This window comes from Mycolicibacter heraklionensis (genome assembly GCF_001021505.1).
In the GTDB taxonomy this organism is placed as follows: Bacteria; Actinomycetota; Actinomycetes; order Mycobacteriales; family Mycobacteriaceae; genus Mycobacterium; species Mycobacterium heraklionense.
Window position 1 is genome coordinate 1 of the sequence record NZ_LDPO01000010.1, and the last position, 56,855, is coordinate 56,855.

Annotated in this window: 55 protein-coding genes (1 of these 55 running past the window's edge); 32 read left to right on the top strand and 23 right to left on the bottom strand. The window is 68.0% G+C overall.

Annotated elements, in window-relative coordinates:
* Positions 1-1,575: PGRS repeat-containing protein (locus ABW16_RS26400; RefSeq protein ID WP_047319716.1), on the bottom strand; the 1,575-nt coding region annotated here is incomplete at its 3' end.
* Between the two features lie 265 nt (positions 1,576-1,840).
* Between ABW16_RS26400 and ABW16_RS12970 the strand changes: the two genes are divergently transcribed.
* Positions 1,841-2,059, top strand: coding sequence for a hypothetical protein (locus tag ABW16_RS12970; RefSeq protein ID WP_233424765.1), 219 nt, complete (start codon positions 1,841-1,843; stop codon positions 2,057-2,059).
* Between the two features lie 36 nt (positions 2,060-2,095).
* Complete coding sequence (locus ABW16_RS27995) at positions 2,096-4,714, top strand: LuxR C-terminal-related transcriptional regulator (RefSeq protein WP_047319600.1); 2,619 nt, start codon at positions 2,096-2,098, stop codon at positions 4,712-4,714.
* 43 nt (positions 4,715-4,757) lie between these two features.
* On the opposite strand, the gene ABW16_RS12980 is transcribed toward ABW16_RS27995, so the two are convergent.
* Together ABW16_RS12980 and ABW16_RS12985 are read right to left on the bottom strand one after the other, a co-directional pair.
* Positions 4,758-5,216, bottom strand: a complete 459-nt coding sequence (locus ABW16_RS12980) for a type II toxin-antitoxin system VapC family toxin (RefSeq protein WP_047319601.1) — start codon at positions 5,214-5,216, stop codon at positions 4,758-4,760.
* Positions 5,206-5,475 (bottom strand): type II toxin-antitoxin system Phd/YefM family antitoxin, encoded by a 270-nt coding sequence (locus ABW16_RS12985; RefSeq protein ID WP_047319602.1) that lies wholly within the window; start codon positions 5,473-5,475, stop codon positions 5,206-5,208. Before ABW16_RS12985 ends, ABW16_RS12980 begins: the two co-directional genes overlap by 11 nt.
* Positions 5,476-5,618: 143 nt before the next feature.
* Here ABW16_RS12985 and ABW16_RS12990 point away from each other — a divergent pair, with 143 nt between their 5' ends.
* Positions 5,619-6,635 carry an aldo/keto reductase family protein gene (locus ABW16_RS12990; RefSeq protein ID WP_047319603.1) on the top strand — a complete coding sequence of 339 codons (1,017 nt, stop codon included), beginning with the start codon at positions 5,619-5,621 and terminating at the stop codon, positions 6,633-6,635.
* A 4-nt stretch (positions 6,636-6,639) separates the two neighbouring features.
* On the opposite strand, the gene ABW16_RS12995 is transcribed toward ABW16_RS12990, so the two are convergent.
* A complete protein-coding gene (locus ABW16_RS12995; RefSeq protein WP_047319604.1) occupies positions 6,640-7,452 on the bottom strand; it encodes a class I SAM-dependent methyltransferase in 813 nt (270 codons plus the stop codon).
* Positions 7,453-7,488: 36 nt separating this feature from the next.
* Positions 7,489-9,213: an N-acyl-D-amino-acid deacylase family protein gene (locus tag ABW16_RS13000; protein WP_047319605.1), complete on the bottom strand. Its 1,725-nt coding sequence runs from the start codon at positions 9,211-9,213 to the stop codon at positions 7,489-7,491.
* 46 nt (positions 9,214-9,259) lie between these two features.
* Between ABW16_RS13000 and ABW16_RS13005 the strand changes: the two genes are divergently transcribed.
* From ABW16_RS13005 to ABW16_RS13020, 4 genes are all read left to right on the top strand, one after another.
* Positions 9,260-9,637 (top strand): VOC family protein, encoded by a 378-nt coding sequence (locus tag ABW16_RS13005; protein ID WP_047319718.1) that lies wholly within the window; start codon positions 9,260-9,262, stop codon positions 9,635-9,637.
* Between the two features lie 11 nt (positions 9,638-9,648).
* The gene (locus ABW16_RS13010; RefSeq protein WP_047319606.1) at positions 9,649-10,170 is read left to right on the top strand and encodes a mycothiol transferase; all 522 of its coding nucleotides are present in this window, start codon (positions 9,649-9,651) and stop codon (positions 10,168-10,170) included.
* Between the two features lie 68 nt (positions 10,171-10,238).
* The gene (locus tag ABW16_RS13015) at positions 10,239-11,759 is read left to right on the top strand and encodes an aldehyde dehydrogenase family protein (RefSeq protein WP_047319607.1); all 1,521 of its coding nucleotides are present in this window, start codon (positions 10,239-10,241) and stop codon (positions 11,757-11,759) included.
* Positions 11,759-12,589 (top strand): hypothetical protein, encoded by an 831-nt coding sequence (locus ABW16_RS13020; RefSeq protein ID WP_047319608.1) that lies wholly within the window; start codon positions 11,759-11,761, stop codon positions 12,587-12,589. Before ABW16_RS13015 ends, ABW16_RS13020 begins: the two co-directional genes overlap by 1 nt.
* Positions 12,590-12,661: 72 nt before the next feature.
* Here ABW16_RS13020 and ABW16_RS13025 read toward each other — a convergent pair whose 3' ends face one another.
* Positions 12,662-14,698, bottom strand: coding sequence for a prolyl oligopeptidase family serine peptidase (locus ABW16_RS13025; protein WP_047319609.1), 2,037 nt, complete (start codon positions 14,696-14,698; stop codon positions 12,662-12,664).
* Between the two features lie 56 nt (positions 14,699-14,754).
* On the opposite strand from ABW16_RS13025, the gene adh reads away from it, so the two are divergent.
* The 4 genes from adh to ABW16_RS13045 are packed head-to-tail and all read left to right on the top strand — an operon-like array spanning position 14,755 to position 17,552.
* On the top strand, positions 14,755-16,278 hold the full coding sequence (adh, locus tag ABW16_RS13030) for an aldehyde dehydrogenase (RefSeq protein WP_047319610.1): 1,524 nt from the start codon (positions 14,755-14,757) through the stop codon (positions 16,276-16,278).
* Entirely contained in the window at positions 16,278-16,694 is a 417-nt protein-coding gene (locus ABW16_RS13035) for a DUF779 domain-containing protein (RefSeq protein WP_047319611.1), read from the top strand. Before adh ends, ABW16_RS13035 begins: the two co-directional genes overlap by 1 nt.
* 29 nt (positions 16,695-16,723) lie before the next feature.
* Positions 16,724-17,002 carry a putative holin gene (locus ABW16_RS13040; RefSeq protein WP_082134098.1) on the top strand — a complete coding sequence of 93 codons (279 nt, stop codon included), beginning with the start codon at positions 16,724-16,726 and terminating at the stop codon, positions 17,000-17,002.
* Entirely contained in the window at positions 16,995-17,552 is a 558-nt protein-coding gene (locus ABW16_RS13045) for a hypothetical protein (RefSeq protein WP_052956894.1), read from the top strand. The genes ABW16_RS13040 and ABW16_RS13045 overlap by 8 nt, the downstream gene beginning before the upstream one ends.
* A 38-nt stretch (positions 17,553-17,590) precedes the next feature.
* Here ABW16_RS13045 and ABW16_RS13050 read toward each other — a convergent pair whose 3' ends face one another.
* From ABW16_RS13050 to ABW16_RS13060, 3 genes are all read right to left on the bottom strand, one after another.
* Positions 17,591-18,454, bottom strand: a complete 864-nt coding sequence (locus ABW16_RS13050) for a cyclopropane mycolic acid synthase family methyltransferase (RefSeq protein ID WP_047319613.1) — start codon at positions 18,452-18,454, stop codon at positions 17,591-17,593.
* 91 nt (positions 18,455-18,545) lie between these two features.
* A complete protein-coding gene (locus tag ABW16_RS13055) occupies positions 18,546-19,436 on the bottom strand; it encodes a cyclopropane mycolic acid synthase family methyltransferase (protein WP_047319614.1) in 891 nt (296 codons plus the stop codon).
* 41 nt (positions 19,437-19,477) lie between these two features.
* Entirely contained in the window at positions 19,478-20,341 is an 864-nt protein-coding gene (locus tag ABW16_RS13060; protein WP_047319615.1) for a cyclopropane mycolic acid synthase family methyltransferase, read from the bottom strand.
* Positions 20,342-20,679: 338 nt separating this feature from the next.
* Here ABW16_RS13060 and lpdA point away from each other — a divergent pair, with 338 nt between their 5' ends.
* A complete protein-coding gene (gene lpdA / locus ABW16_RS13065; RefSeq protein ID WP_047319616.1) occupies positions 20,680-22,074 on the top strand; it encodes a dihydrolipoyl dehydrogenase in 1,395 nt (464 codons plus the stop codon).
* Positions 22,075-22,105: 31 nt separating this feature from the next.
* Here lpdA and ABW16_RS13070 read toward each other — a convergent pair whose 3' ends face one another.
* The 5 genes from ABW16_RS13070 to ramB form a co-directional block, all read right to left on the bottom strand.
* A complete protein-coding gene (locus ABW16_RS13070; protein WP_047319617.1) occupies positions 22,106-22,990 on the bottom strand; it encodes a cyclopropane mycolic acid synthase family methyltransferase in 885 nt (294 codons plus the stop codon).
* Positions 22,991-23,046: 56 nt separating this feature from the next.
* Complete coding sequence (locus ABW16_RS13075; protein WP_047319618.1) at positions 23,047-23,979, bottom strand: cyclopropane mycolic acid synthase family methyltransferase; 933 nt, start codon at positions 23,977-23,979, stop codon at positions 23,047-23,049.
* Between the two features lie 143 nt (positions 23,980-24,122).
* Positions 24,123-25,580: a DUF92 domain-containing protein gene (locus ABW16_RS13080; RefSeq protein WP_047319619.1), complete on the bottom strand. Its 1,458-nt coding sequence runs from the start codon at positions 25,578-25,580 to the stop codon at positions 24,123-24,125.
* 6 nt (positions 25,581-25,586) lie between these two features.
* Positions 25,587-26,126, bottom strand: a complete 540-nt coding sequence (locus tag ABW16_RS13085; protein WP_047319620.1) for a carboxymuconolactone decarboxylase family protein — start codon at positions 26,124-26,126, stop codon at positions 25,587-25,589.
* On the bottom strand, positions 26,123-27,550 hold the full coding sequence (gene ramB / locus ABW16_RS13090; RefSeq protein ID WP_047319621.1) for an acetate metabolism transcriptional regulator RamB: 1,428 nt from the start codon (positions 27,548-27,550) through the stop codon (positions 26,123-26,125). Before ramB ends, ABW16_RS13085 begins: the two co-directional genes overlap by 4 nt.
* Positions 27,551-27,635: 85 nt before the next feature.
* Here ramB and ABW16_RS13095 point away from each other — a divergent pair, with 85 nt between their 5' ends.
* The 3 genes from ABW16_RS13095 to ABW16_RS13105 all read left to right on the top strand — a co-directional run bounded on the left by ABW16_RS13095 (position 27,636) and on the right by ABW16_RS13105 (position 31,115).
* A complete protein-coding gene (locus ABW16_RS13095) occupies positions 27,636-28,451 on the top strand; it encodes an acyl-[acyl-carrier-protein] thioesterase (protein ID WP_047319622.1) in 816 nt (271 codons plus the stop codon).
* Positions 28,452-28,750: 299 nt separating this feature from the next.
* Positions 28,751-30,037 carry an isocitrate lyase gene (gene aceA / locus ABW16_RS13100; RefSeq protein WP_047319623.1) on the top strand — a complete coding sequence of 429 codons (1,287 nt, stop codon included), beginning with the start codon at positions 28,751-28,753 and terminating at the stop codon, positions 30,035-30,037.
* Between the two features lie 223 nt (positions 30,038-30,260).
* Positions 30,261-31,115: a 3-hydroxybutyryl-CoA dehydrogenase gene (locus tag ABW16_RS13105; protein WP_200900658.1), complete on the top strand. Its 855-nt coding sequence runs from the start codon at positions 30,261-30,263 to the stop codon at positions 31,113-31,115.
* On the opposite strand, the gene ABW16_RS13110 is transcribed toward ABW16_RS13105, so the two are convergent.
* The gene (locus ABW16_RS13110) at positions 31,112-31,555 is read right to left on the bottom strand and encodes a hypothetical protein (RefSeq protein ID WP_047319625.1); all 444 of its coding nucleotides are present in this window, start codon (positions 31,553-31,555) and stop codon (positions 31,112-31,114) included. The genes ABW16_RS13105 and ABW16_RS13110 overlap by 4 nt on opposite strands.
* A gap of 145 nt (positions 31,556-31,700) precedes the next feature.
* Complete coding sequence (locus tag ABW16_RS13115) at positions 31,701-32,423, bottom strand: TetR/AcrR family transcriptional regulator (RefSeq protein ID WP_047319626.1); 723 nt, start codon at positions 32,421-32,423, stop codon at positions 31,701-31,703.
* Between the two features lie 203 nt (positions 32,424-32,626).
* Between ABW16_RS13115 and ABW16_RS13120 the strand changes: the two genes are divergently transcribed.
* The 8 genes from ABW16_RS13120 to ABW16_RS13155 all read left to right on the top strand — a co-directional run bounded on the left by ABW16_RS13120 (position 32,627) and on the right by ABW16_RS13155 (position 38,285).
* Complete coding sequence (locus ABW16_RS13120; protein ID WP_233424766.1) at positions 32,627-33,979, top strand: DUF445 domain-containing protein; 1,353 nt, start codon at positions 32,627-32,629, stop codon at positions 33,977-33,979.
* Between the two features lie 87 nt (positions 33,980-34,066).
* Positions 34,067-34,459 carry a helix-turn-helix domain-containing protein gene (locus ABW16_RS13125; protein ID WP_047319627.1) on the top strand — a complete coding sequence of 131 codons (393 nt, stop codon included), beginning with the start codon at positions 34,067-34,069 and terminating at the stop codon, positions 34,457-34,459.
* Between the two features lie 61 nt (positions 34,460-34,520).
* Complete coding sequence (locus tag ABW16_RS13130) at positions 34,521-35,135, top strand: hypothetical protein (RefSeq protein WP_047319628.1); 615 nt, start codon at positions 34,521-34,523, stop codon at positions 35,133-35,135.
* A 61-nt stretch (positions 35,136-35,196) separates the two neighbouring features.
* Positions 35,197-35,460: a DUF2516 family protein gene (locus ABW16_RS13135; RefSeq protein ID WP_200900660.1), complete on the top strand. Its 264-nt coding sequence runs from the start codon at positions 35,197-35,199 to the stop codon at positions 35,458-35,460.
* Between the two features lie 4 nt (positions 35,461-35,464).
* Positions 35,465-35,872, top strand: coding sequence for a DUF2599 domain-containing protein (locus ABW16_RS13140; RefSeq protein WP_052956895.1), 408 nt, complete (start codon positions 35,465-35,467; stop codon positions 35,870-35,872).
* Positions 35,872-36,564: a deoxyribose-phosphate aldolase gene (gene deoC, locus ABW16_RS13145; RefSeq protein WP_047319630.1), complete on the top strand. Its 693-nt coding sequence runs from the start codon at positions 35,872-35,874 to the stop codon at positions 36,562-36,564. The genes ABW16_RS13140 and deoC overlap by 1 nt, the downstream gene beginning before the upstream one ends.
* A gap of 51 nt (positions 36,565-36,615) precedes the next feature.
* Complete coding sequence (locus ABW16_RS23895; RefSeq protein ID WP_052956896.1) at positions 36,616-37,779, top strand: DUF4226 domain-containing protein; 1,164 nt, start codon at positions 36,616-36,618, stop codon at positions 37,777-37,779.
* Entirely contained in the window at positions 37,776-38,285 is a 510-nt protein-coding gene (locus ABW16_RS13155) for a hypothetical protein (RefSeq protein ID WP_047319631.1), read from the top strand. The genes ABW16_RS23895 and ABW16_RS13155 overlap by 4 nt, the downstream gene beginning before the upstream one ends.
* Positions 38,286-38,289: 4 nt before the next feature.
* Here the strand turns inward: ABW16_RS13155 and ABW16_RS13160 are convergent, their stop codons facing one another.
* From ABW16_RS13160 to ABW16_RS13175, 4 genes are all read right to left on the bottom strand, one after another.
* Complete coding sequence (locus tag ABW16_RS13160; RefSeq protein ID WP_052956897.1) at positions 38,290-39,054, bottom strand: LmeA family phospholipid-binding protein; 765 nt, start codon at positions 39,052-39,054, stop codon at positions 38,290-38,292.
* 9 nt (positions 39,055-39,063) lie between these two features.
* Positions 39,064-39,972 carry an LmeA family phospholipid-binding protein gene (locus ABW16_RS13165; RefSeq protein WP_047319632.1) on the bottom strand — a complete coding sequence of 303 codons (909 nt, stop codon included), beginning with the start codon at positions 39,970-39,972 and terminating at the stop codon, positions 39,064-39,066.
* A 122-nt stretch (positions 39,973-40,094) separates the two neighbouring features.
* On the bottom strand, positions 40,095-40,913 hold the full coding sequence (locus ABW16_RS13170) for a carbon-nitrogen hydrolase family protein (RefSeq protein ID WP_047319633.1): 819 nt from the start codon (positions 40,911-40,913) through the stop codon (positions 40,095-40,097).
* A gap of 9 nt (positions 40,914-40,922) precedes the next feature.
* A complete protein-coding gene (locus ABW16_RS13175; protein WP_047319634.1) occupies positions 40,923-41,444 on the bottom strand; it encodes a DUF2505 domain-containing protein in 522 nt (173 codons plus the stop codon).
* Here ABW16_RS13175 and ABW16_RS13180 point away from each other — a divergent pair.
* Together ABW16_RS13180 and ABW16_RS13185 are read left to right on the top strand one after the other, a co-directional pair.
* Entirely contained in the window at positions 41,432-42,538 is a 1,107-nt protein-coding gene (locus tag ABW16_RS13180; RefSeq protein WP_047319635.1) for a UDP-N-acetylmuramate dehydrogenase, read from the top strand. The genes ABW16_RS13175 and ABW16_RS13180 overlap by 13 nt on opposite strands.
* 10 nt (positions 42,539-42,548) lie before the next feature.
* Positions 42,549-43,904: a L,D-transpeptidase gene (locus ABW16_RS13185; protein ID WP_047319636.1), complete on the top strand. Its 1,356-nt coding sequence runs from the start codon at positions 42,549-42,551 to the stop codon at positions 43,902-43,904.
* Here ABW16_RS13185 and ABW16_RS13190 read toward each other — a convergent pair.
* Positions 43,882-44,661: an SDR family oxidoreductase gene (locus ABW16_RS13190; protein ID WP_047319637.1), complete on the bottom strand. Its 780-nt coding sequence runs from the start codon at positions 44,659-44,661 to the stop codon at positions 43,882-43,884. The two genes, ABW16_RS13185 and ABW16_RS13190, sit on opposite strands and share 23 nt — an antisense overlap.
* Before the next feature lie 206 nt (positions 44,662-44,867).
* On the opposite strand from ABW16_RS13190, the gene ABW16_RS13195 reads away from it, so the two are divergent.
* From ABW16_RS13195 to ABW16_RS13205, 3 genes are all read left to right on the top strand, one after another.
* The gene (locus ABW16_RS13195) at positions 44,868-46,151 is read left to right on the top strand and encodes an ROK family protein (protein ID WP_047319638.1); all 1,284 of its coding nucleotides are present in this window, start codon (positions 44,868-44,870) and stop codon (positions 46,149-46,151) included.
* A gap of 22 nt (positions 46,152-46,173) precedes the next feature.
* Positions 46,174-47,520, top strand: coding sequence for a D-inositol-3-phosphate glycosyltransferase (gene mshA, locus ABW16_RS13200; protein WP_200900659.1), 1,347 nt, complete (start codon positions 46,174-46,176; stop codon positions 47,518-47,520).
* A gap of 130 nt (positions 47,521-47,650) precedes the next feature.
* Complete coding sequence (locus tag ABW16_RS13205) at positions 47,651-48,160, top strand: type III secretion system chaperone family protein (RefSeq protein ID WP_047319639.1); 510 nt, start codon at positions 47,651-47,653, stop codon at positions 48,158-48,160.
* 3 nt (positions 48,161-48,163) lie between these two features.
* On the opposite strand, the gene ABW16_RS13210 is transcribed toward ABW16_RS13205, so the two are convergent.
* Together ABW16_RS13210 and ABW16_RS13215 are read right to left on the bottom strand one after the other, a co-directional pair.
* Positions 48,164-49,564 carry a wax ester/triacylglycerol synthase family O-acyltransferase gene (locus tag ABW16_RS13210; RefSeq protein WP_047319640.1) on the bottom strand — a complete coding sequence of 467 codons (1,401 nt, stop codon included), beginning with the start codon at positions 49,562-49,564 and terminating at the stop codon, positions 48,164-48,166.
* A 26-nt stretch (positions 49,565-49,590) separates the two neighbouring features.
* Complete coding sequence (locus tag ABW16_RS13215; RefSeq protein WP_047319641.1) at positions 49,591-50,814, bottom strand: alpha/beta hydrolase family protein; 1,224 nt, start codon at positions 50,812-50,814, stop codon at positions 49,591-49,593.
* Between the two features lie 99 nt (positions 50,815-50,913).
* Here ABW16_RS13215 and ABW16_RS13220 point away from each other — a divergent pair, with 99 nt between their 5' ends.
* From ABW16_RS13220 to ABW16_RS13235, 4 genes are all read left to right on the top strand, one after another.
* Positions 50,914-51,663: a phosphoglyceromutase gene (locus ABW16_RS13220; protein ID WP_047319642.1), complete on the top strand. Its 750-nt coding sequence runs from the start codon at positions 50,914-50,916 to the stop codon at positions 51,661-51,663.
* Between the two features lie 130 nt (positions 51,664-51,793).
* Positions 51,794-52,975, top strand: coding sequence for a sensor histidine kinase (locus ABW16_RS13225; protein ID WP_047319643.1), 1,182 nt, complete (start codon positions 51,794-51,796; stop codon positions 52,973-52,975).
* A gap of 52 nt (positions 52,976-53,027) precedes the next feature.
* Complete coding sequence (gene regX, locus ABW16_RS13230; RefSeq protein WP_024443448.1) at positions 53,028-53,711, top strand: two-component sensory transduction protein RegX; 684 nt, start codon at positions 53,028-53,030, stop codon at positions 53,709-53,711.
* Between the two features lie 183 nt (positions 53,712-53,894).
* A protein-coding gene (locus ABW16_RS13235) for a type I polyketide synthase (protein WP_047319644.1) crosses the window boundary here: on the top strand, positions 53,895-56,855 show its beginning. 4,164 nt of this gene lie beyond the right edge of the window; the window shows 2,961 of its 7,125 coding nt (coding positions 1-2,961); it begins with the start codon at positions 53,895-53,897; the stop codon falls past the right edge of the window.

Below are 56,855 nucleotides of genomic sequence, written 5' to 3' on the forward strand. Positions count from 1 at the left end.
ACCGTCGCCACCGGCGCCGCCGTTGCCGCCGGGCAGGCCATCGCCGGTGTAGTTGAAGAAGGGGGTCGTCGTAGTGCCGGCGCCGCCGCTCCCGCCGTTGCCGCCGGTCCCGCCGACACCGCCGGCGCCTCCGGTGCCGCCGTCACCGGAGATGGAACCGCCCAAACCGCCATTGCCGCCGACACCGCCGGTCCCTCCCGTGCCCCCGGCGGTGCCGTCACCGCCGGCGCCGTACTGCGGACTGGCGCCGTCGCCGCCGACCGCGCCGGTGCCGCCCCGCCCACCGGCCCCGCCGTCACCGCCGTCGCCGTGATCACCGCCGTTGCCGCCGGCCCCGCCGTTGCCGCCGGTTCCGCCCACCGTGGTCGCATCCCAGCCGGCGCCGCCGGTGCCGCCATTCCCGACGTTGACCGGTGTGACCCCGGCCAGACCGTCGGCGCCTGTCGTGGCGCCGTCACCGCCCATGCCACCGGCACCGCCGGCACCGGCGTCGCCACCGTTGCCTCCTGCGCCGCCGTCGGGAGTCGCGGCATTCCCGGCCCCGCCGGTACCGCCGTCGCCCGGTGTGCCGCCGTGGCCGCCGGTCCCGCCTGCGCCGCCGGTGCCCTGGGAGCCGGAGGCACCGAATACTCCGTTCGTCCCGCCTGCGCCGCCATTACCGCCGTGGCCGCCGGTCCCGCCTGCTCCGCCGCTACCGCCATTGCCGCCGGTACCGGCGGCGAAGGTCGCCGCCGCGCCGCTGATGCCACCGCCGCCCGCCCCGCCGGTCCCGCCGGTCCCGCCTGTCCCGCCGGACCCGCCGGACCCGATCAGCCGGGCGGCGTTGCCGCCGGCCCCACCGACACCGCCGATGCCACCGGTAAGGCCGGCCATGCCGCTGCCGCCCGGGCCGACACCGTCGACACCGGCCGCGCCGACCGACCCGGTCCCGCCAAGTCCCCCGGTCCCGCCGTTGCCGAACAGCCAGCCGGTCGCGTCGCCGCCGGCCCCGCCGTTGCCTCCGGTGCCGCCGGTCCCGCCGTCGCCGGCGATGCCGAACGCGGTGTCCCCGCCGGCCCCGCCGTCGGCCCCGGAGCCGCCCAGGCCGCCGTCGCCGCCGTCGCCGAAGAAGGCCGCGCCGCCGTTGCCACCGGCCTCACCGGCCACCGTGCTGTCCCAGCCGGCGCCGCCGTCACCGAACCACAGTCCGCCCGCGCCGCCGTTGGGATCGGTCTGGGTTCCGGCCAGACCGTTCCCGATCAGCAGATCGGTGCCGAACAGCGGCCCCAGGTACTGGTTGATGGCCGCGTCCACCTGGGCACCGAACGTACTGGCGATCCAGTCCTGCCCGACGTCGTGGATCGGCTGGTAGATCCACTGGTCGAACAGTGCCGCCCAGTCGGTGGGATCGCCGGTGGCCGGTGCGGCACCCACCGCCAGGGCCTGCCACGCCGACGGGTCGAACAGGTCGTCGATCCAGGCGAACTCATCGGCCCGGGCGGTCGGCGCGGACGCCAACGGAGCCACCCCAAACGCCAGGAACGCGCCGACGACAGTGCCGGCGCCGATCACCCGACCGCGACGATGACCAGACATGAGGACCTCCCGGGACCGAACCGACACCAGCACCCCTTAGCGTCGGCTCAGGAACTCGCATCCGGCTCCGTAGCGCACTACCTGTCCTTGGGCCCGCTACAGTGCCGACTACTCACATCGGCGGCTGTGTAGTCAGCACCGGATTGCGGGTAGTCGCAGACCCCACGACGCCGGGAATCGGGTAGTCGTCCACGGATACCGCGTGCCGCCGGCGCGGACAGAGTGGGGATCGACCGAATCGGGGATCACCGAATCGAGGGCAGACGTGACCGCTTTCCATGGCATCGGGGACACCGCGGACCGCTACGAGACGGCGCTGCGGAGACTTCCCGATGCGCATTCCCTGGCGTTGCGACTGCGCGACGCCGGTGTCGCCGACGAGGTGATCTGCCAGTACCTGCAGATCGAACTAGAAGGGCTGGACAGCGTCATCAGGCTGGCGAACCAGAAGCTGGACGCTGAACTACACAAGATTCCTGAGTAGTAACCGTCGGTGTCCCAAGGTGTTTACGATCGACGAATGAGTGACCGCTGGCCTTTGACGGGCCGGAGGGAAGAACTCCAGCTGGTGGCAGACGCGCTCGCCGACACCGAGCGGCGGGGTGTTCTGATCGCCGGTCGAGCCGGTGTGGGAAAAACCAGGCTGGCCCGCGAGGCCGCCGAAGCGATGGCCGCCGCCGGCTGGGCGGTCAGTCGGCTGGCCGGCACGGCGACCGGGCGCTCAGTACCGCTGGGCGCGTTCGCCCAATGGGTCGACGACTTCGACGCCAATCCGATGGCGATGGCGCGCCAGGTCATCACCGAGCTGAGGGCCGGTGCCGGAGATGCGCCGCTGCTGGTGGTCGTCGACGACGCGCACCTGCTGGACGATCTGTCGGCACTGGCCGTGCATCAACTGGTGGCGCACGGCGCGGCTGCGCCCATTCAGGTGATCGCCACCGTCCGCAACGGCGAACCCGCCCCCGATGCGGTGTCCACGCTGTGGAAGGACGGTGTGCTGCGGCGGCTCGAACTGCAACCGCTGTCACGTCCGGAAGCCGAGGAGTTGCTGGCCTCCGTGTTGGGGGCGGTGAACCCGGACTGCCTGGTGCGGATGTGGAAGCTGACTCGCGGAAACGTGTTGTACCTGCGCCATCTCGTCGAGCAGGAACGCGCGGCCGGCCGGCTGGTGTGCGAGGCCGGGCAATGGTGCTGGACGGCCGGATTGTCGGTGTCGCCGACGTTGGTCGAGCTGGTCGAAACCCAGATCGGCGCGGTGCCCGACGACGTGCGCGAGGTGGTCGACCTGGTGGCGGTCGCCGAACCCATCGACCGGTCCTGCCTGATGACACTGGCCAGCCCGCACGCCGTCGAGGTGGCCGAGGAGCGCGGACTGATCCGGGTGCCGCCGAGCGCCGACGCGGTCTACGTGGGCCACCCGCTCTACGGGGAGATCCGGCTGCAGCAATGCGGCCCGCTGCGGTTGCGCCGCTTGCGGGGCGACGTGGCGACCGCCATGGCGCGCGAGCCCGCCCGGGTGGATCCGATTCGGCTGGGGCTGTTGTGGCTGGAATCGGATCTGCCGCCCGACGCCGCGGTGCTGTCGCGGGCCGCCAACATCGCGCGTTCGCGACTCGACCTCGCGTTGGCCGAGCGGTTCGCGCGTGCCGCCGTCGACGCCAGCGACAGCCCGGCGGCCAAACTGCTGCTCGCCTACGTGTTGTTCATGCGCGAGCAGGGTTCGGAAACCGAGGAGATACTCAGCACCGTCGACGCATCTGCGCTGCCCGCGACCGGATTCGTCACCCCGGTGATCCTGCGCTCCGCGAACCTGCTGTGGGTGCTGCAACGTCCCGAGCAGGCCTGGGAGGTGACCGAACAGGCGTTGCGCGGCAACGATGATGCGGCGCTGCGGACGTTCCGTGCCGTCCAGCTGGTGTTGGCCGGCAGGCCGGCCGAAACCGTCGACGCGCTGGCCGGGGTCGACCTCGGCCGGCTCGACTCGTTCGGCCAGACCTTGGGCCGGTGCGCCGACGTCATCGCGCTGGGCGATCTGGGACGGACGAGTCAGGCCGTCGAGCAAGCCGAGGCCGGGTACGCGGTGATCGCCGAATCGCCCCAGGACAGTTTCCAGGGCAGCGGGCTGGCCGAATTCCACGCCTACGCGCTGCTGGCCGCCGGCCGCATCGAGGACGCGACGGTGGTCGCGCAGGCCCGCCATAGGCTGTGCGCGGAACTGCCCGGGATGGTGAGCGCGATGGCGACCGCGGTGCTGGGCATGACCGCACTCGGCCGTGGCGATCTGCCCACCGCGCTGCGTTGCCTCGGCGCGGCCGGCGCCGGGATCGGCAGCTACGGCGAGATCAGCGGCATCTTCTACCGGTTCAGGATCCCGCACACCGAGGCGCTGGCTCGTAGCGGGCAGGTCGACGCCGCCGTGACGTCGTTGCAGGCCACCCGCGAGAGCCGGCATCCGGCCTACTGCTACGTCGAGTCCGGCTACCTGCTGGCGGCCGCATGGGTGGCGGCGGTGCGCGGAAGGGCCGGCGAGGCACGCCAGAGTGCTTCTGAGGCAGCAACATTCGCCCGCGACCACGGTCAGTTCGCTCGCGAAGTGATGTGCCTGCAGACCGCCGCGCAGCTGGGTGACGCAGCGGTCGCCGACCGGCTGGGCGAGCTGGCGGGCATCGTCGAAGGTCCCCGGGCGCCGGTCGCGGCCCGGTATGCGCGCGCGTTGGCCGACAGCGACAATGCCGGCTTGGACGCAGCGTCGCATGAGTTCGAAACCATGGGCGATGTGCTGGCCGCAGCTGACGCCGCAGCGCAGGCCGCGGCGAGTTATCGGCAGGCCGGTCTGCGCGGCAGCGCACTGTCGGCCGGCGCGCGCGCCCGCCAACTCGCCGAGCAGTGCGGCGGGGCCGTCAGCCCGGCGCTGGCCGCGGCCAAGGTGACCCTCCCGCTGACCGGGCGCGAGCGTGAGATCGCCCTGCTGGTGGCCCAGGGCCTGTCCAACCGCGACATCGCCGAGGCGATGTCGTTGTCGGTGCGCACCGTGGAAGGCCACGTCTACCGGGCGACGGTCAAGGCCGGTGTCGCCACCAGAGCCGAATTGTCCTCGATGGTCCAGCAATTCGATCACACGTCGGCGGCATCGGGCTGATTGACCACAGTCCGTCCGACACGGAATAAACGCGATGCTCCTGTTATGTGGACCGCGGTGCGTCGAGTCGCGGCACCGCAACGACGGTCAACAGTTCGTCCAACCCGTGGAAGTCTTGCGGGTTCGTGGTGAACAGTGGCAGGTCTTCGGCGATCGCCACGGCGGCGATCATCAGATCGGCGACTCGGCGGCGGGGTTTGCGGCCGGTGCTGATGACCGCGGCGCACACCCGGCCGTAGATCCGCGCGGCTTCGGCGGCGAAGGGGATCGGGTCGAACTCGTTTTCGGCGCGTTGGAGCACATCCAGGCGGCGGGCGCGTTCGACATGCTCGTCGTAGTCGTCTTGTTCGTCGTTTCGGCGCACCTCGTGCGGTCCGGCCGACAGTTCCGCCAGAGTTATCGCGCTGATCGCCATCGCCTTCGGCAGCAGCTGCGGATCGATCCACCGACGCAGAATCATGATGTTGGTGTCGAGCAGGCCCTGCTGATGATCAGCGGGCATAGGGGCCGTCCGCATCGTGATCGGCGGTGGCGTCCTGGTCGGCTCGGAAAGCGTCAATCGAAATGTCGGGTGCGCCGCGCGACATCGCCGCGAACTCGGCACGGGGCACGAATCGCCTGCGCTGGCGCAGCGGAATCAGTTCACCGATCTGATGCCCGTCCCGGGTGACGATGAAAGCCTGCCCGTGCTGGACGGCATCCATGATCTCCTTCGATCGATTCCGTAGGTCGCGCTGGGTGATCTCGGGCTGTGCCGGCATAGGATCGAAGATACAGGATTGTGCTACCTGGTGCTACATAATGGCACCTGCGCATCAGGAGATGAAGACGAAGGCGTCACGCTGGCGCTGTCCGCCGTCGAATTATCAGTGACAGCAATGTGATTCGACTAGTCTGTGATGCTATGGAATTTCGCTACCTGGGCAACTCCGGCCTGCAGATCTCCGAGATCACCTACGGCAACTGGCTCACCCACGGATCGCAGGTCGAGAACGACGTCGCCACCGCGTGCGTGCATGCCGCGCTCGATGCCGGTATCACCACGTTCGACACCGCCGACGTGTACGCCAACGGTGCCGCCGAGGAGGTGCTCGGGGCGGCACTGAAAGGACGGCGCCGCGGATCGGTGGAGATCTTCACCAAGGTCTACTGGCCGATCGGCTCGGCCCCCTTGGGCAAGAACGACACCGGCCTGTCCCGCAAGCACATAATGGAGGCCATCGACGGGTCGCTGCGCCGGCTGGGCACCGACTACGTCGACCTCTACCAAGCGCACCGCTATGACCCCTTCACCCCGTTGGAAGAGACCATGCAGGCCTTCGCCGACATCGTCCGGGCGGGCAAGGCGCTCTACATCGGGGTCAGCGAGTGGACGCCCGAGCAGATCCGCAACGCGCACGGGTTGGCTCGCCAACTCGGCGTATCGCTGATCTCCAGCCAACCGCAGTACTCCATGCTGTGGCGAATCATCGAACCCGAGGTGGTCCCGACCTGCCGGGAACTGGGCCTGAGCCAGATCGTCTGGTCACCGATGGCCCAAGGGGTGCTGTCCGGCAAATACCTGCCGGGTCAACCACCGCCGGCCGGGTCACGTGCCACCGACGAGAAGGGCGGGGCGAACTTCATCAAACGGTTCATGACCGACGACGTGCTGACCCGCGTCCAGCAGCTGGCGCCGATCGCCGCCGAGCTGGGGCTGACGACGGCGCAGCTGGCGATCGCCTGGGTGCTGCAGAACGACAACGTGGCCGCCGCTCTGGTCGGGGCGTCGCGCCCGGAGCAGGTCACCGAGAACGTCAAAGCCGCCGGCGTGCGGATCCCCGACGAGCTGCTGGCACGCATCGACCAGGTGCTGGGCGACGTGGTGACCAGCGACGCCGAACTGGTCGCCCGCTCCACCCCGCAACAGCGGTTGCTCTGAGTCGTCATACCCGGCACAGGATCTGGCTGTGCAGGATCGCCAGCCAGCCGTCCGGGTGATCGGCCCAGTCCCGCCACGCCTGCGAAATCGCCTGCAGCTTCCCCTGATCGGCGGCACCACTGTCGAGCAGCTGTTCGGCGATGGCCGACTGCAGAATCCGGTCGGCCCACATGCCGCCCCAGTGCTCCCGGTCGGCGGGAGTGGCGAAACACGACGCGCTCGTCGTCGGGGTGACGTCGGTGAACCCGGCCGCGTGCGCCCAGGCCAGCAGATGCCGGCCCGCATCGGGCTCGCCGCCGTTGGCGCGCGCGGCGTCACGGTAGAGCCGCAGCCAGTCGTCCAACTCCGCCGACGCCGGGTACCAGGTGAACGCTTCGTAGTCGCTGTCCCGCGCCGCCACCACGCCGCCCGGCTTGCACACCCGGTGCATTTCGGCCAGCGCGGCCACCGGGTCGGCGACGTGCTGCAGCACCTGGTGGGCATGCACCACGTCAAAGCTGTTGTCGGGGAACTGCAATGCGTGTACATCGGCGACCACGAAGTCGATGTTGCGCTGCCCGCGCTCACGTGCGCAGGCGCGGGCCAGCTCCAGGGCTTCGGGTACCGGCTCGATGGCGGTCACCCGGCCCGGCGCGACGAGGGCGGCCAGATCCGCGGTGATGGTTCCCGGCCCGCAGCCGACATCCAGCAACTGCAAGCCCGGCGCCAGCGACTCCAACAGGTAGGCCGCGGAGTTCTGCGCCGTGCGGGCACGGTGGGCGCGCAGCACCGATTCGTGATGGCCGTGGGTGTATTTGGGCTCTGGGGGCTCAGTCACATCGGACAACGGTACGCCGGTGAACCCGGCTGAGGCTCAGGCCGGCGCGGGCTGACGGCCGCGCACCAGCCTGCCGGGCCGGGCCGCGGTGGGCTTGCCGTTCTCGGCGATGATCTCGCCGGAGACGATCGTTGCGACGTAGCCGTCGGCGGTCTGATCCAACCGGCGTCCACCGGCCGGCAGGTCATAGGTGACCACCGGCTTGTGCAGCCGCAGGTTCCGGTGGTCGATGACGTTGAGGTCGGCCTTGTAGCCGACCGCGATGCGCCCCCGGTCCTCGAGTCCGGCAATCCGGGCCGGTGTGGACGTCAGTTCGCGGATCGCTTCCTCGACACTGAGCCGGCCGGCCGCGCGGTCGCGGGCCCAATGCGTCAGCACATAGGTGGGAAAGCTTGAGTCGCAGATCATCCCGTAGTGGGCGCCGCCGTCGCCCAGCCCCAGCACCACGTCGCCGCGGCGCATCAGAGTCCCGACGGTGTCCAGCGAGTTGTTCTCGAAATTGGCCAGTGCGTTGAGCAGGATCTCGTGCCCGTCGTCGTCGAGCAGCCGGTCATATGCCTCCTCCTCCGGGGAGACGCCGCGTGCCCTGGCCCGCGCCGCAATGCTCTTCGACCGATCCGGCTCGTAATCGGGGTCGTCGCCGAGCGGAAATGTCCAGTCCCAGGACTGGGAAAGGTAGGCGATCGGGTTGGTCGGGACGATGCTGGGTCGGTCGGCCAGAATCCGCTGCCGCACTTCTGGTTTGCGCATTTGGGCCACTCGCTCCGCCAGTGGCAGGCCGGCGATCTCCTGGTAGCTCGGGTACAGCACGAACGGGTGGATGCTCAGGTCCAGCCCGGACATGAGTCCGATCGGTCGCGGGAAGACCTGCGCGGTGATCTCGGCGCCGGAGCTGTTGGCCTTCTCCAGCATGGCCATCGCGTCCGGCCAGATCGACTCACCGGCGTTGCCGATCAGCAGGCTGAACGTGACGGCCACACCTGCTTCGGTCGCCGCGTCGAAAACCTGCTGCAGCACTGGCTGATATGCACCGTTCGGAAGATCCGGGACGAACTGGATCAACCCGCCCCCGCCGTCGGCCAGGCCGCGGCTGATGGCGAGGATCTCGGCGTAGGAGGCGTCATAGCTGGGGATCTGGGTACCGGTCTTGGTGCGGTGGGTCATCAGCCGCGACGACGAGAACCCCAGTGCCCCAGCCTCGGCGGCCTCCTGGGCCAGCCGGCGCATCTGCTCCAGGTCGTCGGGCGTAGCCGGCTCACGGTCGATACCGCGCTGTCCCATCACGTAGACGCGCAGCGGTGAATGCGGCAGGAACGCCGCCACGTCGATATCCCGCTGCCGCTTATCAACGGCATCCATGAACTGTGGGAACGTCTCCCAGGTCCACGGCAGCCCGTCCGTCATCACCACACCGGGAATGTCCTCGACGCCGGCCATCAGATCCACCAGCACGTCGTGGTCCTCGATCCGGCACGGCGCGAAACCCACCCCGCAGTTGCCCATCAGTGCGGTCGTCACGCCATGCGCCGAGGAAGGATTGAGCCGATCCGACCAGATGGACTGCCCGTCGTAGTGCGTGTGCAGGTCGACGAAACCCGGTGTGACCAGCAGTCCGGTCGCGTCGATGACATGCTGGGCGTCTCCGGTGACCCTGCCGACCTCAACGATCACGCCATCGCGGATCCCGACGTCGCCGACACAGGCCTGGCCACCCAGTCCATCGACAATCGTGCCGTTGCGGACCACGACGTCGAGGCTCATCTAGTTAATCTACGACCCTGCGGTTCCTCATGCCAGGATGTATTCCGTGATCGACCACGTGGGCATCAACTGCAGTGACTATGCGAAATCGCAGAAGTTTTACGACGCGGTGCTCGACGTGCTGGGCTACACGCGGCAGATGGATGTCGGTGTGGCCGTCGGCTACGGACGAGACGGCAAGCCGACGTTCTGGATCGCCGACGCCGGCGCGGGTGACGCCTCGGGCCCTAACCGCGAGGTCCATGTCGCGTTCAGCGCCGCTGACCCGCAGCAGGTGCAGGCGTTCTACGACACCGCGGTAGGGCAGGGTGCGGAGTCCCTGCACGCGCCGCGGCTGTGGCCCGAGTACCACCCCGGCTACTTCGGCGCCTTCGTCCGCGATCCGGACGGCAACAACGTCGAGGCGGTCTGCCACCAGGCGTAGCGTCGGGCGGTATGACGGAGAATGACGCAACCGCCGCTCTGCGGGCCCTGCTCCGCGACGCGTTCACTCGGTTGATCGAGCACGCCGACGAACTCACCGACGGGCTCACCGACGAGGTGGCCGACTATCGGCCGACGGCGCAGGCCAACAGCATCGCGTGGCTGCTGTGGCACAGCGCCCGCGTGCAGGACATTCAGATCGCGCAGGTCGCCGGTGTCGAGCAGGTGTGGACCCGTGACGGGTGGGTGGATCGGTTCGGCCTGGACCTGCCGCGTGATGACAGTGGGTACGGCCATAGCCCGGCCGATGTCGCCAAGGTCCGCGCCCCGGCCCAGCTGCTGGCGGGCTACTACCACGGCGTGCACCAGTTGGCCCTGGGCTACCTCGACGGCGTCACCGCCGATGAACTGGCTCGGGTTGTCGATACCCACTGGGATCCGCCGGTGACGGCGGGGGTGCGGCTGGTCAGCATCATCGATGACTGTGCCCAGCATTTGGGGCAGGCCGCCTACCTGCGGGGCTTAAAAACGTAGGCTCGCCGGACTTGACACCTGTCGAGGCCCGGTGCGATCCGGATCACAGCCCGGACTAGCATGGCGCCATGACCGCCACCAATTCAGTCGCCACCTTCACCGGCACCGGAACCGTGTTCAGCCCCGCCACCGGCGAGAGGGCCGGCGAGGTGCGGTGGACCGACCCCGCTGACGTCGAAAAAATCGCGGCCGGGCTGCGCACCGCCCAGCGGGAATGGGAGCACCGCGGCGCCAAGGGCCGGGCCAAGGCCCTGGCCCGTTTCGCCTTGTGGCTCGGCGAGCACCGCGACGAGATCGAGAAGCTGCTGATCGCCGAGACCGGCAAGTCCAGCACCGACGCCGCGCAAGAGGTGCCGCTGCTGATCATGATCCTGTCGTACGTGATCAAGGTGATGGACAAGGCGGTCGCCCCGGAGACCCGGCCGGCATCGCTGCCCCTGATGCGAATCAAGAAGATCGCCATCCACTACCGTCCCCGGCCGGTGGTCGGCGTGATCGCGCCGTGGAACTACCCGGTGGCCAACGCGCTGATGGATGCCATCGGAGCTTTGGCGGCCGGCTGCGCGGTGCTGCTCAAGCCGTCCGAGCAGACCCCGCTCACCGCGGAGCTCCTTCGCCAGGGCTGGCTGGCCTCCGGCGCCCCGGACGTGTTCGCGGTGGTGCAGGGTGCGCGCGAGGTGGCCGAAGCGGTGATCGACAACTCCGACTACGTGCAGTTCACCGGCTCCACCGCCACCGGGCGCAAGGTCGCCGAACGGGCCGCAAGCCGGCTGGTGCCGGTCAGCCTCGAACTCGGGGGCAAAGACCCGATGATCGTGTGCGAGGACGCCGACATCGACCTGGCCGCGCACGCCGCGGTATGGGGCGCGATGTTCAACGCCGGGCAGACCTGCGTGTCGGTCGAGCGGGTGTACGTGCTGGAACCCGTCTACGACAAGTTCGTCGCCGCGGTCGTCCGCGATGTCGAGGCGCTGCAGATGGGCACCGGCGAGGGCAAGCACTTCGGAGCTCTGATCAGCGACCAGCAACTCGCCATCACCGAGCGGCACGTGAAGGAAGCCTTGGCCGCCGGAGCGCGCGCACTGACCGGCGGTGAGCGCGCAGGCGGCCCGGGCAGCTTCTACCCGCCCACCGTGCTGGTCGACGTCGACCACTCGATGGCCTGCATGACCGAGGAGACCTTCGGCCCGACCCTGCCGATCATGAAGGTCGCCAGCGTCGACGAGGCGATCCGACTCGCCAACGACAGCGCCTACGGGTTGAGCGCCTCGGTGTTCTCCCGCGACGTCGCGCGAGCCAAAGACATTGCGCTGCAGCTGGACTGCGGGGCCGTGAACGTCAACGACGTGATCTCCAACCTGATGTGCACGACGGCGCCGATGGGTGGCTGGAAGACCTCGGGCATCGGGGCGCGCTTCGGCGGTGTGGACGGTATCCGCAAGTTCTGTCGGCAGGAGACTGTCGTCGCGCCGCGCACCAACGTCGGCGCGGGCGGGAACTTCTACCACAATTCGCTCAAGACGCTGGCCCGAAGCAACCGGCTCATCACCAAGCTGGCGCTGGCGCGGCCGCGCCGCACCGCGAAATAGTGCGCGTCTTCACCGCGACACTGTTCTGGTTGCTGGCCACCGCGAGCCTTGCGGTGGCGCTGCCGACGGCGTGGGCGCAGTACAACCTCATCGATGCCGACGGTTACGCGCGGCTGGCTGCCCGTGCCGCGGCCCAACCGGCCCTGCAGGACGCGGTCGCGGCCGAGCTCAGTGCTCAGACCGTGCAGCTGATCCGGGGGAGCGGCTTCGGCATCGACCCCTCGGAGGTACGGCAGGCCGCCCGCGAATACACCGCCGGACCGTCGTTTCCGGCGCAGTTCGTTCGCGTCAACCGGGACGGCCACGCGTGGCTCCTCAACGTCGGCGATCCCGGTCCCTGGGAGATCGACGTGATACCGATGCTGCGGGACGACTCGTTTGCGCAACTGCTGGCCGACTACCCCATAACGCTGCCCGCGTCGCTGACCATACCGCTGACGTCGACGTCCACCGAGGTGATGCGGCCCGGTGGGCTACACCGGCTCTCGGTGTGGGGACCGTTGCTCACTGTCGTCCTGGGCGCGATGGCCGGGTTGTGCGCGATCCTGACGCTGGTCGCGGCACGGCGCCGGGGCAGGGCCCTGGCGAGCCTGGGTGTGTCGGCGCTGCTGGTGGGCGCGATCGGCTGGTCGGGCGTCGAAGTGGCGCGGCGCCTCCTCAACCAGGTGCTCAGCCAGGCCACCGGCGACATTCGCCGGATCACCGATGCCCTCGCCGATGTGGCCGAAGCAAGCCTGCACCTGTGGCTCAATCTGACCCTGGCGGCCGGGGCGGTGTTGGTGCTGGTCGGGGTGGGAATCGCGCTGGTGGGCGGTTTGCGCAAGTCCTGAGGGGGCGACGCTTTAGAACACTTCCACGAGTGCATGGTGGCCGCCGGCACGGGCCAGTCGGCGATCACAGTGTCAGGCCCGCCCCAGCATCCGCCACAGGAACGAAAAGCTCAGCGCGGACTTGAACGCCGCCTGCGCGTTGTCGGCCGCACCGCCGTGGCCGCCCTCGATGTTCTCGTAGTACCAGACCCGGTGCCCGGCGTCCTGAAGCGCCGCGGTCATCTTGCGGGCATGCCCCGGATGCACCCGGTCGTCGCGGGTGGACGTGGTGATCAGCACCGGCGGGTAGGCGGCATCGGCGGAAATGTTCTGGTACGGCGAGTATTTGCTGATGAACTCCCACTCCTCGGGGTCATCCGGGTCACCGTACTCGGCCACCCAGGAAGCACCGGCGAGCAGCAGGTGGTAGCGGCGCATGTCCAGCAACGGCACCTGGCACACCAGTGCGCCGAACAACTGTGGGTACGCGGTGAGCATGATGCCCATCAGCAGCCCACCATTGCTGCCGCCCACCGCGCCGAGCTGCTCGACTCTGGCGATACCGCGCTCCACCAGATCGGTTGCCACCGCGGCGAAATCCTCGGCCACCAGATGACGGCCGGCACGCATCGCCTGGGTGTGCCAGCCGGGCCCGTACTCGCCGCCGCCACGGATGTTGGCCAGCACGTAGGTCCCCCCGCGCTCGAGCCACAGCCGGCCCAGCACGCCGTCGTAACCCGGGGTGCGTGCCACCTCGAATCCGCCGTAGCCGCCCAGCAGTGTCGCGCCGGTGGCGCCCGCTGGGCGCACGACGAAGTAGGGGATCGCGGTGCCGTCTTTCGAGGTGGCGAAGTACTGGCTGACATCGAGTCCGTCGGCGTCGAAAAACGCTGGAGCCGATTTGATCTCGGTCAGCGGCCCGTCCACGGGACCGTGCAGGAGTCGTGATGGCCGGTCGAATCCGCTTGAGTCCAGGAAGATCTCGTCGCCGGTGTCGTCGGCGGCCGCGATCACGGTGTTGGTGTTGTCCGGTACCTCGGCGACGGGCCGGCGCTGCCAGGTTCCGGGCGTGACCACCTCTACCCGGCTGGCCACGTCGTGCAGGGTGACCAGGATCAGTCGATCACGGGTCCACGCGTAGTGATGCAGCGCGGTGTGAGCGTCCGGTTCGAAGACGACGCTGCACTGCGCTGTGCCGGACAGGAACTCGTCGTAGTCAGCGGCCAACAGGGAGCCGGCCCGATACGACGCGGTGCCGGTGTCCCAGTCGGTGCGCAGATCGATCAGGATCCATTGCCGGTGTACCGACACCGAGGCGTCGGTGGGCGCGTCGATGCGGATCAGCTCGCCCTCGCGCAATTCGTAGACTTCGTCGTTGAAGAAGTCGATCGCACGCGACACCAGGGTTCGTTCGAATCCCGGCGTGCGGTCTCGGCCCGCCGCCACAACCACATCAGTGGCCGACCCGCTGAACACCGTCTCCGCCTGTGCCAGATCCTGACCGCGGCGCCATCGCTTCACTATTCGGGGGTATCCGGACTCGGTCAGCGAACCGGCGCCGAAGTCGGTGCCCACCAGGACGGTGTCGTCGTCCTCCCAGCCGATCCGCGTCTTGGCCTCGGGAAGCTCGAAGCCCTGTCCGTCCGAACCCACGAATTCCCTGGCCACCAAGTCGAATTCACGCACAACGACGGCGTCAGACCCGCCGCGGGACAGCGATATCAGGGCCCGGGTGTGGTGGGGTTCGATCACGTTGGCCCCGCCCCAGACCCAGTTCTCGTCATCGGCGCGCGCCAGCTCGTCGAGGTCGATCACCACATCCCAGTCGGGGCTGTCGGTGCGATAGCTGTCCACGGTGGTGCGCCGCCACAGCCCGCGCGGGTTGGCGGCGTCACGCCAGAAGTTGTAGAGGTACTCGCCGCGGCGCCGGACGTAGGGGATGCGGGCGTCGGTGTCGAGCACCTCCAGGGCGGCGGTGCGCATCGCTTCGAAGTCGTCGCCGGCGAACTCGTCGACGGTCGGGGTGTTGTGGGCGCGCACCCAGTCCAGTGACCGCTCGCCGGTCACGTCCTCCAGCCACAGGTACGGGTCTTCAAAGTCGCGGGCACGATGCGCAGGCATGGAAGTCATTGTGACCGCGGCGGTACTGTGAGTTGAGTAACACCCACGGCTAAGGAGCAGCATCGATGACCGTTTTCGCACGTCCGGGTTCTGCAGGCGCGCTGATGAGCTACGAGTCCCGCTACGGGAACTTCATCGGCGGGCAGTGGGTGGCTCCGGTCGGCGGTGAGTACTTCGAGAACACCACCCCGGTCACCGGTCAGCCGTTCTGCGAGATCCCCCGCTCCACGGCGGCCGACATCGACCTGGCGCTCGACGCCGCGCACGCCGCCGCCCCGGCGTGGGGCAAGACCTCCCCGGCCGAGCGGGCGGCGATTCTGACCAAGATCGCCGACCGGATCGACCAACATCGCGAGGAACTGGCCGTCGCCGAGGTGTGGGACAACGGCAAGCCGGTCCGGGAGACCCTGGCCGCCGACATCCCGCTGGCCGCCGATCACTTCCGCTACTTCGCCGCGGCGATCCGCACCCAGGAGGGTGCGCTGAGCCAACTCGACGACGACACCGTCGCCTACCACTTCCACGAGCCGCTGGGCGTGGTCGGCCAGATCATCCCGTGGAACTTCCCGCTGCTGATGGCGGCTTGGAAGCTGGCGCCCGCCCTGGCCGCCGGTAACGCGGTGGTGCTCAAGCCGGCCGAGCAGACTCCGGCGTCCATCCTGTTCCTGATGAGCCTGATCGGCGACCTGCTGCCGCCGGGTGTCGTCAACGTGGTCAACGGATTCGGCGTCGAGGCCGGCAAGCCGCTGGCGTCGAGCAACCGGATCGCCAAGATCGGCTTCACCGGGGAGACCACCACCGGGCGGCTGATCATGCAGTACGCCAGCCAGAACATCATCCCGGTCACCCTGGAACTGGGCGGCAAGAGCCCGAACATCTTCTTCTCCGACGTGCTGGCGGCGAACGACGACTTCCAGGACAAGGCTTTAGAGGGGTTTGCCGGATTCGCTTTGAACCAGGGCGAGGTGTGCACCTGCCCGTCGCGGTCGCTGGTTCAGGCCCCCATCTACGACGAGTTCCTGGAGCTGGCCGCGATCCGCACCAAAGCGATCCGCCAGGGCGACCCGCTCGACATCACCACGATGATCGGCGCGCAGGCCTCCAACGACCAGCTGGAGAAGATCCTGTCCTACATCGAGATCGGTAAGGGGGAGGGCGCGAAGGTCATCACCGGCGGGGAACGCGCCGAACTCGGCGGCGAGCTCTCCGGTGGCTTCTACGTGCAGCCGACGATCTTCGCCGGCCACAACAAGATGCGGATCTTCCAGGAGGAGATTTTCGGCCCGGTGGTGTCGGTGACCTCGTTCACCGACTACGACGACGCGATCGCCATCGCCAACGACACCCTCTACGGGCTGGCCGCCGGGGTGTGGAGCCGCGACGGCAACACCGCCTACCGGGCCGGCCGCGACATCCAGGCCGGCCGGGTGTGGGTCAACTGCTACCACGCCTATCCCGCGCACGCGGCGTTCGGCGGCTACAAGCAGTCCGGCATCGGCCGGGAGAACCACAAGATGGTGCTCGACCACTACCAGCAGACCAAGAACCTGCTGGTGTCCTACTCCCAGTCGGCGAACGGTTTGTTCTGATGGACGCGCCGGACCGGGTGCTGATCACCGACGCGGCCGCCGACCTGGTGGCGCGTCTGGTGGCTCGCCACGGTCCGGTGATGTTCCACCAGTCCGGCGGCTGCTGCGACGGGTCGGCGCCGATGTGCTACCCCGACGGTGACTTCATCATCGGCGACCACGACGTGCTGCTCGGCGTCCTGGACCTGGAAAACGGGGGAGCCGGCATCGAAGTGCCGGTCTGGATCTCCGGTCCGCAGTTCGCCGCGTGGAAGCACACCCAGCTGATCATCGACGTGGTGCCGGGCCGCGGCGCCGGGTTCAGCCTGGAGGCGCCCGAAGGCATGCGGTTCCTGACTCGCGGCCGGGCCTTCACCGACGTTGAGAACACGCTGCTGGAAACAGTCCCGGTGATCACCGGGTCGTTACCGCGCTGAACGGTGCGGTCGCCGTAAAATCTGGTGGTGTGATTCCGCTGCCACGCCCTTGGTTGTTGAGCAGCGCCATGCTGGTCGGGGCGGCGGTCGGCATCTTGGCCGGGATCGGCTTGAGCCTGGTCATCACCGCTCCGCTGCGCCCGGACGTCGCGATCACGCTGGTGCTCGGAGCGCCCAGCATCGCGGGGCTGGTGCTGGTGTTCGTCTCCTCGCGTCGGTGGGTAACCGCCCTGGGTGCGTTTCTGCTCGCGCTGGCGGTCGGGTGGTTCGGCGCACTGGCCGCGATTCAGGTGGTGTCGGGTGTCTGAGACCACCGACACCGGGTCACTGCCCATGACCGAGCCGCACATGGCGCCGATCTTCGACACCGGGCCGCACCCGGTACCGCTGCCCGGGCCGACGGAGGCGCTGGACGAGCCGATCACCGGTGCCGAGCCGATTGCGTGGCCTGAACCGGAAAGCTACGCGGCGGCGCCTGCATCGTCGCCGGCCAAACCGGCCAAACCAACCAAACCGGTGGTCCTCACCGGCCAATACCAATTCCTGAAGTGGTGGCAGCTGGCCCTGGTGCTGTTGGCGGTGTGGGTTCCGGCAGCCGGGATCGGCCTGGGGCTGTTCTCCTGGTGGTACGCCCTGGCCGACAAGACACCGGCCGTCTTCGTGGTGCTGGTCTATGCCGTGGTGTGTATGGTCGCCGGGCTGATCGTGGCGATGGTGGGGGAGAAGCCGCTGGTGTCGGCGGTGGCAATCGCGCTGATGTCGGCGGTGTTCGCGTCCGCGGTTGCCGCGGCGCCGCTGTACGGGCACTACTACTGCCAGCATGTGAGCCGCTGCGTCGCCGGAGTTCTTCCGTACTGAGCTGACGGCTCGCATGCTCGGGCTCTCGCCCGGAATACCTACTTCACCAAGGTGAATTGGTTGACATCGACTTGACGTTGCCGGAACATCTTCGCGCAGCCGGTCAAGTACTTCATGTACCGGTCGTAGACCTCCTGTGACTGGATCGCAATGGCCTGCTCGCGATGCGATTCCAGCGCTGCCGCCCAGCAGTCCAAGGTCCTGGCGTAGTGCGGCTGCAACGACTGCACCCGGGTGACGGTAAAGGCGGCCTCGGTAGCGCGCTCCTCGACCATCGAGACCGACGGCAGCCTGCCGCCGGGGAAGATCTCGGTCATGATGAATTTGATGAAGCGGGCCAACTCAAATGTCAGTGGAATGCCCAGTTCTTTGGCGTACTTCGGGTTCAGGCCGCAGATGGTGTGCAGCAGCATCACTCCGTCGGGGGGAAGCGCGTCGTAGGCCATCGAGAAGAACGCGGGATAGCGGTCGTGGCCGAAGTGCTCGAACGCCCCGATCGAGACGATCCGGTCTACCGGCTCGTAGAACTGTTCCCAGCCCTGCAGCAGCACCCGCCTGCGGCGGGGACTGTCCATTGAGTCGAAAGTCTGCTCTACATAGGCGGCTTGGTTCTTTGACAGGGTCAGGCCGATGACGTTGACGTCATAGCGTTCGATCGCCCGCCGCATTGTGGCGCCCCAGCCGCAGCCGACGTCGAGCAGCGTCATTCCCGGTTGCAGGCCGAGCTTGCCCAGCGCCAGGTCGATCTTGGCGAGCTGGGCCTCTTCCAGCGTCATGTCATCGCGCTCGAAGTAGGCGCAACTGTAGGTCTGCGACGGGTCCAGAAACAGCCGGAAGAAGTCGTCGGACAAATCGTAATGTGCCTGGACGTCCTCAAAATGTGGTGTCAGTTCTTTGGCCATGGCGGCATTGCCTTTCGGTGGGTCAGGGGATCGCCCCGCCCCGGATGCCGGGAGCGGACGCATGCTGCTTGGCGCACTTGCCGAAACGTGGCTATGCCCTCGGCTTGAGGTATGTCACGAGGCTGACGTCGAGCATCTCGTCGGCGAAGTAGTGTTCGCACCCGCGCAGGTACTTCATGTAGCGCTGGTAGACCTCTTCGGAGGTGAGCTGGACGGCGATGTCCTTGTTGGCTTCCAGTGCGTCGCCCCAGATCTTCAGTGTCTTGATGTAGTGCGGTCGCAGCGAGAGTGCTTCGGGCACAATGAAACCGGCCTTCTCGCCGCGCTGCACCATCATGTCGGTGGACGGCAGCCGGCCACCCGGGAAGATCTCGGTGACCATGAACTTGATGAACCGTGCCGTCTCGAAACTCAGCTTCTTGCCACGAGCATTGAGGTCATAGGGGTGGTAGCTGACGCTGCTCTGGATCGTCATCCGCCCGTCATCGGGCAGGATCTTGAAGCAGTTGTTGAAGAAGTCGTCGTAACGCTCAAAGCCGAAGTGCTCGAACGCCTCGATCGACACGATCCGGTCCACCGGCTCGTCGAATTCCTCCCACCCGTGCAACAGGACCCGCCGTGAGCGGTTGGTGTCCAGCTGGTCGAGGAGTTGCCGGGTATAGGCGAGTTGGTTCTTCGACAGCGTCAACCCGATGACGTTGACGTCATATTTCTCGACCGCGCGTTTCATGGTGGCGCCCCAGCCGCAGCCGATGTCCAGCACCGTCATGCCCGGCCGCAGCTTCAGCTTGTCCAGGTTGAGATCGATCTTGGCGATCTGAGCCTCGCCGAGCGTGAGTTCGGGAGGTTCGAAATAGGCGCAGCTGTACGTGCGGCTGGCATCCTGGAACAGGCCGAAGAAGTCGTCGGAGAGATCGTAATGTGCCTGGATGTCCTCGAAATGGGGGCGCATAGGTCTATTGCGAACCGATTCCTCAACCATGGGCCGGGTTTCCTTTCGAAATTCCGCGAACGTGCCGGGCCCTATTTCTGGCAGGTGAACTGGCAGACGTCGGTGTTGCCATTTCGAAACAGTTCGGCGCAGCCGGTGAGGTATTTCATGTAGCGCTCGTAGACCTCCGCGGACTGGATTGCGATCGCCTCGTCCCGGTGGGCCGCCAATGCCGCCGCCCAGCTGTCCAAAGTGCGCGCGTAGTGCAGTCGCAGTGGCTGAGTCCGGGTGATGCGGAAGCCGGCGCCGGTCGCGTGCTGCCTCACCTGCGCCACCTGTGGCAGCCGGCCCCCCGGGAAGATCTCCTCCATGATGAACTTCACGAACCGCAGCAACCGCATCGTCAACTTCAGCCCGCGGTCCTGGAACTCCTCGTTGCTGGCCGCCACGATCGTGTGCAGCAGCATCACCCCATCGGCCGGCAGTGCGCGGTAGGCGAACTCGAAGAAGTCGTCGTAGCGGTCATACCCGAAGTGCTCGAAGGCCCCGATCGACACGATCCTGTCGACCGGCTCGTCGAACTCTTCCCAGCCCTGCAGCAGCACGCGCCCGCTGCGCGGGCTGTCCATCGCGTCGAAAGCCGCCGCTACGTGGACGGCCTGGTTCTTGCTCAGGGTCAGCCCGATCACGTTGACGTCGTAACGCTGCATGGCCCGGCGCATGGTGGCTCCCCAACCGCAGCCGACATCCAGCAGTGTCATCCCGGGCTGCAGTCCGAGCTTGCCCAGCGCAAGATCGATTTTTGCGAGCTGAGCTTCCTCCAGGCTCATGTCGTCGCGCTCGAAATACGCGCAACTGTAGGTCTGCGTCGGATCCAGAAACAGCCGATAGAATTCATCGGACAGGTCGTAATGCGACTGCACATCCTCGAAATGCGGTCTCAGCGAACTCGTCATGAAAGTGTTCCCCCTCAAATTGTTCACGCGGTCGGTCAGATAAGTGACCGCGATTTCCCCCCGTGCTCGGCGGCGCCGAGCTATCTGTGGTGCATGCCAACCCCACAGCAGGTGTTCGGCGCCGATACCGGGTTAGACGAACCCGGTTGCGGTGAAGCCCGGCGGCGGGATACCCCTATGCCGCGGCCGGGAAACAGCGGGCCGGTGGGAGCAGCAACGTCCCTGCCCAGCGCGCGCGGACGGCGGCGCGCCCTCGGTCGGCCGCCGGCTCCCCGCCGGAGGCGACGGATGGCTGCGGGCCCGGGCGGCGGGCAGCCACTTCCCGCTAGGGTGAGTCCGTGACCCACTATGACGTCGTCGTTCTTGGAGCCGGCCCCGGCGGATATGTCGCGGCCATTCGTGCCGCCCAACTGGGCCTGAACACCGCCATCGTCGAGCCCAAGTACTGGGGCGGCGTCTGCCTCAACGTCGGCTGCATTCCGTCCAAAGCGCTGCTGCGCAACGCGGAGCTCGCCCACATCTTCACCAAGGAAGCCAAAACCTTCGGGATAACCGGCGAAGCCACGTTCGACTACGGGGCGGCCTTCGACCGCAGCCGCAAGGTCGCCGAGGGCCGGGTGGCCGGGGTGCACTTCTTGATGAAGAAGAACAAGATCACCGAGATCCATGGCTACGGCACATTCACCGACCCCAACACGCTGTCGGTGGCTCTCAACGACGGTGGTACCGAGACGGTTACGTTCACCAACGCGATCATCGCCACCGGGTCGAGCACCCGCTTGGTGCCGGGCACCTCGTTGTCGGACAACGTCGTCACCTATGAGCAGCTGATCCTGAGCCGGGAGCTGCCGACCTCGATCATCATCGCCGGCGCCGGGGCCATCGGCATGGAGTTCTCCTACGTGCTCGCCAACTACGGCGTGGACGTCACCGTCGTGGAGTTCCTGCCGCGGGCGCTGCCCAATGAGGACGCCGAGGTGTCCAAGGAGATCGAGAAGCAGTTCAAGAAGCTGGGCGTCAAGGTCCGCACCGGAACCAAGGTCGAGAGCATCACCGATGACGGGTCCACGGTGTCGGTGGTGGTCAGCAAGGACGGCCAGACCGAAACGCTGCAGGCCGATAAGGTGTTGCAGGCCATCGGGTTTGCCCCCAATGTCGACGGCTACGGCCTGGAGGCGGCCGGTGTCGCGCTGACCGAGCGCCGCGCCATCGGCGTCGGGGAGTACATGCAGACCTCGACGCCGCACATCTACGCCATCGGGGATGTCACCGGGCTGCTGCAGCTGGCGCACGTCGCCGAGGCGCAGGGCGTGGTGGCCGCCGAGACCATCGGCGGGGCCGAGACCATGGCGCTGGGCGACTACCGGATGATGCCGCGGGCCACCTTCTGTCAGCCGCAGGTGGCCAGCTTCGGACTCACCGAGGAGCAGGCCAGGGCCGAGGGTTACGACGTGAAGGTGGTCAAGTTCCCATTCACCGCGAACGGCAAGGCGCACGGCGTGGGCGACCCGAGCGGCTTCGTGAAGCTGATCGCCGACGCTCGCTACGGTGAGCTGATCGGCGGTCATCTGATCGGCCACGACGTCTCGGAGTTGCTGCCCGAACTGACCCTGGCGCAGAAGTGGGACCTGACCGCGAACGAGTTGGCCCGCAACGTGCACACGCACCCGACCATGTCGGAGGCACTGCAGGAATGCTTCCACGGGCTGACCGGACACATGATCAACTTCTGATTCCGTCGGCTGCGCGCTCCCGGCGCGGCCGTCAGCCCTTGACGAGAGTGAACTGGGCGACATAGCTGACCTTGCGTTGAAAGAAATCGGCGCAGCCCAGTAGGTACTTCACGTACCGTTCGTAGACCTCCGGGGAGGTCACTGCGATCGCCTGCTCGCGGGCCGCTTGCAGCCGGGTCGCCCAGGTGTCCAGAGTCCGGGCGTAATGCGGGGTGAGGTCCTGGCGGTCGGCGATGGAAAACCCTGCGGCGCCTGCGTATTCGACGACATCCTCGTCGCACGGCACCGAGCCGCCGGGAAAGATCTCCTTCGCGATGAAGCGCATGAACCGCAGGTCCGTCATCGTGATCGGGATGCCCATTTCCGGCCAGCGCTTGAGCGGGTGGCCCATGATGGTCTGCAGAACCATGCGCCCGTCGTCGGGCATCAGGCGGTGGCACAACTCGAAAAACGTGGCATACCGCTCTTTGGGGAAGGCTTCGAACGCCTCGATGCTGACGATGCGGTCGACCGGCCGGTCGAATTCCTCCCAGCCGCGCAACAGAATCTGGCGTGAGCGCTCGCTGTCGACGTCGTCGAGCAGTCGCTGGCCGAGGCTGCACTGGTTTCTGCTCAACGTCAGCCCCACGACGTTGACGTCGTAGGTTTCGACCGCCCGCTGCATCGCAGATCCCCATCCGCAGCCGATGTCGAGCAACGTCATCCCCGGTGCGAGATCCAATTTGGACAGCGCGAGATCGATCTTGGCGATCTGCGCCTCCTGGAGCGACATGTCCTCGCGCTCGAAGTAGGCGCAGCTATATGTCCGGGTCGGATCCTGGAACAAGCCGAAAAAGTCGTTCGAGATGTCGTAGTGGGCCTGCACATCCTCATACGCCACCGCCATCTTCGGTGCACCGCGCGTGGTCTCGGCCATCTGCCCGACCTCCTACTCGCCCCGGCGCGGCTGCCGGCGGGCTCGGGCAAACCCGGTCATGCGGGCGCCTTTTCGCAGGTGAACTGGACGACGTCGGTATAGCCGGTGTCGAACAGTTCGGCACAGCCGGTCAAGTACTTGTAAAACCGCTCGTAGACGTCGTCAGACGTGATGGCGACGGCCTCGTCCTTGTTGACCTCGAGGTTGGCCGCCCAGGTGTTCAGGGTGCGAACGTAGTGCGGTTGCAGGTGCTGCTCGCGGGTCACGGTGTAGCCGGCCTTGGCCGCGTGCTCGGTTACCTGCGCGGCCAACGGAAGGCGCCCGCCGGGGTAGATCTCGTCCATGATGAATTTGATGAACCGCACCCGAGACATCGTCAGCGGCAGCTTCTTGGCCCTGATCTCCTCGTCGCTGGGAATGACGATGCTGTGGAGCAACATCACCCCGTCGTCCGGCATCCAACTGAAGGTCTTCTTGAAGTAGTCGTCGTACTTGTTGAAGCCGAAATGCTCGAAGGCGCCGATCGACACGATCCTGTCGACCTGCCCGTCGAACTCCTCCCAGGGCTGTAGCCGCACTTCCATCCGGCGCGTGCTGGTGGAGTTCGCGAAGACGTTGTCCTCGATGTGCTGTTTCTGGTTCTCCGAGAGGGTCAGACCGATGACGTTGACGTCGTAGTGCTCGGCGGCCCGCCGAATCGTGGAGCCCCACCCGCAGCCGATGTCGAGCAACGTCATCCCCGGCTCGAGGCCCAGCTTGCCGAGCGACAGGTCGACCTTGGCCAGCTGCGCCTCTTGCAGTGTCATGTCAGGGCGCTCGAAATACGCGCAGCTATAGGTCTGCGACGGGTCCTGCCACAACTTGAAGAAGTCGTTGGAGATGTCGTAGTGGAACTGCACTTCGCCTTTGTCTGATCCGCGAGTCTGTGCTGCGGACTGCGACAGCCACTGGGACTTGGCTTTGGGTTCTGCGCCCGTGGGATGTGCCACCGTTGGTCCTCTCGGGAGAGACCTGTGTCAGAGAACGACGTGCTGGTGGCTCAACACTGGGGCCGAGACTACGCCCACCAAGGTAGGCCCAAGGTAGGAGCGCACTGTGAGTTTTGGGCATGGAGCACCGCCCGTTCGCCGGATCAGGCTCCGAGCAGGCAGAAAACTCCGAAACCCACCGCCATGCCGGTCACGTTCGCGAAGGCGTTGACCACGTCGTTGCCCACCCACCGCCAGCCGGTGGATGCCCGTGTCGGCGCGCCGCAGTGCAGCGCGTCCTCCACGGTGGAACCGCACGTCGCGCAGACGAAGCGGGCCTGCACGGTGGCGCCGATCAGGGTGTCGACCAGGGAACCGGCGACGCCGGCCGCCAGGCCCACCGGCAGCATGACGACCCCGCCGAACAGGGCGCCGAATGCGCCGACCGCCAACGCCCCCAGCACCGTCGCGCCCGAACCCAGCGGGGACACCGCCCCGGAGGTGCCCTTGGGCACCCGCGCCCGGGTGCGCAGCGACAGCGGGTCCCGGGAGGAGAAGCGGCCGATCTCCGAGGCCCACGAGTCGGCGATGCCCGCCGCGATCCCACCGATCGACACGGCGTACCAGAGCGGGTCACGGGTGAACGCATAGCCGATCACCGGAATCAGCACGGGAAGGCCGGCGTTCACCGCGACCTGGCTCATGGTGCGCATGCCCCCGGTCCGGGCGGGGCGGCGATATGCGGTGAGCAGGCTGGTCAGCGAGAAGAACAGCGCGGCCGGAATGATCCATGCCCACCCGCCGAGGCCGACGGCCACCCCGGCGATCAGGCCGCCGGACAGCGCTCCGGGCAGATCCAGCCACCGCATGCGGAGCATGAACGGCACTATGGCGCAGCCGAATACCACCGCGGCCAGCCACCGCAGCGCGTCGTCGGTCGACAGGTCCCGCGCCACGTGCAGCAGTAGCGCGACCCACGGCGTAATCAGCAGGTTATCCGCCGCCGGCAGCACCAGGAGTTCCACGGCGGCCGTGGTCATCGCGACGAACAGCGAAACCGACACCGCCATAAACGTATTCAGTTCAAGACCGACCCGGCAGAACACCCACGACACCGCGAACGCGATGACCACGAAGGCCACCGACCCCTCCAGTGAGCGCACCCCGCCACCGGCTTCGACCCGGTGCCGGCCGTAGCGGTCCCCGATCAGCGCCGCACCGGCGTCGGCCAGCCCCAGCACCACGACGCCCGCTGCGATGGCGACCCGATCGGGCCAGAACGCCAGCACCGCGACCAACGCGCCGGCGGCGAAGCCCACCAGTCCGTAGTCACGGGACCGGGTGCCGTCGAAGACACCGGGCACCGGAATCAGACCGCGCTCCACGATCACCGTCAAGCCCACCGTCGCGGCGGCCAGCACGCCGGCCACCACCGCTCCGTGCGAGAGCTGGAAGGCCGCCAGGGCGGCGAACAGCCCGCACAGCGCGTGGGGGATCTTGCGGGTGACCAAGGGACTGGCCCCCCGCCGTGCCAGTGCGCGCCCGACCACGATCAGCACCGCCGCGATCAGCAGGACCCCGCCCCCGGCGACGGCCAGGTCGTGGCTGACGGTAGCGGTCACGCAGGACTACTCATCGAAGTCCAGCGGAACCCGCAGCGCGCTCAAGGTGGCGGCCAGTGCGTCGTATTGGCTGGTCAGCATGACGAATTCGATGAGCCGGGGGCGGTCCAGATGTGCGGCCAGCTGTGCCCAGGTGTCATCGGAGAGCGTGCGGGTGCCCACCAGTTCGTCGACGCCGGTCAGCAACACCCGCTGCCGGTCGGTGAGCCCGTCCGCGCTGGGGCCTTCGAAGATCCGCGCCTGGGTGGCGTCGTCGAGACCCACCGCCCGGGCCATCCGGCGATGGTGCTGCAGTTCGTACTGGCTGTCGCGCAGATGCCCCACCCGCAGGATCACCAACTCGGTGTCGCGGTTCGAGAGCTTGCCGCCCCGCATGAGCACCCCGCCGAACGGCAGCCAGGACCACATCAATCGCCGGTGCTGGCCGAGGGTGGTGAACAGGTGCGCCCGGGGTACGTGCTGGCGCAGGGCGACGACTTTGCACACCAGCCAGTTCGTGACACCGAGGTCGCGCAGGCCGGGGGAATCGGGGATACGAACAGTCACCGCTGTTGCTTTACCAGATACGGCGAGACAGTGCTGCGATGTTCGTTGAGATCCAGGTCACGGCCCAACGCGGGGAAGGCCCGCTGCGGGCAGTTGTCGTGGTCGCAGACTCGGCAGCCCACCCCGATCGGCGTGGCCGGGACGTCGTGGCCGGCCGCCAGATCCAGGCCTTCGGAGTAGACCAGCCGGTGGGCGTGTCGCAGTTCGCAACCGAGCCCGATCGCAAACGTCTTGTCCGGCTGGCCCCAGCGCGAGGCGCGGCGTTCCACGGTGCGCGCCACCCACATGTACTTGCGGCCGTCGGGCATCTCGGCGATCTGCACCAGGATCTTCCCCGGGTTGCCGAATGTCTCGTAGACGTTCCACAGCGGGCAGGTACCGCCACTGGAGGAGAAATGAAAGCCGGTGGCTGACTGCCGCTTTGACATGTTGCCGGCCCGATCGACCCGGACGAAGGAGAACGGCACGCCCCGCATCGAGGGCCGCTGCAGGGTGGACAGCCGGTGGGCGATGGTCTCGTAGCTGACTCGGTAGAAAGCCGACAGCCGTTCGATGTCGTAGCGGAAGGTCTCGGCACTGTCGTGGAACTGGCCGTAGGGCAACACGATGGCCGCCGCGAAATAGTTGGCCAACCCGAGCCGGGCCAGCGTGCGGGAGTCCTTCGAGGTGAACTTGCCCTCTTCGACCATGGTCGAGATCTGGTCATCGAATTCCAGGTAGGCCAGTTCGGCGGCCATCTTGAACACTCGCTGTCCCCAGGACAGGTGGTTGGAGATGTCCAGGGTCCGGGTTGCGGCGTCGTAGCGGTGTAGCACCGTCTCGCCCAGATCAATGCGGCGGTTGATGTGCACGCCATGTACCTCGGTGAGTCGGTTGGCCAGCTCGACGGCCAATTCGCCCTGGTGCCTGCGCATCCGGGTGGCCAGTTCTTCGGCGGCGGTGTCGAGTTCGTGCAGGTAGTTCTGGCGTTGATAGAAGTAGTCCCGGACCTCCTCGTGCGGCATGGTGATCGCGCCGGTGCCGCTGCCGTCGGAGAAGCGCTCCTCGGTGGCCGCGGCGAGTTGGGCCGTGGTGATGCGGTAGCGGCGGTGCAGGTTGACCATCGCGCGGGCCAATTTGGGGTGCGCACTGACCAATTCGGCCACCTCGGCCAGGTCGACATCCATGTCGAGGTCGCGGTCCATGGCGACCTCACGCAACTCGGCGACCAGTCGGGTGTCGTCCTGGGAGGCGAAGAAGCTGGCGTCCACCCCGAAGACTTCGGCGATACGCAGCAGCACCGCCACGGTCAACGGCCGAACGTCGTGCTCGATCTGGTTGAGATAGCTCGGTGAGATCTCCAGCATCTGCGCCAGTGCAGCCTGGCTGAACCCGCGCTCGCTGCGCAGCTGGCGCACCCGGGAGCCGACGTACGTCTTGGCCACCCACCCGACCCTACCTGCTGCGAAGGCGGCATTCGCATAGTTGGCATGGCATGATCCGCTCAAGAAAAGACCACCGGGAGCATCGATGCAGCAGACCCACGAGCCGACCGGCCTGGCCAAGGTTTTGATGCCGGTGCCTGATCCGCATCCCGACGTGTTCGACCGGCAGTGGCCACTGCGGGTCGCCGACATCGACCGCCTGGGCCGCCTGCGGATGGACGCGGCCGCCCGCCACATCCAGGACATCGGCCAGGATCAGTTGCGGGAGGGCGGTTATCAGGAGACGCACCCGCTGTGGATCGTCCGGCGCACCATGATGGACCTGATTCGTCCGATCGAGTTTCAGGACATGCTGCGGATGCGGCGTTGGTGTTCGGGCACCTCCAACCGCTGGTGTGAGATGCGGGTCCGCATCGATGGCCGCAAGGGCGGGCTGATCGAGTCCGAGGCGTTCTGGATCAATATTAACCGCGAGACGCAGGGACCGGCGCGGATCTCCGAGGGCTTCCTGGACCGGCTCAAGCGCACCACCACCGTCGACCGGCTGCGCTGGAAGGCCTACCTGAAGGCCGGTGGCCGGGAGGACGCCGCGGAGATCCACGAGTACCCGCTGCGGTTCACCGACATCGACCTGTTCGATCACATGAACAACTCGGTGTACTGGAGCGTGGTCGAGGACTACCTGTCGAGTTACCCCGAGCTGCTCGAGGCACCGCTGCGGGTCGCGCTGGAACACGACGCGCCGGTCGCGCTGGGCGACAAACTAGAGATCGTCTCCCACGTCCACCCGGCCGGATCGACCGATGAGTTCGGGCCCGACTTGGCCGATCGCACTGTTAGAACGCTCACATACCTGGTGGGCGAAGAGGTCAAAGCCCTCGCCGCGATCTTCCCGCTGTAACACGTTCTAGTCAGTACGAGCGTACTGCTGAAACGTGCGCTGACCTGTGTGGATATGTTACCGGCCGGTAGCTTTTCGGCTGATTTCACGACGGATTTTCTCCGTAGTTCTTCGCAAACTTCGCAATTTGTTGCCGATACATGGCTGAAGTTGGCAACGGAAACGGCTGGACCTGGGCAGATGTGCTGTGTCAAGGTCGCATTAACACACCAGTGAATCGATCGGGGCGTTAGCAAAGCCGGGAAGCATTTCTCGGGTCCGGCGGCCCCGACGATCGAAAACGCAAAGGAGCGGATCCTATGTCGACCGTTGGCACGCCGAAGAGCCCCGAGCAGATCCAGCACGACTGGGACCACAACCCGCGTTGGAAGGGCGTCACCCGCACCTACACCGCCGAGGACGTCGTCGCACTGCAGGGCCACGTCGTCGAGGAGCACACCCTGGCCCGTCGCGGCGCCGAGGTGCTCTGGGAGCAGCTGCACGACCTGGACTACATCAACGCCCTCGGTGCGCTGACCGGCAACATGGCCGTCCAGCAGGTCCGGGCCGGCCTGAAGGCCATCTACCTGTCCGGGTGGCAGGTCGCCGGTGACGCCAACCTGTCCGGGCACACCTACCCCGACCAGAGCCTGTACCCGGCCAACTCGGTGCCCCAGGTGGTGCGCCGGATCAACAACGCGCTGCTGCGTGCCGACGAGATCGCCAAGGTCGAGGGTGACACCTCGGTGGACAACTGGCTGGCCCCGATCGTGGCCGACGGTGAGGCTGGCTTCGGTGGCGCGCTCAACGTCTACGAGCTTCAGAAGGCGATGATCGCCGCCGGTGTCGCGGGTTCGCACTGGGAGGACCAGCTGGCCTCGGAGAAGAAGTGTGGCCACCTGGGCGGCAAGGTGCTGATCCCCACCCAGCAGCACATCCGCACCCTGACCTCGGCCCGCCTGGCCGCTGACGTCGCCGACGTGCCGACCGTGGTGATCGCCCGGACCGACGCCGAGGCCGCGACCCTGATCACCTCCGACGTCGACGAGCGCGACCAGCCGTTCATCACCGGAGACCGCACCGCGGAGGGCTTCTACCGGGTGAAGAACGGCCTGGAGCCGTGCATCGCCCGGGCCAAGGCCTACGCCCCGTACGCCGACCTGATCTGGATGGAGACCGGTACTCCGGACCTGGAGCTGGCCCGCAAGTTCGCCGAGGGCGTCAAGGCCGAGTTCCCGGACCAGATGCTGGCCTACAACTGCTCGCCGTCGTTCAACTGGAAGCAGCACCTGGACGACGCGACCATCGCGAAGTTCCAGAACGAGCTGGGCGCCATGGGCTTCAAGTTCCAGTTCATCACCCTGGCCGGCTTCCACGCGCTGAACTACTCGATGTTCGATCTGGCCCACGGCTACGCCCGCAAGCAGATGAGCGCCTACGTCGAGCTGCAGGAGCGCGAGTTCGCCGCCGAGGAGCGGGGCTACACCGCGACCAAGCACCAGCGCGAGGTGGGTGCCGGGTACTTCGACCGGATCGCCACCACCGTCGACCCGACGTCGTCGACCACGGCGCTGGCGGGCTCGACCGAAGAGGGCCAGTTTCACTAGGTCGCTGACCTTGCCGCGAGCGTGCGCAGTTGTACGCCCTGACACGGCGTGTTGACGTACAGACACGCGCGCTCGCGCAAGGGGGGACCGCAAGGGGGACCGCAAGGGGGAAGAGGTTTCCCGCGGTGGAAGTCGGATTGCACCGCGGGGGAGTTGACAGCGCAGGCCCCGCCCAGCCAGCCTGGGCGGGGCCTGTTGCTGGGCGTTGACGGAAAGGGAGACCGTGTCGATCCAACGAGTAGGTGTCATCGGAGCCGGGCAGATGGGCGCCGGAATCGCCGAGGTGTCGGCGCGGGCCGGCGTCGAGGTGAAGGTCTTCGAGACCACCGAGGCACTGGTCACCGCGGGCCGTAACCGGATCGTCAAGTCGCTGGAGCGCGGTGTGAGCGCCGGCAAGATCACCGAACGCGAGCGCGACGACGCCGTCGGCAACCTGACCTTCACCACCGACCTCGGCGAGCTGGCCGACCGTCAGCTGGTCATCGAGGCCGTCATCGAAGACGACACCGTCAAGTCGAAGATCTTCGCCGAGCTGGACCGAGTGATCACCGACCCGGACGCCGTGCTCGCGTCGAACACCTCGTCCATCCCGATCATGAAGATCGCCGCCGCCACGGCGAACCCGCAGCGGGTGCTGGGCCTGCACTTCTTCAACCCGGTTCCGGTGCTGCCGCTGGTGGAGCTGGTCAGCACCCTGGTCACCGACCCGAGCGCCGCCGACCGCACCGAGGAGTTCGCCAGCGCGGTGCTGGGCAAGCAGGTGGTGCGCTGCTCGGACCGGTCCGGCTTCGTGGTGAATGCCCTGCTGGTGCCCTACCTGCTGTCGGCGGTCCGGATGCTCGAGTCCGGGTTCGCCACCGTCGAGGACATCGACAAGGCGATCGTCGCCGGGCTGTCGCACCCGATGGGCCCGCTGCGGCTGTCCGACCTGGTCGGCCTGGACACCCTGAAGCTGATCGCGGACAAGATGTACGAGGAGTTCAAGGAGCCGCTCTACGCCGCGCCGCCGCTGTTGCTGCGCATGGTCGAGGCCGGCCAGCTGGGCAAGAAGTCCGGCCGGGGTTTCTACACCTACTAGTGCGTCGGCGTCACGCCGAACGCGGCCCAGCAGGGCTTGCCCTCCATGGGGGAGTCGAACGGCGTTGCCGTCCGGGTCAAACCCTCCGGCGGTATGAGGGTGGGAACCCCGTTGAAGATGACGCATCTCGTGTTGGTGATGAGGTCCTGCGGTGGGCGGTCACCGGCCGGGTTGTTCTGACCGTTCTGGCCGGCGGCGCGGGCGGCCTGGTCGGCGGCGCTCTGGGCCTCGCCGACGACACGGTTGGCGATACCGGCGCCGCACGCCTGCGGGTCCTGTGGTTGACCCTGGTCGCCGCCCGCGCAGGCGTCCTGTCCCTGCCCGGGCGGCTGTTCCGGGTCGTCCGCGCTGGCCAGTGGCGGACAGCTCAAGAATGCTCCGGCGGCGATCAGTGCCGACAAGATCGTCTTGGCGGTCAGTCGGTAGCCCGTTGTGGCCATGGTGAGGCACCTGCCTTCCCTCGATAGGACTTCGCGTCACAACTGGTCGGTTCTGACGACCCGCTTGCGACGGTAGGAGATTGCGCCGCCAAGAGATACAGGGATTTCCCTGGTAATTGGCAGTGCCTGACGGGGCGAGGCCGGGTCAGCGGGCAGACTGCGCGCTGGCCGCCCGCCGCCACGGCAGTATCGGTGACGGGTGCGGGCCGGCGTTGAACTTCTCCAGCGATCCGCCCACCTCGACGATTCCGCACAGCGCATTCCAGGTCATCATCGTCAGGTAGTCGATCAGGTCGTCGGCGCTCATCCGCGGGTCCAGCAGCCACGAGTGGGTGGCCAGCTGCACTCCGCCGACGGTCATGTACGACCACGGCTCGACCCCGCGGGTGTCCATCCCGACCACGCTCATTCGGCGGCGGAGCATCACCGCGAGCATCCGGGCGATGATGCGCTCGGAGTCGGCGATCACCTTGCTCTTGCTGGCCGAGCTGTTGGCCATCACGAACCGGTACGGCTCGGGTTCGTTGGCCACGGTCTGCACATACACCCGGATGATCTCGCGGACCAGGTCGAACCCGTCCAGGTTCGCCGACAACGCCGACGCCATATTCGGGATCAGTGTGCTCTGCGCGAAGCGCATCATCACCGCGGTGGTGAGGTCGTTCTTGTCGACGAAATACCGGTACAGGACCGTTTTGGACACGCCGATCTCCGCGGCGATCTCGTCCATGCTCACGTAGCGGCCGCGGCGCCGGATCGCCTCGATCGTCCCGTCGATGAGGTCATTGCGGCGGTCGACCTTGTGCTGGTGCCAACGCCGTTTGCGACCGTCGGTCTTGGCGGTGCCGGCCTGGAGCTGCTCTGCCACTATCGCGCGTTCCCATTCACTAGACGCAATAGATAATACGGGCTGGTCCAGCAAACTTTGTGGTCCGGTAACAGTTACCGGTGGTTTAGCGAGGCTCGCCGGAGGCGAGGCGAAGCTGGAACCGCCGCATATACCCGGTGGTTTAGCGAGGCTCGCCGGAGGCGAGGCGAAGCTGGAAACGCCGCATATACCCGGCCGCGCAGATGGCGGATGATGGTGGGGTGGTGCATCCAGAGAACCAGTCGAATTGGCCCGGTGCCGCGCAAACCGTGCAGTCGTTGGCGGAGTCGTTCGCAGACGCCGATCCGGCCGCGGATGCCGTGCGGTTGCGGGATCTGCGCCGCATGAAAGTGGTGGCGCTGAGTTTCCTGCTCGGCGCCACGGTGGTCTTCCTGCTGTGCCGGTGGGCGCAGGCGGACGGCGCGGCTGCGACGTGGGTGGGCTACGTCGGCGCCGCCGCGGAGGCCGGCATGGTCGGCGCGCTGGCCGACTGGTTCGCGGTCACCGCACTGTTCAAGCATCCGCTGGGGATCCCCATCCCGCACACCGCGATCATCAAGCGCAAGAAGGACCAGCTCGGGGAGGGCCTGGGCACCTTCGTGCGGGAGAACTTCCTGTCGCCACCGGTGATCGAGACCAAGCTGCGCGATGCGCAGATCGCCAGCCGGGTGGGTAAATGGTTGTCGGAGCCCGTGCATGCCGAGCGGGTGGCCGCCGAGACCGCGACCGTGTTGCGGGTGCTCGTCGAACTGTTGCGAGACGAGGAGATCGCCTACGTCATCGACCGGATGATCGTGCGTCGTATCGCCGAACCCCAGTGGGGACCGCCGGTCGGCCGGATGCTCGGCACCCTGCTCGCCGAGCGTCGGCAAGAGGCGTTGCTGCAGCTGCTGGCCGACCGGGCATTCCAGTGGTCGCTCAATGCCGGTGAAGTCATCCAGCGGGTGGTGGAGCGGGACTCGCCGACCTGGTCGCCGCGGTTCGTCGACCACTTGGTGGGCGACCGGATTCACCGCGAGCTGATGGACTTCACCGACAAGGTGCGTCGCAATCCCGACCATGAACTGCGCCGCAACGCGACTCGCTTCCTGTTCGAGTTCGCCAACGATCTGCAGTTCGACCCGGCGACCATCGCGAAAGCGGACTCGGTCAAGGACCAGGTGATGGCGCGCGACGAGGTCGCCAAGGCGGCGGCGACGGCGTGGGCGACGCTCAAGCGGTTCGTGCTCGAAGGCGTCGATGATCCGTCCGGAGCCCTGCGGACCCGCATCGCCGCCGCGGCAGTGCAGATCGGCGAGTCGCTGCGTGACGACGTCGAACTCCGAGACAAGGTGGACAACTGGATCGTGCGGGCCGCGCAACACCTGGTTGCCCAGTACGGGGTGGAGATCACCGCGATCATCACCGAGACCATCGAGCGCTGGGATGCCGCCGAGGCGAGCCGGCGCATCGAGCTGCACGTCGGGCGTGACTTGCAGTTCATCCGGATCAACGGCACCGTGGTCGGCTCGCTGGCCGGCCTGGCGATCTACGCCATAGCCCAACTTATGTTCTGACCTGCGCTAGCAAGTGCTTGCAAAAGTTAGCACTAGCCAGTATCGTGGCACGTGTCAGCAGTCGCCAGTCCACGAAAGGGGTCAGCGGTGTCGCAGGACGACAAGCTCGCCGCAGTGGTCTCCACGGCAGCGGCAGATATCGGTAGCTTCATCCGGGCCCAGCGCGAAGCCGCGCAGGTGTCCATGCGCCAGCTGGCCGACAAGGCCGGCGTCAGCAATCCGTATCTGAGCCAGATCGAACGTGGACTGCGCAAGCCTTCTGCTGATGTCCTCAACCAGATCGCTAAGGCCCTAAGGGTTTCCGCCGAGGTGCTCTACGTCCGGGCGGGAATCTTGGAGCCGAGCGAGAAGAGCGAGGTCCGTGACGCGGTCATTGCCGATGCGGCGATCACGGAACGGCAAAAGCAGGTTCTGCTCGACATCTACACCTCCTTCGTCCAGCAGAACGAAGCCGACGGTGAGGAGACGCCACCTGACTGATCCTCTTTCGTTCTCCTGACCGAATCACCTACGCACGATTTCAACCCGAAAGGAACCCGACATGGCTGAGAACCCGACCATCGAAGAACTGAAGGCCCCGCTGCTCGCCGCGATCGGCGCCGCTGACCTGGCCCTGGCTACCGTGACCGACCTGGTCTCCAACCTGCGCGAGCGCGCCGGTGAGGCCCGCGAGGACGCCAGCACCCGGGTCGAGGAGAGCCGCGCTCGCCTGACCAAGCTGCAGGAGGAGCTGCCCGAGCAGTTCGCCGAGCTGCGGGAGCGCTTCACCGCCGAGGAGCTGCGCAAGGCCGCCGAGGGCTACGCGGAGGCTGCCAGCGAGCGGTACAACGACCTGGTGGCGCGCGGTGAGGCCGCCCTGGTCCGGCTGCGCAGCCAGTCCGGTCTGGATGACGCGTCCGCGCAGGTGGAGGGCTACGTCGACCAGGCCGTCGAGCTGACCCAGGAAGTGCTGGGCAACGTCGCGTCGCAGACCCGTGAGGTCGGCGAGCGTGCCGCCAAGCTGGTCGGCATCGAGCTGCCCAAGAAGGACGAGCCCGCGCCGGCCCCCGCCAAGAAGGCTCCGGCCGCCAAGAAGGCCCCGGCCGCCAAGAAGGCTCCGGCGAAGAAGGCTGCTCCGGCCAAGAAGGCTCCGGCCAAGAAGGTCACCCAGAAGTAGTCGCAGTTCGACGCCCGGGACGGTGCCCGCCTAGGCTTGCAGCGTGATCGCTGCGAACCTGGTGGGTACCGTCCTTTTCGTTTTGCAGATCGCCGTTTTCGCGACGTCGGTGTACGCCTTCGTCCACGCGGCGATGCAACGTTCCGATGCCTACACCGCCGCCGACAAGCTCACCAAGCCGGTCTGGCTGGTGATCCTGGGGGTGTGCGGGCTGCTGGCACTGGTGCTGCAGGTGATGGGAATGGCGATCGCGGCCTGCGCGGCGGGGGTTTACCTGGTGGATGTACGGCCCCGGCTCCTTGAGGTCCAGGGGAAGTCCCACTAGCGCCATGCTGCGTTCGTTCGTCCTTGCGGCCTTGGGTGCCGCGGCCACCGTGTTGGGCGCGGCGCCGGCCACCGCCGACACCGGATTGGCCGGCTACGTCGACCACACCGAGTGGGTCAGCTACGACGGCCGGTTGAGTCTGCGGGTGTACCCGACCCCGTCCGCGCGGGCGGCGGCCCTTCGGCTCGACGCCGGCGCTGTGGGTGACCAAGCCTGGCGAGAGGTGCTGGCCAGCGCTCCCGACGCCGATACCCCCGGCATGCGCGACCAGTTCCTCTGCCACTGGAGCTATGCCGAGTTCGCCCGGCCCGGCAAGACCAGCTGGAATCTGGAGCCGTGGCGGCCCGTCGTCGACGGCGTGACCATGCTCGAGTCCGGCTGCAACCCGGGCGCCGCCGAGGAGGCATTCTGATGTCGCTGACGACCGGGCGCCGGTGGCGCCGTCACCAGGTGGCGCGCATGGTCGACCACACGCTGCTCAAACCCGAAGCGACCGCGGCCCAGGTCGCGGCCGTGGTCGCCGAGGCGGCCGGACTCGGCGTCGCCGCGGTCTGTGTGTCGCCGTCGATGGTGGCCACAGCGGCTGGGGCCAACCCCTCCGGTGTCCCGATCGCCGCGGTCGTGGGATTCCCGTCCGGCAAGCATCTGTCGGTGGTCAAAGCCCAGGAGGCGGCACTGGCCGGCGCCGACGGGGCGGCTGAGATCGACATGGTTATCGACGTCGGTGCGGCGGTGGCAGGGGATTTTGCCGCGGTGGGCGCCGACATCGCGACCGTGCGCGCCGCGGTGCCCCAGGCGGTGCTCAAGGTGATCGTCGAATCCGCCGCGCTGCTGGAGTTCGCCGGTGACGCCGCCCTGGTCGCTGCCTGCCGGGCCGCCGAAGATGCCGGGGCGGATTTCGTGAAGACCTCCACCGGATTTCATCCGTCCGGCGGGGCGAGCGTGCACGCGGTGTCGCTGATGGCCGAGACGGTCGGTGGCCGGCTAGGGGTCAAAGCCAGCGGTGGTATCCGCAGTGCGGACGATGCGTTGGCGATGATCGAGGCCGGGGCGACCCGGCTGGGGCTGTCCGGCACGCGGGCGGTGCTCGACGGACTGGGGTAGCGCGGCTGGGTGACTACCCAAGCCGGCGGACCGCCGATAGCCTTTGCGGCTATGCCCGATGTGCGTGGTGCATTCGCCGACGCCGCGCGTGCGCGCGAGCAGGATCTGGCGCAGCGCCTGGCGACGGCCGTCGAGGTGGACCGGGCATTCGCCGAGACGCTGCGTGGGGCCTGCCGAAAGACGGTGTGGGGACGCCGGCGCCTTGACGCCATTGAGGTCGAGATCAGCGACGTGGTGGCCCGGCAAGACGTACTCGGCCTCGACACCCCCGCGGGCGCTCGGCAGTTCCAGGCCTTCCTCGCCGCCAAGGCCAGGGATATCCACCTGGTGGTGGACGAGGTCTGGACCGACAGCAAGAGCAGGGCGGGGATGCTGCAGTCGCTGCGGTACCCGATGCGCGACGGCGCGCCCCTGTCGCCGCCCCCGATCGACACTCTCGGCGGCGAACACCGGTGGACCGACCAAGACCTCTACCCTCACGACCCGACTGCCGCGGACGTGAAACAGGACAGCGTCGGGGACTGCTATCTGGATGCCACCATGGGCGCCATCGCCAATGCCAACCCGCAGTGGATCAAAGATCGCATTCATTTCGACGGCGACACCGGGAATTTCACTGTCACCCTCTGGAATGGCCACGAGTGGAAGCACATCGACGTCACCCAGGCCGACCTCGACGCCGACATCAGACACAACGGCGCGAGTTGGCTCGACAACGGCCGACCCGACGCCGCGCTGTGGCCGGCGGTGTTGGAGTCGGCGTACGCCAAACTCAAATACCCGGGAACGGATCTCGCCGATGCGCTCGGCAACGAAGCGGGAATCGGGCAGGGCGGCTACGCCAAGGATGCGCTGGAGGCGCTTACCGGCAATCGCGGCACCGTCATCAAGCCGGAAAACGTCTGGTTCACGAATCAGCATATCGACCAAGCGATTTCCGGGGCTCTGGCCACTCATCAGCCCGTGACTGTCTCGACGACACCGGAAGGATCGCCGTTGACGCAAAGTCATGTGTATGTGGTCGAAGGCATCAGCGGCACCGGCAGTGACGCCATGGTGACGCTGCGGAACCCGTGGGAAACCAACACCGGCACGCCGATCGATACCCCCGATGCGCTGGTCACCGTTCGGCTCGGCGACCTTATCGGGTCCGGTCTGCCCGGTCCCCTCGGCACCCACCCGATGGCATGCGTCAACATCGGTTCACTCGGATGAAGGCAAGCAAGGCGATGGTGATAAGCGCAGCAGTGGTGATTGGAATCGTCACGGTCGTCGCCGGATATGTCTTCTGGCAGTACCGAAGCGCTGCGCCCCCCGCGCTGGGCGACATTCGGGTGTACGCCGAGAGCGCCGATATTCCCGTCACGTCGGTGCCGGATCACGCCCGCGCTGAGAAGCAGTTGCGTGAGTTCGCCGACGGCATAGCGCCGGGTTACCGGGTCGCTGACGAACGGTTTCTCGCTGCCGGGGTCCCGCTGGTATGGGATGCGTTGCGGCACTTCGTCGGGCCGTGCCTCGCGCCTTCGGGCTACGCGCTGGCGGCGGACGGCTTTTCCACCGACTTCGCCGTCGAATACAGCCTGTACGGACACGGCGGCGGGCTCCGGCGCTGGTTCAACGACGACTTGATTCTGGTCGCGGGCTTCAACCGCGCTCCGGTGTCGAGTGCGGCCGGCACGGACGCCTACCTCTACGGCTACTTCCGGCTCGCCCGGACCTGACGCCTCAGAGCGATTCGAAGCACTGACTCGACGACGACCCCTCGATGGCGGCATTTCGTGTCGAGAACTTCACCACCACACCGGAATCGGTGACTTCCACGCTGTCGAGGTGGATGTTCAGCGGAAGGTCGCCGGTCACCTTTGCGGTGAGTTCGTCGAGGTGACGCTGCACGGTGTCGGTGTCCAGGTCGTGGCCCAGCGCCTCCAGGTCCACCACCTGCAGCGACAGTCCGTTGTTGACCAGCTGCGGCTTGACGGTCGCCTTATTGAGCAGGCCTTTGAGCTCGACGGTGCCGGCGCCGGGATCGGTGGTGACCTTGCCGGTGACGATGCTGCCGATCACCGGGACCACATCCTGGATCGACTGCTTGATCCCGTCGGCCGGCCAGGTGATGGTGCCGTCCAGGGACCCTATGGTGCCCTTCGAGTCTGACGCGCCCGCACCCTTGTTCAGCCGGACGTTGCGGATGTCCAGCTCGAGCCGCATGCCCTTGGCCTGCCGGATCTGGTTGCCCGCGGTCTGGACCGAGATGTGGGAGTACTCGCCGTTGAAGTACTGCGCCAGCACCGGGGGAGTGGTCCCGAAGGACACGGTGGCGCTGTCCTGCGCTTCGCACTTGACGGCCTCGGCAACCAGGCTGTTCGCCCGGTGGCGGGCGTAAAGCTCACCCCCGAGCATCCCGACCAGCGCGATGGCAAGCACCACGGTCAACGCCAGCATGGCCGCCGGCAGGCCGGAAAACCGGTGTGTGGGTCCGGGTGCGCTCATTGTGCAAGGTTACAGATTTGCGAAGCAGGGGTCGTCGGAGCGCGGGATGGAGGCGTTACGGGTGGAGAACCGCGCCACCACACCGGTGTCGGTGACCTGAATGCTGTCGGCGCGCAGGCCGAGCGGATAACGCTTCGTCAACTCCGCGGCGAACCTGTCCAACTCGGGCTGCAGCGATTCACGCGGCAGGGTCAGGGCACCCAGGCCGGTCAGTTTCTGCACCTGCAGGGACAGGCCCCCGTTGACGACTTCGGGCTTGACCACGACGGTGGCCAGACCGAACGCGCCCCGCAGCTCGACGGTGCCGTCGGCCGAATTGGTCTTCAGGTCGGAGACCAGGTTGCCCAGGATCGGCACCATGGTCTGGACGGTCTCCTTGATGCCGGCTGCCGGCCAGGTCAGCGTCGCCTGCAGGGAACCGATCGTGCCCTTTGAGTCGCCGGTGCCGTGCCGATCGACGTCGGAGATGCTCAAGTCGGCCGTCATCTGCTTGGCATCTTTGACCTGGTTGCCCGCGGTGTGGATGGAGATGTTGGTGTAGTTGCCGGTGATGTGCTGCCACAGGAACGGCGGCGTCACCCCGAACGAGGCGCTGGCCTTGTCGTTCACCACGCATTCGGTTGCCTTGGCCACCTTGCTGTCGCCGATACGGCGGGCGATCAGCTCGGCGCCGATCAGCCCGGCCAGCGCCAGCGCGATCACGGTGACCACGATCAGGACCAGGGCCAGCGGGTCACGCAGCACCGAAGCCGGCCGCGACGGGGCAGTCGGGGCTTCGATCACGGTGGTGGGCGCCTCACCGGCCGGCGCGGGAGGCGGGTCCGCGGGCGGCGGCACCGGTGCCTGCGGGGGCACCGGAGGCTGCGCGGGCGCCGCGGGAATCCGGGTGGTGGGCTCCTCGCGACCGCCCGCCGGCATCTGCCGGGTGGGCGAGGCGGACGGCTCCGGTGGGCGAGACGACGCAGCGCCGCCTTGCGGTTCGGGTTGGCCGGCGGGGCGAGCCCAGGGTGACTCGCCGTGGGGAGGTCCGGGCGGATTGCTCACCCGCGCGATTCTGCCCTACCGACCTGAAGGAAGGTCGCGCGATTGCTCAACACGGCCAGCGTCCGGCGGGCGGCGGAGACCGCGTCGAGGTCGATGTCGCAGACCAGTAGCTGCGGCGATGCGCCGGCCGCGGCGACCACCTCGCCCCACGGCGAGGTGACCATGCTGTGGCCCACACCGGTCGGCGCGCCGGAGGAATCCGCCGGACCGCCGGGGTCGGCCTGCCCGACCGCGACGACGTAGCTGGTCGAATCCAGCGCCCGGGCCCGCGCCAGCAGCTCCCACTGCGACAGCTTCCCCGGGCCGGCCCCCCATGAGGCGCAGACCGCGATCAGCTGCGCACCGCGCTCGGCCAGCTCGGTGTACAACGCCGGGAACCGGATGTCATAGCAGGTCGACAACCCGACGCCGACTCCGTCGACATCGATCACCACCGGCTCGAATCCCGGTGCCACCGTGCGCGATTCGGTGAATCCGAAGGCGTCGTACAGGTGGATCTTGTGATAGTGCGTGTCGGTTCCGGGACCGGTCGCCAGCAACGTGTTGGTGACCCGTCCGTCATCGGCCGGGGTGAACATTCCCGCGACGACGGTGATCTGAGCCCTAGCGGCGATCGCCCGAACCTCGGTGGCCCACGGCCCGTCGAGCGGTTCGGCAACCGGACCCAGCGGCACCCCGAACCGGCACATCGCCGCCTCCGGGAACACCACCAGCGACGCCCCCTGATCGGCGGCCCGCTGCGTGTAGTCGGTCACCAGTTGCAGGTTCGCGGCCGGGTCGGTGCCGCTGAGCATCTGCGCACACGCAATCCGCATGGACCCAGCCTATTCCGTCGGTGTTGCGCCGCCCTGCCTCAGCCACGTCGAGGTGAACCGTTGCTCGACACTCATCAGCTCGGCCAACTGCCCGCCGATGAAACTCTCGATTTTGCCGCCCACCAGCGGGATATCGACCTGCACGGTCGCGATCAGCCGCAACTCGCAGCCGCCGGCGGCCGGCGACAGGACCGCATCGCCGGACAGCTTCGCCGGTGCGCCGACGACCTTGCCGGTCACCTGGGCGCGTGCCTTCCCGTCGCGCACCGGATGCCAGGTCTCCTGCCGCGCCACATCCAGGTTGCCGGGATGGAACTGGGCCGCCAGCGCGGGCAACTTCTCCCGGTGAATGCCCTGCCTGATGGCGACGTCGACGCCGCCATCGGGGCCGACGGTCATCGAGTCCAACGCCACGACATCGGCTCCGGATTCGGCCAGCCGGGCCCGCCAGTAGTGCTCGTCGGCGAAGACGGCATACACCTGCTCGACGGTTGCCGAGTAGTGCTCGAAGAGCGTGAATGTACGCGGCATACCTGGTCACGCTACCGTTACCGCCCGTGGCGGGTTCCGAGTTCGCGGGCGCGCGTGTCGCCGAGGCGGTGCCGCTGGCGCCGCTGACCACCCTGCGGGTGGGGCCGGTCGCCCGACGTGTCATCACGTGCACCGACACCGAACAGATCGTGGCAACGCTGGGCGCACTCGACGCGGCCGATGACCGCCCGTTGCTGCTGGCCGGGGGCTCCAACGTGCTGATCGCCGACGACCTCGAGGGCCTGACCGCCGTCGTGCTGGCCAACGACGGCATCACCATCGACGGCCATCTGCTGCGAGCCGAGGCCGGCGCGGTCTGGGACGACGTCGTTGCGCGGGCGGTCGCCGCGAATCTGGGCGGGCTGGAGTGCCTGTCGGGCATCCCCGGCTCGGCCGGCGCCACCCCGGTGCAGAACGTCGGGGCCTACGGTGTGGAGGTCGCCGACCGCCTGACCAGGGTTTTGCTGCTGGATCGGCGTACCGGCGCGGTGCGCTGGACGCCGGCGACCGAGTTGGAGCTCGGCTACCGCACCAGTGTGCTCAAGTGCTCCCCTGAAGATCGGGCGGCGGTGGTGCTGGAGGTCGAATTCGACCTGGATCCGGCCGGGCGCAGCGCGCCGCTGCGGTACGGCGAATTGACCGCCGCGCTGGACGCCGCCGAGGGCGAGTACCGCGCACCGGCAGCGGTTCGCGCCGCGGTGCTCGCGCTACGGGCAGCCAAGGGCATGGTGCTCGATGTGACCGACCACGACACCTGGAGTGTCGGATCATTTTTTACCAATCCTGTTGTTTCGCAAGAGGTATACCGCATTCTGGCTGACCGGGAGAACGGCGCGGTGCCGCACTGGGACACCCCCGGTGGCGTGAAATTGGCGGCCGGCTGGCTGGTGGAGCGGTCCGGTTTCGGCAAGGGTTATCCCGGGCCGGATGCGCCGGCGCGGTTATCCACCAAACATGCCCTGGCGCTGACCAACCGGGGGAGCGCGACCTCCGCCGACATCGTGAGCCTGGCACGCGTCGTGCGCGACGGGGTGCACGACGCGTTCGGCATCACCTTGCACCCCGAGCCGGTGCTCGTCGGGTGCGCGCTATAGCCCGGGTGTAATCAGCGTCGCAGGTGGTCAGGCGGCTGGGCCGGTATCTTGGAATGCCGTGACCCTGAACCGGCGACGTGCGTTGGCAGCGCTGGCTGCCGGGGCGGTCGCGCCGGCCGCGCTGGCGGGATGTTTCGGCCGGGCCGGCAAGAACGCCGACAACGCGCCACCCTCAGCGCCCGCTCTGACGTTCGAACCCGCCCTGGAAAGCGGCGCGGTGGCCGACGTGCTGCCCACGGCCGCGGTCGGCGTCACGGTCCGCGACGGCTGGTTTCAGCGGGTGGCGCTGACCAACCCGGCCGGCAAGGTGCTCACCGGGACGTTCAACCGGGAGCGCACGCGCTACACCGTCACCGAACCGCTGGGCTACGGCTCGGTCTACACCTGGAGCGGGTCAGTGGTGGGCCACGACGGCCACGCCGTGCCGGTCGCCGGCACCATCACCACGGTCACCCCCACCGCCGTCATCGACGGAGGCTTTCAGCTGGCCGACGGTCAGACGGTGGGGGTCGCGGCGCCGGTGATCCTGCAGTTCGACGGACCGATCGCCGACAAGGCCGCCGTCGAGCGGGCCCTGAGCATCGTCACCGAGCCGCCGGTGGAAGGCAGCTGGGCCTGGCTGCCCGACGAGGTGCAGGGCGCCCGGGTGCACTGGCGCAGCCGCGACTACTTCCCGGCCGGAACCACCGTCCGCGTCGACGCCAAGCTGTACGGCCTGGCGTTGGGCGACGGCGCCTACGGGGCCCAGGACATGTCGCTGGAATTCTCGATCGGGCGGCGCCAGGTGGTGAAGGCCGAAGTCTCCTCGCACCGCATCCAGGTGATCCGCGACGAGGGCGTGATCATGGACTTCCCCTGCAGCTACGGTCAGGCCGACAAGGCGCGCAACATCACTCGCAATGGTGTCCACGTGGTCAGCGAGAAGTACGCGGACTTCTACATGTCCAACCCGGCCGCCGGCTACAGCAACATCCACGAGCGCTGGGCGGTCCGGATCTCCAACAACGGCGAGTTCATCCACGCCAACCCGTCCAGCGCCGGCGCTCAGGGCAACACCAACGTCACCAACGGCTGCATCAACTTGTCGACGGAGGATGCCGAGCAGTACTTCTACAGCGCGATCTACGGCGACCCGGTCGAGGTGACCGGCAGCTCGATCGAGCTGTCCTACGCCGACGGGGATATCTGGGACTGGGCGGTGGACTGGGACACCTGGGTCTCGATGTCGGCGTTGTCGAGTACTGAACCGTCGCGGACCTCACTGCCCAGCGTCGCGCCGGCCACCCCGACCGATGCGCCGACGCTGTCGGGCACGCCCACCACGACGACGACTACGACTACCGCTAGTCCTGCTCCCGGCGGTTAGCCCGGGTCGCCGATGCCTGGTCGCGCGGGCGGATGACGATCTGATCGAGGTCGACGTGCGGCGGCCGGGAAGCCACGAACCCGATCACCTCGGCGATGTCGGCCGCGGTCAGCGGGGTCAGACCGGAATAGACCGCGTCGGCCCGCTCGCGGTCGCCGTCGAAGCGCACCAGCGAGAACTCGGTGTCCACCATGCCGGGAGCGATTTCGGTGAGCCGCACCGGCTTTCCCAGCAGCTCCCCGCGCAGCGTGCGGTGCAGCGCGCTCTGGGCGTGTTTGGCCGAGGTGTAGCCGGCGCCGCCGTCGTAGATCTCAAACGCCGCGATCGAGGTCACCGTGACCACCAGGCCGTCGCCGGACGCGACGAGCTTCGGCAGCAGCGCGCGCGTCACGTGCAGCGTGCCCAGCACGTTGGTCTCCCACATCCAGCGCCAGTGCTCGAGGTCGGCCTGCTCCACCGAGGCCAGGCCCTTGGCCCCGCCGGCATTGTTGACCAGCACATTGACCGAACCCGAGAGCGAGTCGCAGACCTGTTCGCACACCTGGGCCAGTGCGGCCACCGCGGCCGGGTCAGTGACGTCGGTCACTACGGCGGTGCCGCCGATCTCATCGGCCAGCGCGGCGAGCCGATCGGCGCGACGCGCCACGGCGATCACATGAAAGCCCTGTGCGGCAAGAGTTCTCGCGGTCGCCTCGCCGATACCCGAGCTGGCGCCGGTGACTACGGCAATGCGCTGGTCGCGCGCAGAAGTCGTCATCGCCCCAACCTTAGTGATCGTGATAGATTCTCAGCTATGTCTCGCAGTGCCCGCTTTCTGACAGCGGTCTGTCTGGTCGCCCACGGCGCGTGTTGTCGCGCATGTTGCTGCGCCTGACCTGCTGCGAGTAGCGCTCCTTAGGAGAGTCCGCCGGGTCGCAGGCGTAAACGGCCCCTTCGGATTTTTCTCCAGACTAAGGACATCGCGTGCGTACTACCTCTCTCACCGCTCACCTCGCCAGCCACCGGAACGGGCGGCCCCGCTCCCACCCGCGCGTGGTAGCCCCGGCCCTGCAGCTGGCCGACAGCGCCGGCGCCGAGGTCTTCGCGGCGGTTCGTCAACACGGCCCGGTCGCCCGGGAGGCCATCGCCGGCGCCACCTCGCTGAGCGTCGCCACCGTCAACCGCCAGGTCAGCGCGCTGCTGGAAGCCGGATTGCTGCTGGAGCGCGCCGACCTGGCCACGTCCGGGGCGATCGGGCGGCCGCGTCGGCCGGTGGTGGTCAACCACGAACCGTTCCTCACCCTGGGCCTGCACATCGGGGCCAAGACCACCAGCATCGTGGCCACCGACCTGCTCGGCCGCACCCTCGACGTCGTCGAGACCCCGACCCCGAACAACGGGGCCACGCCGGCGCTGGCGTCGCTGGCCGCCAGCGCCAGCCGGTACCTGACCCGCTGGCAGAAGCGCCGGCCGCTGTGGGTCGGGGTCGCCATCGGTGGTGCGGTGGACGGGGCCACCGGCCACGTCGACCACCCGCGACTGGGCTGGACCGCCGCGCCGGTCGGGCCGGTGCTGGCCGAGGAGCTGGGCCTGCCCGTATCGGTGGCCTCGCATGTGGACGCGATGGCCGGGGCGGAACTGCTGTTCGGTGTGCGGCGGCCGACGGCCAACAGCACCACCAGCCTCTACGTCTACGCCCGGGAAACGGTCGGCTACGCGCTGGTGATCGGCGGACGGGTGCACAGCCCGACCAGCGGTCCTGGCACCATCGCCGGCCTGCCGGTGTACTCGGAGCTGCTCGGGGGCACCGGACATCTCGAATCCACCGTCAGCGATGAGGCGGTGCTGGCCGCGGCTCGTCGGCTGCGGCTGCTGCCGGAGGGCAACGGCGCCGTGTCGGCGGCGGTGACCACTCTGGTGCGCGAGGCGCGCGGCGGTGACGAGCGAGCCGCAGCACTGCTGACCGAGCGGGCCCGTGCTCTGGGCGAAGCCGTAGCGCTGCTGCGCGACGTCCTCAACCCCGATGACCTGGTGGTCGGTGGCCAGGGTTTCACCGAATACCCGGAGGGCATGGCCGAGGTCGAGCGGGCCTTCACGCAGCGTTCGGTGCTGTCGGCGCGCAGCATCCGCGTCACCGCGTTCGGCAACCGGGTTCAGGAGGCCGGCGCCGGCACGGTGTCACTGGGCGGGCTCTACGCCGACCCGGTCGGGGCGATGCGCCGGTCCCGCGGTCCGGTCGCCCGCGTGGTCCCGGAAGTGTCCGCCTGACCGAACCTGTAAGGATGGCGGGGTGGGCTACGACGTTGGAGGGGTTGGGAGCGTCAGATCCGATGTGCACCGAGTAGCGCTGCTGTCGGTACACACGTCGCCGCTGGCCCAGCCCGGCACCGGCGATGCCGGTGGCATGAACGTCTACGTCCTGCAGAGCGCGCTGCATTTGGCGCGCCGCGGGGTGTCGGTGGAAGTGTTCACCCGCGCCACGTCGTCGGTCGACCCGCCGGTGCAGCACGTGGCGCCCGGCGTGCTGGTGCGCAACGTGGTGGCCGGGCCGTTCGAAGGTTTGGACAAGAACGACCTGCCCACGCAGCTGTGCGCGTTCGCCGCCGGGGTGCTGCGCGCCGAGGCCGCCCACGAGCCCGGTTACTACGACGTCGTGCATTCGCACTACTGGCTGTCCGGGCAGGTCGGCTGGCTGGCCGCGGACCGGTGGGCGGTGCCGCTGGTGCACACCGCGCACACCCTGGCCGGGGTGAAGAACGCCGCCCTGGCCGCCGGGGACGCCCCGGAACCGCCGCTGCGCACGGTCGGCGAGCAGCAGGTCGTCGATGCCGCGGACCGGCTGATCGTCAATACCGACGATGAAGCCCAGCAACTCGTCGACCTGCATGAGGCGGACCCGCGCCGGATCGACGTGGCGCATCCGGGCGTCGACCTGGAGGTGTTCCGGCCCGGCGACAAGCGGGCGGCCCGGGCGGCGTTGGGGTTGTCGGTAGGCGAACCGATCGTGGCGTTCGTCGGCCGCATCCAGCCGCTCAAGGCGCCCGACATCCTGCTGCGGGCGGCCGCGAAACTGCCCGGGGTGCGTGTGGTGGTGGCCGGCGGGCCGTCGGGCAGCAGCGGGCTGGCGGAACCGGGCGGCCTGGTTCGGCTTGCCGCCGAACTGGGTATCAGTGACCGGGTGACCTTCCTGCCGCCGCAGTCTCGCGAGGATCTGGCGATGCTGTTCCAAGCCGCCGACCTGGTGGCCGTGCCGAGCTACTCCGAGTCGTTCGGGCTGGTGGCCCTGGAGGCCCAGGCGTGCGGGACGCCGGTGGTGGCCGCGGCCGTCGGTGGGCTGCCGGTGGCGGTGCGCGACGGCGTCACCGGGCGTCTGGTCGACGGGCACGGGATCGAGGCGTGGACGACCGCCCTCGATGAGCTGCTGCGGCTCGGTTCCGGGCCCCGGGGATGGGCGATGCGCAGGGCCGCCGTCAGCCATGCGGCGCGGTTTTCCTGGGAGCGCACCGTCGACGCCCAATTGGCCAGCTACACGCACGCGATCGAAGACTTCGCCGCGGCCCGGGGCGGGCGGATGCGGGTGCTCGGATCGGCGCGCCGGCCTCGCCGGTGGCCGACGCGGCGCGGGGCGCGCGCATGAGCAGGATGGCGACACGGCGCGTCCCGTCGGCGCCGAGTGTGCGGTTTGCGAGGCCTGCCCCGGTGTGTTGCCGAGTAAACCGCACACTCGACGCACATCGGGGGCACGCGCGCAGGAGGCAGTGGTGGGGATGAACCGCAGCGACGTCCAGGAGCTCATCGAAAGCACCCTGCAGGCGGCTGAGCTGACCTACTCGCCGACCCCGGGCTCACACGGCGGGCTGCCCGGGCTGATCGTGGAACTGCCCGGCGAGCGCAAACTCAAGACCAACACCATCCTCAGTGTCGGAGAGCACTCGGTGCGCGTCGAGGCGTTCGTCTGCCGTCAGCCCGACGAGAACCACGCCGGGGTCTACCGGTACCTGCTCCAGCGCAACCGCCGGCTGTACGGGGTGGCCTACACCCTGGACAACGTCGGCGACATCTACCTCGTCGGTCGCATGGCGCTGACTTCGGTGACGCCCGAGGAGATCGACCGGGTGCTCGGACAGGTGCTCGAAGCCGTCGACTTCGACTTCAATACGTTGCTGGAGTTGGGATTTGCCACCTCGATCCAGAAGGAATGGGAGTGGCGGGTATCCACCGGACAGTCGCTGAAGAACCTGCGGGCGTTCGAGCATTTGATCCCGCCGAGCAGCTGACCCTCACCCGTCGGGCAGCACCGCCGACTCCAGCTCGCGCAGGCAGCGCTCGGTCCTCGGCACCAGCGTTGCGATATCGGGCATCACCTCGCCGTCGCCGACATAGCCGATGCCGATGCGGTCGGCATACGAGCACAACGTGACATTGAGCGTCTGGCCGTCGAAAACGGTCGACACCGGATAGATCTCTTCGACATGTGCACCGTTCCAATACATTTCATCGCGCGGCCCGGGCACGCTGGATATCGGAAGGTTGTATCCGGTTCGTATCCGCGGACTCACCGGCGCAACCGCCTGGAAGATGGTCGAGGCGATGCTGGGCACCAGCAGCGACAGCGATGCCCCCGACCCGTACCGGGCGACATAGCGTTTGCCTTCACGCATGGACCGGTGCACCCGCCGGAGTCGTTGCACCGGGTCGGCAACGTCGGTGCCGATCGGGCACAGCCATGCGCCGAAACGGTTTCCGGAGTCATCGGAGGTGGCGTTGGGGGCGCGCACGGTGATGGGGCAGAACGCCACCAGCGATTGCCCCGGCAGGCTGCCATGATCGGTCAGCCAGCTGCGCAGCACCCCACCGACGACGGCGGTGGTGACGTCGTTGGCCGTGGTGCCGGTGGCCTGCTGCACCGCCCGGATGCGGCTCTTGGCCCAGCTGCCGGCGACGACGCCGCGTTTGGGTCCCAGCCGCCGGTTGAAGGGCGTGAACGGCGCGCCGACCGCCGGGATGGTGGTGCGGCCGGTGAGTGTCGCGAGCACGGCGCGTGCCGGGCTTTCGACGAGGTGCTCGAGCATCGTGATGCCGGAGGCGGCGGCGCCGGCCAGGCGTCGCAGCGGTGCGATCAGATCCGATCCGGAATCAGCGGTCGGCGGGGCCGTCCGGCTGTGCTGTGCGGCGTAGAACGGTGACATGCCGCGCCGATCAGGATCGGGGCTCAGCCCGTCACTGATCATCCGTAACCCCGCAACGCCGTCCACGATGGTGTGATGGACCTTGGCGTAGAAGGCGATTCTGCCGTCGGCGAGCCCGTCGATCAGGACGGCCGTCCACAGCGGCCGCGACCGGTCCAGTCGCTCGGCGTGCAGTTCGCCGATGAGCCGCCACAGTTCCTCACGGCCGCTGCCGGCCGGCAGGGTCCGTCGGGTGAGGTGGTGCTCCAGGTCGAGGTCGTGTTCATCCCGCCAGACCCACATGCCGCCGGTGCGCGGGCTCCGGTGCGGAACCCGGCGGAGGCGGTGGTCGACGGCGCCGGTGTGGGTCAGTGCCTGGCGGTAGAGCTGGTCGGCGAACCGTTCGCCCGCATCTTCCGGCGGCGCGAGGATCAGCACCGCGCCGATGTTGATCGGGTGGAACAACGAGTCCCCGGTGATCATCGCTGCGTCAAGGACGCTCATCCCGTTCATGTATCACCTCGCGTCGTCGGCCCCCGTCAGTCGAGCAGCCCGGACTGCACGATGGCCGCCTCGACGAACCGCTGAACCGGTCGAGCTTCGAAGAATCCGGTGTGCCCGCCGCGGTACCAGACGATCTCCGGCTTGCCCCAGTGCTCCCACAGCCGGACCACCTGCTCGCGTGGGTGCACCACCCGGTCGGCGATGCCGGCGTAGATGAAACGGCCGCGCATCGGGACCCGGGGCTGCAGCGACAGCGGCGACGTCATCCGGCCGAGCGGCTCGGCCAGCACGACCGTCTGCCGGCGCGGGTCGGTGCGGCTCAGACCGGAGTGCCGGCCCAGCAACTGGACCACGTCGGCCACCGGCACCCCCAGGATGGCGCAGGTCAGATCGTCCTCCAGGCTGGCAACCAAAGCGGCGATGTAGCCGCCCATCGAGATGCTGTTCAGCCCGATCGGCGACTCCGGCTCCTGCGCGCGGATCCAGCTCAGCAGGCGTCGGACATCCCAGACTCCCTGGGCGCCGGCGTGCACGTTGTCCAGGGCGTCCTCGCCGGGGAAGGCCGCCCCCTTGGGCAGGCCACGTGCCCGCGGCCCGTGCATGGGCAGCACCGGCAGCACGATGTTCAGGCCGAATTTCTCATGCAGGTGGCGCGCCCGAAACAGCCACAGGTCCAGCCCGGCACGGCCCATCTCGGCGCCGTGCACACCCACCAGCCACGGTCGGGGCTCGTGATGCCGCAGCAGAATCGCGTAGGCGCGGTCGTTGCCGGTGTAACTGCGCCACCGCTGCGCGCCGGGCTCCCCCGGCAGCGGTGCGTATCCGCTCTCCCAGCGGATCCGGTCATGGGATCGCCGACGGCCTTCCCGGGGCAGCAGGGTGACCTCGGTCAGCGGCGGCGGTGCGGCGAAGAACTTCTCCGGTTCGTCGAGAAAGCCGCGCGAACCGTAGAAGTCGATCGCCTCGGAGACCTCGGCGTTGATGCGTTCGAAGACGTCCATGCCGCCGATCGGACGGCGTCCCCGCAGTCCGAGCAGGACGACTTCGTCGCGGAAGGCCTGGGTGGCCAACGCGAGGGTCGGCCGGGCGACGGGCAGGTCCTCTTCGTGGCGCTCGTCGAGGTAGTCGCGCCACATCCGTGCGTAGTACCGGCCGGTGCGCCGAAACGGCCGGGTCACCGTCCCCAACGGGGCGGTGACGGGCGACCGCCCGGCGGGCCCACTGCGCTCCCGGGCGGGGTCGCTGGGTTCTACTGCCATACCTTGACGCTATCGACGCGATCACGCGCCAGGCAGGGCCGTTGGTCCTGGCCGTGGTGAGCCAAAGGCACCCGAACCTCCCGTGAGACACTGACGCCCATGTCTGACACTGCCACCCTGATACTGCTGCGTCACGGCGAGAGCGAATGGAACGCCAGCAACCAGTTCACCGGTTGGATGGACGTCAACCTGACCGACAAGGGCCGTGCCGAGGCGGTCCGCGCCGGCTCGCTACTGGTCGAACACGGCCTGCTTCCCGATGTGGTCTACACCTCGCTGCTGCGCCGGGCGATCACCACCGCGAACCTGGCGCTGGACGCCGCCGACCGGCACTGGATCCCGGTGCACCGCACCTGGCGGCTCAACGAGCGCCACTACGGCGCGCTGCAGGGCCTGGACAAGGCGGCCACCAAGGCGCGCTACGGCGACGAGCAGTTCATGACGTGGCGGCGCAGCTACGACACCCCGCCCCCGCCCATCGAGGCCGGCAGCCGGTACAGCCAGGACACCGATCCCCGCTACGCCGATATCGGCGGCGGGCCGCTCACCGAGTGCCTGGCAGACGTGGTGGCGCGCTTCCTGCCCTACTTCACCGACGTCGTCATCCCGGACCTGCGGTGCGGCAAGACGGTGCTGATCGCGGCGCACGGCAACTCGTTGCGGGCGCTGGTGAAGTACCTCGACCAGATGTCGGACGAGGACGTGGTCGGGCTGAACATCCCGACGGGCATCCCGCTGCGTTACGACCTGGACGCCGACCTGCGTCCGAAGGTGGCCGGTGGCGTCTATCTGGACCCGGAGGCGGCCGCCGCCGGGGCCGCGGCGGTGGCGAGCCAGGGCGCCAAATAGCGGTTTGAGGCCCGCCCAGTGTGAATACCGGGTGGAGCACGGGTGAAATCTTCGGGTTGAATTCACATTCGGCGCACGTCATGGTCGAACGCTGGTCAGCTCACGGTGCCAGACTGCGTACGATTTTGCCGTGGCTGCGACCTCGGCGCTGACGCTTGCTGCAGCGTCGGCGGTTCTTGCGCTCGCGGCGGGCGTGGCGGCCGGTATTTGGCTGTCGCCGCGGCTGGCCGAGCGGCGTCGCAAGGCAGCCACCGAACGGTCCGGGATCACCGTCGCGGAGATGCTGCAGCAGATCGTCTCGCACGCCTCGCTGGGAATCGCGGTTGTCGACTCCCACCGCGACGTCGTCTACCTCAATGACCGAGCCACCGAGCTGGGACTGGTGCACGGCCGGTTGATCGACGACGAGGCCTGGGCGGCCGCGCAGCGTGCGCTGGCCGGCGAGGAAGAAGTCGTCTTCGACTTGACGGTGGCCAAGCGGGCTCCCGGGGCCACCCGGTCGGATCTGTCGGCGGTGCGCGGTTACGCCCGGTTGTTGTCGGAAGAGGATCGCCGGTTCGCGGTGGTGATCGTCGACGACCAGTCCGAGCAGGCCCGCATGGAGGCCAGCCGACGCGACTTCGTGGCCAACGTCAGCCACGAACTCAAAACCCCGGTGGGGGCGATGGGGCTGCTCGCCGAAGCGCTGCTGGCCTCGGCCGACGACCCCGAGGCGGTACGGCCGTTCGCCGAGCGGGTGCTGGTGGAGGCCAACCGGCTGGCCAGCATGATCGGTGAGCTGATCGAGCTGTCCCGGCTGCAGGGCGCCGACCCGTTGCCGGACCTGGGCGTCGTCGACGTCGACGCGGTGGTCAACGAGGCGATCTCCCGACACAAGGTGGCCGCCGACAACGCCGAGATCACCATCACCACCGACGCCCCGAGCGGGCTGCGCGTACTCGGCGACGAACCGCTCCTGGTCACCGCGCTGGCCAACCTGGTGTCCAATGCGATCGCCTACTCACCGCACGGTTCGCCGGTGTCGATCAGCCGGCGTCGCCGGGACGGTTTCGTCGAGATCGCCGTGACCGACCGTGGCATCGGCATTGCGCCCAAGGACCAGCAGCGCGTTTTCGAACGGTTCTTCCGCAGCGACAAGGCCCGCTCGCGGGCCACCGGGGGCACCGGGCTGGGGTTGGCGATCGTCAAACACGTGGCGGCCAACCACAACGGCACCATCACGTTGTGGAGCCAGCCGGGGACCGGTTCGACATTTACCTTGGCGATTCCCGCCTACCAGGGCAGTGTGGACCCAGAGAAGGAGGAGCAGTGATCACACCCGCTGTCGATGACGCAGAGGGTAGCTATCGGGAAGGACAGCGTCGATGACACACGTCTTGATCGTCGAGGACGAGGAATCGCTGGCCGACCCGTTGGCATTTCTGCTGCGCAAAGAAGGTTTCGAGGCCACCGTGGTCGGTGACGGCACCGCCGCCCTGGCCGAATTCGACCGGGCCGGCGCCGACATTGTGCTGCTGGATCTGATGCTGCCGGGGATGTCGGGCACCGACGTCTGCAAACAACTGCGCGCGCGTTCCAGCGTGCCGGTGATTATGGTCACTGCCCGCGACAGCGAGATCGACAAGGTCGTCGGCCTGGAATTGGGCGCCGACGACTACGTGACCAAGCCGTATTCGGCCCGGGAGCTGATCGCCCGGATCCGGGCGGTGCTGCGCCGCGGCGGCGACGACGAGGGCGGCGTGGGCGAGGGTGTGCTGGAGTCCGGTCCGGTGCGGATGGACGTCGAACGGCACGTGGTCATGGTGAACGGCGAGCAGATTACCTTGCCGCTCAAGGAGTTCGACCTGCTCGAGTACCTGATGCGCAACACCGGCCGGGTGCTGACCCGCGGCCAGTTGATCGACCGGGTCTGGGGTGCGGATTACGTCGGCGACACCAAGACCTTGGATGTCCACGTCAAACGACTTCGGTCCAAGATCGAGGCCGACCCTGCCAATCCAGTGCACCTGGTTACCGTGCGCGGACTCGGGTACAAGCTGGAGGGTTGACCTCGCGCACTCCCCCCGTAAACCCCTTAGTGGGGTCTCCTAACTTGCTCGGCGGGGTCTTCGTCGCCGAAAATCACGGACTGGACGTCTGACTTCTTAAGGTAGCCTTAATCAAGGTTGCCTACGGAATCCTTGGGCCCCATCTAAAACCCTTCTTCGTCAGTTACACGGGAGACGCGATCGATGAGCGGGCCGGACGACACGGTGCACACCCTGCGCACGCTGGTTGATCTGCTGACGCAGCGTGCTGCGCGGTACGGCGAAAACTTGGCATTCACCTTCTCGCGTGACGGCGATGAGCACGAAACCAGCCAGGTGACCTACGGGGAGCTGGACCGTCGCGCCCGCCAGATCGCCGCTGACCTGCAGAGTCAGGGAGCGGCCGGGGAACGCGTGCTGGTGTTGTGTCCGCCGGGGCTGGACTTCATCGCCAGCTTCTTCGGCTGTCTGTACGCCGGAGCCATCGCGATCCCTGTGCATCCGCCCATGCGCGAACACTTGCTGCCGCGCGTCGAGTCGATCATCGCCGACGTCCAGCCCGGCTACGCGCTCACCACCAGTGAGATCGAGCCCAGGATCAAGCCCGCGATCGACGGCCTGCCCGGCGGCCAGGCGCTGCGCTGGACGATCACTGATAGCGACGCCACGGGCAAGGAGGCGGCCTGGGTGGCGCCGCAGATCGACGGCGAGAGCATCGCGATGCTGCAGTACACCTCTGGGTCGACCAGCGCGCCCAAGGGCGTGGTGCTGACCCACGGCAACCTGGTGCACAACCTGACGACCATCGCCGAGGCCTGGGACGCCAACACCGACATGCCCAACGTGACCGGGGTGTTCTGGCTGCCGCCGTACCACGACATGGGTCTGATCGGGGGACTGCTCGAGACGCTGTACGTCGCCGGACATTCGGTCCTGATGCCGCCGACGGCGTTCATCAAGCGGCCGATGCGGTGGCTGGAGGCGATCTCGCGGCACCGCGCCTTTATCACCGCGGCACCGAACTTCGCCTTCGACCTGTGCGTCGAGCTGAGCACCCCGCAGGAGCGCGCCGCGCTGGACCTGTCCAACTGGTCGGTGGCGCTGTGCGGTGCCGAGCCGGTGCGCACCGCCACCCTGGACGGGTTCGCCGAACTGTTCGCCCCGTCCGGCTTCCGGGCCGAGGCGTTCTACCCGGTGTACGGATTGGCCGAGGGCACCCTGCTGGTGTCCGGCGGATCGGACCTGCCGGTGCCGATGGTGCAGCACATCGACCGGGTGGCGCTGGGCGACAACCGGGTGGTCGACGTCGCCGCCGACGACCCCAACGTGGCGACCATGGTGGGCTGCGGCAAGCCCCGCGGCGGCCAGCGGGTGATCATCGTCGACCCCGAGACCCGTCTGGAGTGCGCCGGAGACCAGGTCGGCGAGATCTGGGTCGCCGGAGGCAGCGTCGCGCACGGCTACTGGGGAGCACCGGAACTGTCCGCGGAGACGTTCGCCGCGACGCTGGCCGACACCGGCGAGGGGCCGTTCCTGCGCACCGGTGACCTGGGATTCCTGCATTCCGGGGAGTTGTTCGTCACTGGCCGTCGCAAAGACCTGATCATCATCCGCGGCACCAACCATTACCCCAATGACATCGAGCTGACCGTTCAGAACACCAACCCGGCGCTGCTGCGCGGCCGCGGTGCGGTGTTCTCGATCGCCCCGGAACCCGGCGCGGCCGAACAACTGGTCGTGGTCCAGGAAGTGGACCCCAGCCGCGTGGCCGGGGAGCAGGCCGACGAGGCCATGCAGGTCATCCGCACCGCGGTCACCGAGAACCACTCGGTCCGCACCCACGCCGTGGTGCTGGTCCAGCCGTTGCAGCTGCCCACCACTTCCAGCGGCAAGATCCAGCGCAGCGCGTGTAAGCAGCAGTACCTCGACGGCGAGCTGCCGGTGGTGGCGCAGTGGCCGTCGGCGACCGCCGCGGCGCAGCCGCAGGCCCCGGCCGAGCCGGCTCGAGCGGCGGAGCAGACCGAGCCGGGCGCCCGCAGCGCGTCCGAGATCAGCGCCTGGCTCATCGAGCGGTTGGCCCAAGACCTCGAGCTGCCGATCGCCGAGATCGACCCGGCCAAGCCGTTCGCGTTCTACGGGCTGGACTCCATCCACGCGGTCCGGCTCTCCAGCGCTCTCGAGAAGTGGCTGGGCTGCGAGCTGGCCCCCACCATCGCCTACGAATACCCGTCGATCGACATCCTCTCGGCGCATCTGGCCCGGGTCGCCAAGGATGCTCCGGCGGCTCCGGGTGCTGAAGCCGCCGCCGAGCGCGCCGATCGGCCCGCGGCCGACGAGCCGATCGCGATCGTCGGCATCGGCTGCCGTTTCCCGGGTGCCGATGGTCCCGAGGGTTTCTGGCGGCTGCTGTCGGGTGGGGTGGACGCCACCAGCGACGTCCCGGCCGACCGGTGGGACGTCGACGCCTTCTACAACCCCGACCCGTCGGTTCCGGGCACCGCGGTCACTCGCCGCGGCGGCTTCCTGGGCCAGGTCGACCAGTTCGACTTTCAGTTCTTCGGGATCTCGCCGCGTGAGTCGGCGCAGATGGACCCGCAGCAGCGACTGCTGCTCGAGGTCGCGTGGGAGGCGCTGGAAGACGCCGGCCAGGTACCGGATGAGCTGGCCGGCACCCGCACCGGTGTGTTCGTCGGCATCTCCACCAACGACTACGGCTTCCTGCGGCTGGGCCAGCCGCAGCTCGTCGACGCCTACACCGGCACCGGCAATGCGCTGAGCATCGCCGCCAACCGGCTGTCCTACACGTTCGACTTCCACGGGCCGAGCATGTCGATCGACACCGCCTGTTCGTCCTCGCTGGTGGCCGTCGACATGGCCTGCCGCAGCCTGCGTGACGGCGAGTGCTCGATGGCGCTGGCCGCCGGGGTGAACGTGATCCTGTCGCCGGCGCTGGCGATCAACTTCAGCAAGGCCCGGGTGATGGCGCCCGACGGCCGCTGCAAGACCTTCGACGCCGACGCCGACGGTTACGTCCGCGGTGAGGGCGCCGGGGTGGTCGTGCTCAAGCCGCTGAGTAAGGCGCTGGAGGACAACGACCCGGTCTACGCGGTGATCCGCGGCAGCGCCACCAACTCCGACGGTCGCACCAACGGCCTGATCGCCCCC

What these genes read in the sequence shown, in the direction of transcription:
- ABW16_RS13060 (WP_047319615.1), bottom strand. Translation starts at nt 20,341, where the DNA reads ATGACGAGTTCGCTGAGACCGCATTTCGAGGATGTGCAGTCGCATTAC.
- ABW16_RS13025 (WP_047319609.1), bottom strand. Translation starts at nt 14,698, where the DNA reads ATGACTTCCATGCCTGCGCATCGTGCCCGCGACTTTGAAGACCCGTAC.
- aceA (WP_047319623.1), top strand. Translation starts at nt 28,751, where the DNA reads ATGTCGACCGTTGGCACGCCGAAGAGCCCCGAGCAGATCCAGCACGAC.
- ABW16_RS12990 (WP_047319603.1), top strand. Translation starts at nt 5,619, where the DNA reads ATGGAATTTCGCTACCTGGGCAACTCCGGCCTGCAGATCTCCGAGATC.
- ABW16_RS13140 (WP_052956895.1), top strand. Translation starts at nt 35,465, where the DNA reads ATGCTGCGTTCGTTCGTCCTTGCGGCCTTGGGTGCCGCGGCCACCGTG.
- ABW16_RS13210 (WP_047319640.1), bottom strand. Translation starts at nt 49,564, where the DNA reads ATGAACGGGATGAGCGTCCTTGACGCAGCGATGATCACCGGGGACTCG.
- ABW16_RS13220 (WP_047319642.1), top strand. Translation starts at nt 50,914, where the DNA reads ATGTCTGACACTGCCACCCTGATACTGCTGCGTCACGGCGAGAGCGAA.
- adh (WP_047319610.1), top strand. Translation starts at nt 14,755, where the DNA reads ATGACCGTTTTCGCACGTCCGGGTTCTGCAGGCGCGCTGATGAGCTAC.
- ABW16_RS13155 (WP_047319631.1), top strand. Translation starts at nt 37,776, where the DNA reads ATGAAGGCAAGCAAGGCGATGGTGATAAGCGCAGCAGTGGTGATTGGA.
- ABW16_RS12980 (WP_047319601.1), bottom strand. Translation starts at nt 5,216, where the DNA reads ATGCCCGCTGATCATCAGCAGGGCCTGCTCGACACCAACATCATGATT.
- ABW16_RS23895 (WP_052956896.1), top strand. Translation starts at nt 36,616, where the DNA reads ATGCCCGATGTGCGTGGTGCATTCGCCGACGCCGCGCGTGCGCGCGAG.
- ABW16_RS13205 (WP_047319639.1), top strand. Translation starts at nt 47,651, where the DNA reads ATGAACCGCAGCGACGTCCAGGAGCTCATCGAAAGCACCCTGCAGGCG.
- ABW16_RS13120 (WP_233424766.1), top strand. Translation starts at nt 32,627, where the DNA reads ATGGCGGATGATGGTGGGGTGGTGCATCCAGAGAACCAGTCGAATTGG.
- ABW16_RS13170 (WP_047319633.1), bottom strand. Translation starts at nt 40,913, where the DNA reads ATGCGGATTGCGTGTGCGCAGATGCTCAGCGGCACCGACCCGGCCGCG.
- ABW16_RS13160 (WP_052956897.1), bottom strand. Translation starts at nt 39,054, where the DNA reads ATGAGCGCACCCGGACCCACACACCGGTTTTCCGGCCTGCCGGCGGCC.
- ABW16_RS13165 (WP_047319632.1), bottom strand. Translation starts at nt 39,972, where the DNA reads ATGCCGGCGGGCGGTCGCGAGGAGCCCACCACCCGGATTCCCGCGGCG.
- ABW16_RS13110 (WP_047319625.1), bottom strand. Translation starts at nt 31,555, where the DNA reads ATGGCCACAACGGGCTACCGACTGACCGCCAAGACGATCTTGTCGGCA.
- ABW16_RS13175 (WP_047319634.1), bottom strand. Translation starts at nt 41,444, where the DNA reads ATGCCGCGTACATTCACGCTCTTCGAGCACTACTCGGCAACCGTCGAG.
- ABW16_RS13215 (WP_047319641.1), bottom strand. Translation starts at nt 50,814, where the DNA reads ATGGCAGTAGAACCCAGCGACCCCGCCCGGGAGCGCAGTGGGCCCGCC.
- deoC (WP_047319630.1), top strand. Translation starts at nt 35,872, where the DNA reads ATGTCGCTGACGACCGGGCGCCGGTGGCGCCGTCACCAGGTGGCGCGC.
- ABW16_RS13000 (WP_047319605.1), bottom strand. Translation starts at nt 9,213, where the DNA reads ATGAGCCTCGACGTCGTGGTCCGCAACGGCACGATTGTCGATGGACTG.
- ABW16_RS13035 (WP_047319611.1), top strand. Translation starts at nt 16,278, where the DNA reads ATGGACGCGCCGGACCGGGTGCTGATCACCGACGCGGCCGCCGACCTG.
- ABW16_RS13095 (WP_047319622.1), top strand. Translation starts at nt 27,636, where the DNA reads ATGCAGCAGACCCACGAGCCGACCGGCCTGGCCAAGGTTTTGATGCCG.
- ABW16_RS13055 (WP_047319614.1), bottom strand. Translation starts at nt 19,436, where the DNA reads ATGGTTGAGGAATCGGTTCGCAATAGACCTATGCGCCCCCATTTCGAG.
- ABW16_RS12985 (WP_047319602.1), bottom strand. Translation starts at nt 5,475, where the DNA reads ATGCCGGCACAGCCCGAGATCACCCAGCGCGACCTACGGAATCGATCG.
- ABW16_RS13190 (WP_047319637.1), bottom strand. Translation starts at nt 44,661, where the DNA reads ATGACGACTTCTGCGCGCGACCAGCGCATTGCCGTAGTCACCGGCGCC.
- ABW16_RS13010 (WP_047319606.1), top strand. Translation starts at nt 9,649, where the DNA reads ATGACGGAGAATGACGCAACCGCCGCTCTGCGGGCCCTGCTCCGCGAC.
- ABW16_RS13070 (WP_047319617.1), bottom strand. Translation starts at nt 22,990, where the DNA reads ATGGCCGAGACCACGCGCGGTGCACCGAAGATGGCGGTGGCGTATGAG.
- ABW16_RS13015 (WP_047319607.1), top strand. Translation starts at nt 10,239, where the DNA reads ATGACCGCCACCAATTCAGTCGCCACCTTCACCGGCACCGGAACCGTG.
- ABW16_RS13050 (WP_047319613.1), bottom strand. Translation starts at nt 18,454, where the DNA reads ATGGCCAAAGAACTGACACCACATTTTGAGGACGTCCAGGCACATTAC.
- regX (WP_024443448.1), top strand. Translation starts at nt 53,028, where the DNA reads ATGACACACGTCTTGATCGTCGAGGACGAGGAATCGCTGGCCGACCCG.
- ABW16_RS27995 (WP_047319600.1), top strand. Translation starts at nt 2,096, where the DNA reads ATGAGTGACCGCTGGCCTTTGACGGGCCGGAGGGAAGAACTCCAGCTG.
- ABW16_RS13130 (WP_047319628.1), top strand. Translation starts at nt 34,521, where the DNA reads ATGGCTGAGAACCCGACCATCGAAGAACTGAAGGCCCCGCTGCTCGCC.
- ABW16_RS13180 (WP_047319635.1), top strand. Translation starts at nt 41,432, where the DNA reads ATGTACGCGGCATACCTGGTCACGCTACCGTTACCGCCCGTGGCGGGT.